At 59.0% G+C, this 54,575-nt stretch carries 56 protein-coding genes and 5 pseudogenes; 34 read left to right on the forward strand and 27 right to left on the reverse strand.

Going from position 1 to position 54,575, the window contains the following annotated elements; genetic code table 11:
* Window positions 1-415: 415 nt before the first annotated feature.
* Window positions 416-928 (reverse strand): ferritin-like domain-containing protein, encoded by a 513-nt coding sequence (locus MUU55_RS26815; protein ID WP_244763834.1) that lies wholly within the window; start codon window positions 926-928, stop codon window positions 416-418.
* Window positions 929-1,102: 174 nt separating this feature from the next.
* On the opposite strand from MUU55_RS26815, the gene MUU55_RS26820 reads away from it, so the two are divergent.
* The 5 genes from MUU55_RS26820 to MUU55_RS26840 all read left to right on the forward strand — a co-directional run bounded on the left by MUU55_RS26820 (window position 1,103) and on the right by MUU55_RS26840 (window position 5,270).
* Window positions 1,103-1,393: a hypothetical protein gene (locus tag MUU55_RS26820; protein ID WP_244763835.1), complete on the forward strand. Its 291-nt coding sequence runs from the start codon at window positions 1,103-1,105 to the stop codon at window positions 1,391-1,393.
* Window positions 1,390-2,169, forward strand: a complete 780-nt coding sequence (locus MUU55_RS26825; protein WP_244763836.1) for an SDR family oxidoreductase — start codon at window positions 1,390-1,392, stop codon at window positions 2,167-2,169. Before MUU55_RS26820 ends, MUU55_RS26825 begins: the two co-directional genes overlap by 4 nt.
* On the forward strand, window positions 2,166-3,950 hold the full coding sequence (treZ, locus tag MUU55_RS26830) for a malto-oligosyltrehalose trehalohydrolase (RefSeq protein ID WP_244763837.1): 1,785 nt from the start codon (window positions 2,166-2,168) through the stop codon (window positions 3,948-3,950). The genes MUU55_RS26825 and treZ overlap by 4 nt, the downstream gene beginning before the upstream one ends.
* A gap of 98 nt (window positions 3,951-4,048) precedes the next feature.
* Window positions 4,049-4,549 (forward strand): YciE/YciF ferroxidase family protein, encoded by a 501-nt coding sequence (locus tag MUU55_RS26835; protein WP_244763838.1) that lies wholly within the window; start codon window positions 4,049-4,051, stop codon window positions 4,547-4,549.
* A gap of 61 nt (window positions 4,550-4,610) precedes the next feature.
* Window positions 4,611-5,270 (forward strand): DUF6766 family protein, encoded by a 660-nt coding sequence (locus MUU55_RS26840; RefSeq protein WP_244763839.1) that lies wholly within the window; start codon window positions 4,611-4,613, stop codon window positions 5,268-5,270.
* A 61-nt stretch (window positions 5,271-5,331) separates the two neighbouring features.
* Here MUU55_RS26840 and MUU55_RS26845 read toward each other — a convergent pair whose 3' ends face one another.
* The gene (locus MUU55_RS26845) at window positions 5,332-5,862 is read right to left on the reverse strand and encodes a DUF4142 domain-containing protein (RefSeq protein WP_244763840.1); all 531 of its coding nucleotides are present in this window, start codon (window positions 5,860-5,862) and stop codon (window positions 5,332-5,334) included.
* Window positions 5,863-6,121: 259 nt separating this feature from the next.
* On the opposite strand from MUU55_RS26845, the gene MUU55_RS26850 reads away from it, so the two are divergent.
* The 5 genes from MUU55_RS26850 (at window position 6,122) to MUU55_RS26870 (ending at window position 8,532) form a co-directional block, all read left to right on the forward strand.
* Window positions 6,122-6,523, forward strand: a complete 402-nt coding sequence (locus MUU55_RS26850; protein WP_244763841.1) for a DUF2934 domain-containing protein — start codon at window positions 6,122-6,124, stop codon at window positions 6,521-6,523.
* Between the two features lie 66 nt (window positions 6,524-6,589).
* On the forward strand, window positions 6,590-6,979 hold the full coding sequence (locus tag MUU55_RS26855) for a response regulator (protein WP_244763842.1): 390 nt from the start codon (window positions 6,590-6,592) through the stop codon (window positions 6,977-6,979).
* Window positions 6,980-7,266: 287 nt separating this feature from the next.
* Entirely contained in the window at window positions 7,267-7,575 is a 309-nt protein-coding gene (locus MUU55_RS26860; protein WP_244763843.1) for a type II toxin-antitoxin system RelB/DinJ family antitoxin, read from the forward strand.
* Window positions 7,572-7,865, forward strand: coding sequence for a type II toxin-antitoxin system RelE/ParE family toxin (locus MUU55_RS26865; protein ID WP_244763844.1), 294 nt, complete (start codon window positions 7,572-7,574; stop codon window positions 7,863-7,865). The genes MUU55_RS26860 and MUU55_RS26865 overlap by 4 nt, the downstream gene beginning before the upstream one ends.
* Before the next feature lie 289 nt (window positions 7,866-8,154).
* Window positions 8,155-8,532, forward strand: coding sequence for a coiled-coil domain-containing protein (locus MUU55_RS26870; RefSeq protein WP_244763845.1), 378 nt, complete (start codon window positions 8,155-8,157; stop codon window positions 8,530-8,532).
* Between the two features lie 75 nt (window positions 8,533-8,607).
* Here MUU55_RS26870 and MUU55_RS26875 read toward each other — a convergent pair whose 3' ends face one another.
* The 7 genes from MUU55_RS26875 to MUU55_RS26905 all read right to left on the reverse strand — a co-directional run bounded on the left by MUU55_RS26875 (window position 8,608) and on the right by MUU55_RS26905 (window position 16,765).
* Window positions 8,608-10,887 carry a xanthine dehydrogenase family protein molybdopterin-binding subunit gene (locus tag MUU55_RS26875; RefSeq protein WP_244763893.1) on the reverse strand — a complete coding sequence of 760 codons (2,280 nt, stop codon included), beginning with the start codon at window positions 10,885-10,887 and terminating at the stop codon, window positions 8,608-8,610.
* Between the two features lie 50 nt (window positions 10,888-10,937).
* Window positions 10,938-11,924, reverse strand: coding sequence for an FAD binding domain-containing protein (locus MUU55_RS26880; protein ID WP_244763846.1), 987 nt, complete (start codon window positions 11,922-11,924; stop codon window positions 10,938-10,940).
* Window positions 11,921-12,427: a 2Fe-2S iron-sulfur cluster-binding protein gene (locus MUU55_RS26885; RefSeq protein WP_244763847.1), complete on the reverse strand. Its 507-nt coding sequence runs from the start codon at window positions 12,425-12,427 to the stop codon at window positions 11,921-11,923. Before MUU55_RS26885 ends, MUU55_RS26880 begins: the two co-directional genes overlap by 4 nt.
* 80 nt (window positions 12,428-12,507) lie before the next feature.
* The gene (locus tag MUU55_RS26890; protein WP_244763848.1) at window positions 12,508-14,784 is read right to left on the reverse strand and encodes an FdhF/YdeP family oxidoreductase; all 2,277 of its coding nucleotides are present in this window, start codon (window positions 14,782-14,784) and stop codon (window positions 12,508-12,510) included.
* Window positions 14,785-14,797: 13 nt separating this feature from the next.
* Window positions 14,798-15,871: a catalase family protein gene (locus tag MUU55_RS26895; protein WP_244763849.1), complete on the reverse strand. Its 1,074-nt coding sequence runs from the start codon at window positions 15,869-15,871 to the stop codon at window positions 14,798-14,800.
* Between the two features lie 175 nt (window positions 15,872-16,046).
* Entirely contained in the window at window positions 16,047-16,526 is a 480-nt protein-coding gene (locus tag MUU55_RS26900; RefSeq protein WP_244763894.1) for a cupin, read from the reverse strand.
* Between the two features lie 8 nt (window positions 16,527-16,534).
* A complete protein-coding gene (locus tag MUU55_RS26905; RefSeq protein ID WP_244763850.1) occupies window positions 16,535-16,765 on the reverse strand; it encodes a hypothetical protein in 231 nt (76 codons plus the stop codon).
* Between the two features lie 129 nt (window positions 16,766-16,894).
* On the opposite strand from MUU55_RS26905, the gene MUU55_RS26910 reads away from it, so the two are divergent.
* From MUU55_RS26910 to MUU55_RS26930, 7 genes and pseudogenes are all read left to right on the forward strand, one after another.
* Window positions 16,895-20,437 carry a PAS domain-containing protein gene (locus MUU55_RS26910; RefSeq protein WP_244763851.1) on the forward strand — a complete coding sequence of 1,181 codons (3,543 nt, stop codon included), beginning with the start codon at window positions 16,895-16,897 and terminating at the stop codon, window positions 20,435-20,437.
* A 115-nt stretch (window positions 20,438-20,552) separates the two neighbouring features.
* Window positions 20,553-20,687, forward strand: a pseudogene (locus tag MUU55_RS29470) (GFA family protein); the annotation flags it as partial.
* 86 nt (window positions 20,688-20,773) lie between these two features.
* Window positions 20,774-20,953 (forward strand): annotated as a pseudogene (locus tag MUU55_RS29430) (GFA family protein); the annotation flags it as partial.
* Window positions 20,954-21,051: 98 nt separating this feature from the next.
* Window positions 21,052-21,534 (forward strand): pyridoxamine 5'-phosphate oxidase family protein, encoded by a 483-nt coding sequence (locus MUU55_RS26915; RefSeq protein WP_244763852.1) that lies wholly within the window; start codon window positions 21,052-21,054, stop codon window positions 21,532-21,534.
* An 88-nt stretch (window positions 21,535-21,622) separates the two neighbouring features.
* Window positions 21,623-22,225, forward strand: a complete 603-nt coding sequence (locus MUU55_RS26920) for a DedA family protein (RefSeq protein ID WP_244763853.1) — start codon at window positions 21,623-21,625, stop codon at window positions 22,223-22,225.
* 17 nt (window positions 22,226-22,242) lie between these two features.
* Window positions 22,243-22,700, forward strand: a pseudogene (locus MUU55_RS26925) (MgtC/SapB family protein).
* Window positions 22,701-22,779: 79 nt separating this feature from the next.
* A complete protein-coding gene (locus MUU55_RS26930; protein WP_244763854.1) occupies window positions 22,780-23,997 on the forward strand; it encodes an FAD-dependent monooxygenase in 1,218 nt (405 codons plus the stop codon).
* Window positions 23,998-24,214: 217 nt separating this feature from the next.
* Here MUU55_RS26930 and MUU55_RS26935 read toward each other — a convergent pair whose 3' ends face one another.
* The 9 genes from MUU55_RS26935 to MUU55_RS26975 all read right to left on the reverse strand — a co-directional run bounded on the left by MUU55_RS26935 (window position 24,215) and on the right by MUU55_RS26975 (window position 34,359).
* Entirely contained in the window at window positions 24,215-25,732 is a 1,518-nt protein-coding gene (locus MUU55_RS26935; RefSeq protein ID WP_244763855.1) for a sensor histidine kinase, read from the reverse strand.
* 12 nt (window positions 25,733-25,744) lie between these two features.
* The gene (locus MUU55_RS26940; protein ID WP_244763856.1) at window positions 25,745-26,374 is read right to left on the reverse strand and encodes a chemotaxis protein CheC; all 630 of its coding nucleotides are present in this window, start codon (window positions 26,372-26,374) and stop codon (window positions 25,745-25,747) included.
* Entirely contained in the window at window positions 26,371-26,754 is a 384-nt protein-coding gene (locus MUU55_RS26945; RefSeq protein ID WP_244763857.1) for a response regulator, read from the reverse strand. The genes MUU55_RS26940 and MUU55_RS26945 overlap by 4 nt, the downstream gene beginning before the upstream one ends.
* 62 nt (window positions 26,755-26,816) lie before the next feature.
* Window positions 26,817-27,098, reverse strand: a complete 282-nt coding sequence (locus tag MUU55_RS26950) for a hypothetical protein (RefSeq protein ID WP_244763858.1) — start codon at window positions 27,096-27,098, stop codon at window positions 26,817-26,819.
* Window positions 27,095-29,056 carry a chemotaxis protein CheA gene (locus tag MUU55_RS26955; protein WP_244763859.1) on the reverse strand — a complete coding sequence of 654 codons (1,962 nt, stop codon included), beginning with the start codon at window positions 29,054-29,056 and terminating at the stop codon, window positions 27,095-27,097. The genes MUU55_RS26950 and MUU55_RS26955 overlap by 4 nt, the downstream gene beginning before the upstream one ends.
* Window positions 29,057-29,923, reverse strand: a complete 867-nt coding sequence (locus MUU55_RS26960; RefSeq protein ID WP_244763860.1) for a CheR family methyltransferase — start codon at window positions 29,921-29,923, stop codon at window positions 29,057-29,059.
* Window positions 29,923-31,008, reverse strand: coding sequence for a chemotaxis-specific protein-glutamate methyltransferase CheB (cheB, locus tag MUU55_RS26965; protein ID WP_244763861.1), 1,086 nt, complete (start codon window positions 31,006-31,008; stop codon window positions 29,923-29,925). Before cheB ends, MUU55_RS26960 begins: the two co-directional genes overlap by 1 nt.
* A complete protein-coding gene (locus MUU55_RS26970; RefSeq protein ID WP_244763862.1) occupies window positions 31,005-32,423 on the reverse strand; it encodes a chemotaxis protein CheW in 1,419 nt (472 codons plus the stop codon). Before MUU55_RS26970 ends, cheB begins: the two co-directional genes overlap by 4 nt.
* Before the next feature lie 4 nt (window positions 32,424-32,427).
* A complete protein-coding gene (locus tag MUU55_RS26975) occupies window positions 32,428-34,359 on the reverse strand; it encodes a methyl-accepting chemotaxis protein (RefSeq protein ID WP_244763863.1) in 1,932 nt (643 codons plus the stop codon).
* 212 nt (window positions 34,360-34,571) lie between these two features.
* On the opposite strand from MUU55_RS26975, the gene MUU55_RS26980 reads away from it, so the two are divergent.
* Window positions 34,572-34,988 carry a response regulator gene (locus MUU55_RS26980; RefSeq protein ID WP_280519141.1) on the forward strand — a complete coding sequence of 139 codons (417 nt, stop codon included), beginning with the start codon at window positions 34,572-34,574 and terminating at the stop codon, window positions 34,986-34,988.
* A gap of 60 nt (window positions 34,989-35,048) precedes the next feature.
* On the opposite strand, the gene MUU55_RS26985 is transcribed toward MUU55_RS26980, so the two are convergent.
* The 3 genes from MUU55_RS26985 to MUU55_RS26995 all read right to left on the reverse strand — a co-directional run bounded on the left by MUU55_RS26985 (window position 35,049) and on the right by MUU55_RS26995 (window position 38,269).
* Window positions 35,049-36,175, reverse strand: a protein-coding gene (locus MUU55_RS26985; RefSeq protein ID WP_244763865.1) for an IS3 family transposase whose coding sequence is annotated in 2 segments (ribosomal slippage) — window positions 35,049-35,950 and window positions 35,950-36,175 — 1,128 coding nt in all. Because the reading frame shifts where the segments join, the coding sequence is not laid out codon by codon here.
* Window positions 36,176-36,422: 247 nt separating this feature from the next.
* Entirely contained in the window at window positions 36,423-36,794 is a 372-nt protein-coding gene (locus MUU55_RS26990; protein WP_244763866.1) for a response regulator, read from the reverse strand.
* 35 nt (window positions 36,795-36,829) lie between these two features.
* Entirely contained in the window at window positions 36,830-38,269 is a 1,440-nt protein-coding gene (locus tag MUU55_RS26995; RefSeq protein WP_244763867.1) for a DUF7125 family protein, read from the reverse strand.
* A gap of 240 nt (window positions 38,270-38,509) precedes the next feature.
* On the opposite strand from MUU55_RS26995, the pseudogene MUU55_RS27000 reads away from it, so the two are divergent.
* Window positions 38,510-39,289: pseudogene (locus MUU55_RS27000) on the forward strand (Mu transposase domain-containing protein); the annotation flags it as partial.
* Window positions 39,286-40,044, forward strand: coding sequence for an IS21-like element helper ATPase IstB (gene istB / locus MUU55_RS27005; RefSeq protein WP_244763868.1), 759 nt, complete (start codon window positions 39,286-39,288; stop codon window positions 40,042-40,044). The pseudogene MUU55_RS27000 and the gene istB, both read left to right, overlap by 4 nt.
* A 66-nt stretch (window positions 40,045-40,110) precedes the next feature.
* On the opposite strand, the gene MUU55_RS29435 is transcribed toward istB, so the two are convergent.
* Window positions 40,111-40,317, reverse strand: a complete 207-nt coding sequence (locus tag MUU55_RS29435) for a helix-turn-helix domain-containing protein (protein WP_367892208.1) — start codon at window positions 40,315-40,317, stop codon at window positions 40,111-40,113.
* Window positions 40,318-40,379: 62 nt separating this feature from the next.
* Between MUU55_RS29435 and MUU55_RS27010 the strand changes: the two genes are divergently transcribed.
* On the forward strand, window positions 40,380-41,303 hold the full coding sequence (locus tag MUU55_RS27010) for an SDR family NAD(P)-dependent oxidoreductase (RefSeq protein ID WP_244763869.1): 924 nt from the start codon (window positions 40,380-40,382) through the stop codon (window positions 41,301-41,303).
* Window positions 41,304-41,371: 68 nt separating this feature from the next.
* Here the strand turns inward: MUU55_RS27010 and MUU55_RS27015 are convergent, their stop codons facing one another.
* The 4 genes from MUU55_RS27015 to MUU55_RS27030 form a co-directional block, all read right to left on the reverse strand.
* Window positions 41,372-41,818 carry a carboxymuconolactone decarboxylase family protein gene (locus tag MUU55_RS27015; RefSeq protein WP_244763870.1) on the reverse strand — a complete coding sequence of 149 codons (447 nt, stop codon included), beginning with the start codon at window positions 41,816-41,818 and terminating at the stop codon, window positions 41,372-41,374.
* 95 nt (window positions 41,819-41,913) lie between these two features.
* Complete coding sequence (locus tag MUU55_RS27020; RefSeq protein WP_244763871.1) at window positions 41,914-42,351, reverse strand: cupin domain-containing protein; 438 nt, start codon at window positions 42,349-42,351, stop codon at window positions 41,914-41,916.
* Between the two features lie 15 nt (window positions 42,352-42,366).
* On the reverse strand, window positions 42,367-43,119 hold the full coding sequence (locus MUU55_RS27025; protein WP_244763872.1) for an SDR family oxidoreductase: 753 nt from the start codon (window positions 43,117-43,119) through the stop codon (window positions 42,367-42,369).
* An 11-nt stretch (window positions 43,120-43,130) separates the two neighbouring features.
* The gene (locus MUU55_RS27030) at window positions 43,131-43,643 is read right to left on the reverse strand and encodes an RrF2 family transcriptional regulator (RefSeq protein WP_244763873.1); all 513 of its coding nucleotides are present in this window, start codon (window positions 43,641-43,643) and stop codon (window positions 43,131-43,133) included.
* A gap of 176 nt (window positions 43,644-43,819) precedes the next feature.
* On the opposite strand from MUU55_RS27030, the gene MUU55_RS27035 reads away from it, so the two are divergent.
* The 6 genes from MUU55_RS27035 (at window position 43,820) to MUU55_RS27055 (ending at window position 47,437) form a co-directional block, all read left to right on the forward strand.
* Window positions 43,820-44,224, forward strand: coding sequence for a YybH family protein (locus MUU55_RS27035; RefSeq protein WP_244763874.1), 405 nt, complete (start codon window positions 43,820-43,822; stop codon window positions 44,222-44,224).
* Window positions 44,224-45,261, forward strand: coding sequence for a bifunctional DNA-binding transcriptional regulator/O6-methylguanine-DNA methyltransferase Ada (ada, locus tag MUU55_RS27040; protein ID WP_244763875.1), 1,038 nt, complete (start codon window positions 44,224-44,226; stop codon window positions 45,259-45,261). The genes MUU55_RS27035 and ada overlap by 1 nt, the downstream gene beginning before the upstream one ends.
* 588 nt (window positions 45,262-45,849) lie before the next feature.
* Entirely contained in the window at window positions 45,850-46,095 is a 246-nt protein-coding gene (locus MUU55_RS27045) for a hypothetical protein (protein WP_244763876.1), read from the forward strand.
* Between the two features lie 398 nt (window positions 46,096-46,493).
* Window positions 46,494-46,748 carry a hypothetical protein gene (locus tag MUU55_RS27050; protein WP_244763877.1) on the forward strand — a complete coding sequence of 85 codons (255 nt, stop codon included), beginning with the start codon at window positions 46,494-46,496 and terminating at the stop codon, window positions 46,746-46,748.
* Window positions 46,749-46,814: 66 nt separating this feature from the next.
* Entirely contained in the window at window positions 46,815-46,937 is a 123-nt protein-coding gene (locus MUU55_RS29235; RefSeq protein WP_280519143.1) for a hypothetical protein, read from the forward strand.
* Between the two features lie 338 nt (window positions 46,938-47,275).
* Window positions 47,276-47,437 carry a hypothetical protein gene (locus MUU55_RS27055; protein ID WP_244763878.1) on the forward strand — a complete coding sequence of 54 codons (162 nt, stop codon included), beginning with the start codon at window positions 47,276-47,278 and terminating at the stop codon, window positions 47,435-47,437.
* Window positions 47,438-47,679: 242 nt separating this feature from the next.
* Here MUU55_RS27055 and MUU55_RS27060 read toward each other — a convergent pair whose 3' ends face one another.
* A complete protein-coding gene (locus tag MUU55_RS27060; RefSeq protein ID WP_244763895.1) occupies window positions 47,680-48,759 on the reverse strand; it encodes an extracellular catalytic domain type 1 short-chain-length polyhydroxyalkanoate depolymerase in 1,080 nt (359 codons plus the stop codon).
* 533 nt (window positions 48,760-49,292) lie between these two features.
* On the opposite strand from MUU55_RS27060, the gene MUU55_RS27065 reads away from it, so the two are divergent.
* From MUU55_RS27065 to MUU55_RS27090, 7 genes and pseudogenes are all read left to right on the forward strand, one after another.
* A complete protein-coding gene (locus MUU55_RS27065; RefSeq protein WP_244763879.1) occupies window positions 49,293-49,502 on the forward strand; it encodes a cold-shock protein in 210 nt (69 codons plus the stop codon).
* A 136-nt stretch (window positions 49,503-49,638) separates the two neighbouring features.
* Window positions 49,639-49,863 (forward strand): hypothetical protein, encoded by a 225-nt coding sequence (locus MUU55_RS27070; protein WP_244763880.1) that lies wholly within the window; start codon window positions 49,639-49,641, stop codon window positions 49,861-49,863.
* 30 nt (window positions 49,864-49,893) lie between these two features.
* Window positions 49,894-50,265 (forward strand): DUF6481 family protein, encoded by a 372-nt coding sequence (locus MUU55_RS27075; protein ID WP_244763881.1) that lies wholly within the window; start codon window positions 49,894-49,896, stop codon window positions 50,263-50,265.
* 230 nt (window positions 50,266-50,495) lie between these two features.
* A complete protein-coding gene (locus tag MUU55_RS29240; RefSeq protein WP_303278591.1) occupies window positions 50,496-50,678 on the forward strand; it encodes a pyrroline-5-carboxylate reductase dimerization domain-containing protein in 183 nt (60 codons plus the stop codon).
* Window positions 50,603-50,803, forward strand: a pseudogene (locus MUU55_RS29245) (pyrroline-5-carboxylate reductase dimerization domain-containing protein); the annotation flags it as partial. The gene MUU55_RS29240 and the pseudogene MUU55_RS29245, both read left to right, overlap by 76 nt.
* A gap of 177 nt (window positions 50,804-50,980) precedes the next feature.
* Window positions 50,981-52,480: an ATPase domain-containing protein gene (locus tag MUU55_RS27085; RefSeq protein ID WP_244763882.1), complete on the forward strand. Its 1,500-nt coding sequence runs from the start codon at window positions 50,981-50,983 to the stop codon at window positions 52,478-52,480.
* A complete protein-coding gene (locus MUU55_RS27090) occupies window positions 52,461-54,512 on the forward strand; it encodes a hybrid sensor histidine kinase/response regulator (protein ID WP_244763883.1) in 2,052 nt (683 codons plus the stop codon). Before MUU55_RS27085 ends, MUU55_RS27090 begins: the two co-directional genes overlap by 20 nt.
* Window positions 54,513-54,575: the final 63 nt, after the last annotated feature.

Below are 54,575 nucleotides of genomic sequence, written 5' to 3' on the forward strand. Positions count from 1 at the left end.
CGCCCCCGAGCAGCGCTACGGCCATGAGAAGACCGGACACGACCGGTGTCCTCACAACCCGCCTGTGCCTCGTGGTCGCAATTTTTTCCCGAAGGGCAACGACGTCGCGCTGTAGCGATTGAAGCTCCGCACGTTGAAACTCGGCAGGGCTGCCCGGTTGCCTCATTGGACGTAGGCCGAGGAATTCACCCTCGTCGGAGCCCGTCGGCGCCGACGCGGTCGCGGTGTGCGTTGCCGACACCGGATCAGAAGCGGGAAATGTATCTTCCAACCCCTTTTCCAGTCGGGTTTTGTCTGCCGCCGATTGGTCCGCTTGCTCGGCGAGCAGGGATTTGACGGCGGGAGAAATTGGTCCGTCTGACATATCGACCTCCATGGAAACCACATGTTTTGTGATTGCACAAATTTGCTGAGCTTAGACCTTTGCCGTCTCGCCGACCTCGCGCAGCGAAAGAAATCTCGTGGTAACGCCGACAAGATTGTCCTCAAGCCATCTCGCCATTGCCTTTTCCTCTGAAAGGTTGGCTTCGATGGCCGACACCGCCGCGCCATAGCCGCCGGCCTCGGCAATCGTCTGTAGGGAGCGATACGCGGCAATTTCGAAGTTCTCGAACGCATAATTCGCGAACGAGTTCTTGAGGATTTCGTCATCCGCCACGGTGTGGCCGAGCGCGGCCATAGCTCCAGTAAATGACAACGCGAAATCCTTGAGCGTGGAGTGGTCTTCATTGAGCCCGGTTAGGACGTCCTCAAGGCGCACGATCTGCCGTTCGGTCTCGGCAATGTGCTGCTCCAGCTTCGCTGCCACCTCTGGATAGGTTTCTATCCTCTTGACCTGCGGTTTCATGATGCTGAGCGCCTGTTTTTCCATCGCGTGTGCATTGCGCAGGCCGGCGATGAAAACGTCTCTGATCTGGTCGGTTGCCATGAGCACTCTCCTATTGTGAAGCGCTTCTAACCGCCGGCTTATCGAGTTGTTCCCAGGCGGTCGGTTTGCCAAGACGGCCAGCGCAGGGCTCGTAGAATTTCTCCTTTTCGTCCGCAACCGTACCGCAACCGCTGGCGTGTCGCTGAGTTTCAGTGTCGGAACAAGGAGAGCCCCATGGAACTCATTGACATTCGAGTTAGCGATTTGACCGACGGCATGATCACCGTTGAATTTGATGGAGAGGGCGGTGAGGCCGCGTCGGTAACGATGGCGGCGGACAGTAATCTGGAGCGAGAGGCGGCAATCCTGCGTGCCAAGCAAATCCTTGTTCAATTGACAGCGTTCGGTGAGCACGAAGCTAACAATCCAACTGCTAAAGCCGATGCGCGAGGAGACGATACGGGCTCGGCCCAAGACATTTTCAAGACGATGCCGCTCGCCCCGTTGTCGAGCCGCGAACTATGACGCCGCGCGTTGTCTTTATCACCGGAGCTGCCTCAGGCATCGGTCGTGCCACCGCGCGCCTGCTTGCGGCGGCGGAAAATGATCTCGTTCTGATGGATTTGCAGGGAGACGGTCTCTGCGAGCTCGCCGACGAGCTGTCTTTATCGGACGGCGTAACAGTCGTCAGTATCGGCGGTGATGTGTCTGACGAAGCCGATATGGACCAAGCCGTTCACGCTGTGACCTCAAACTGGGGTCGGTTGGATGCGGTAGTCGTCAATGCAGGCATCAATGGTGTATGGGCGCCGATCGACGATCTGACCCCGGAAGAATGGGATCGGACAATCCGCATAAATCTTCGCGGGACATATTTGACGATCAATCGAACAGTTCCGCTTCTGAAGAAGTCTGGAGGAGGCGCGATCGTCGTCGTCGCTTCAATCAACGGCGTAAGGACATTCACGAATCCCGGGGCAACCGCTTACAGCGCGAGTAAAGCCGCGCAGGTCGCCATGGTCCAGCAGTTGGCACTTGAACTCGCTCGGCACGGCATTCGGATCAACGTCGTCTGTCCCGGGGCGATCGATACCAATATCGCAGCCTCATCGCAGATCAGGCATCGGGAGCAGACGGAAATACCTGTGGTCTGGCCGGATGGCAGTGTGCCGATCACCGGTGGAGAGCCGGGTCGCGCGGAAGATGTCGCTAGGATCATAGGCTTTTTGCTGAGCGATGCGTCGGCGCATATGACCGGTTCCCCGATTTTCGTTGACGGCGGACAGGGACTTCTACGATGAGAGCAGCCAACAACCATACCTGGGGTCCGAAACTTCACGCAGATGGATCCGCAACCTTCGACATCTGGGCGCCGGCACTGCCCAGTCTCGCCGTCGAGATATCCGAAAAAATTTATCCCATGAGCCCTATCGGCGGAAGCTGGTACTCCGTGACCGTAAAGGGCGTTAAATCTGATTCCACTTATCTCTATGTGCTTCCAGATGGATCGCGTGTTCCAGATCCGGCACCGCGGTTCCAGCCTCATGGCGTCTTCGGGCCATCGCGCTTATGGGATCACAAAGCTTTTGGCTGGACACAGAACCACTGGACCGGCCGGCCATGGGAAGAGCACGTCTTCTACGAAATCCACATCGGGGCGTTTACTGCCGAAGGGACGTTCGTCGCGGCCCTAGAGCATCTCCCCCGTTTAGCCGAAATGGGCTTCACGGCAGTGGAGATCATGCCGCTCGCACAGTTTCCCGGCGAGCGAGGATGGGGATATGACGGCGTCTTCCCCTATGCACCCCATAACGCCTACGGCAGCCCGGACGATTTCAAGTGCTTCGTCGATGCCGCGCATCGGTGCGGTTTGGCGGTCTACCTCGATGTTGTCTACAACCATTTCGGGCCTGAGGGGAATGTGTTGCCGCAACTCGCGCCGGACTTCTTCCAGGCGGACAATCCGACCCCCTGGGGTGACCGGATCGATTTTGGGCAGGACGCCGTCCGGCGCTTCTTCCTCGACAACGTTATCTACTGGATCGAGGCGTTTTGCCTCGATGGCCTTCGACTCGACGCTGTCGACCAGATCGAGGATGCGCGTGATCTGCATATTCTTCAGGAGATTTCAGATGCGGTTCGCGAACGTTTTTCTGAGCGGCATGTCCACCTGATCGTCGAGAACCCGGCAAACGGGACCGATTTGCTTGCTACTCACCACGAGGGTCGCAGGCTATATGACGCGGACTGGAACGACGAGTTTCATCATGCCGTGCATGTCGCCGTTACCGGCGAAGCCAGCGGCCATTATGAACCGTTCGCTGACGCGCCGTTCGCAAATATCAAGAAGGCGCTTGCGGAGGGCTACCTCCATGAGGGAAAGCGCACACTTCCAATCGAACCGAGCCCTTCCGCTTCTTTGCCCCCAACGGCTTTCGTTCACTTCCTGCAGAACCACGATCAGGTCGGCAACCGCGCGTGCGGTGACCGTCTTCACACGGCGATCGACAAACACCGTTTCCGCGTCCTGACCGAGATCCTGGTGCTTTCGCCGCAGATCCCCTTGTTCTTCATGGGTGACGATCATCTGAGCAATCGACCGTTCCATTTCTTCTCGGACTATGAAGGTGAGATCGCCGAGGCGATCAAAGCCAATCGGCCGCGAGAGGCCGAAAACTTTGGAGGCTTCCCACCTGGAGTGCGGCCCGAAGACATCGCCGATCCCAACGATCGAGCGACGTTCACCCGATCGAAGATCGCGTGGGACCAGACGCACACACCAGAAGTGTCTGATTGGAAAATCCTTCTGGCCGTCCTTCTGGCAGTTCGCAAGAAACACGTCCTCCCGTGCCTTACCGGCGCTGAAGGCTATGCTGGCACCGTGATACCCTCGGAAGACAGCTTGATTTTCATCGACTGGCGCATGCCGGGCCGAATGCTTCGCCTACGGGCAAACCTCTCGCAGGAACCCCGCGATCTCGACGCTCGCCTAGGTCAACTCGTCTACGCGACTGGGTCTCATACTCACGGAAACTCCCTCGAAGCTTGGTCGACCCGCCTCTATATCCAACCGCCTGCCTAGGCGCATCGACTAACGGAACAACTTGAGCGGCTGCTGGTTCGGCTAGCCGCTGAGAGCCCGAGCCATTGCTCACCAAAAGTTCAATACAGGAGAAGCCTATGCCTACGAAAACACTGGAAGACCTGTTCACCGATGGTGTCAAGGACATCTACTACGCCGAACGCAAAATTATCGCTGCCCTGAAGAAGATGATCCGCGGCGCCCAGTCCGAGGACCTGAAGGCCGCATTCGACAAGCACCTGCAGGAAACCGAGGGTCAGGTTGAACGCCTGGTCCAAGTGTTCGAGCTCCTCGGCAAGCCGGCGCGTGGCAAAACCTGCCCAGCGATCGACGGCATTATCGAAGAGGGGCAGGAGGTCCTGGAGGAGTTCAAGGGCTCACCCGCGATCGACGCGGGCCTGCTCGCTGCGGCCCAGGCAGTCGAACACTACGAGATCGCGCGCTATGGGACGCTGAAGTCATGGGCGGTCCAACTTGGCAAGACGGATGTTGCCGAACTTCTTGAGCAGACGCTGCTGGAAGAAACCAACACCGACGCGACCCTCACGAAGCTTGCGGAAACGAAGGTCAATCTCAAAGGCCAGAGTAAGGCAGCCTGATCGCGAAGCGGGTCGGCGTTGCTACTGCCGACCCGTACATGGCAGAGCGTGGGTGTAGGACATGAAACTTCTGAGAGACAACGGCCTTACCATCGTCCTTGTTCTTGCGACCGTGGCAACAATCATTGGCATGGTGATTGCTGGCCACGCAGTCTACAGCGATGAGCTCTCGCAGCACGGACAGGTTCCAGTCGATTTTTCCGCCTATCTCACTTCCGGTCATTTCCTTTCCGCGCTTTTCGAGAATTGGGAAAGTGAATTCCTCCAGATGAGCGCCTACGTCGTGCTGACAGCCTTTCTATTTCAGCGCGGCTCGGCAGAGTCGAAAGATCCGGACGAAGTTTCATCACAGGATACCTTTCCACAAGACGATACCTTGAACCCCCATGCTCCTGCACCGGTACGCAGGGGCGGTACTTGGGCGAAAGTCTATGCATATTCGCTAGGGTTGGCTCTCTTTGTCCTTTTTCTCGTGAGCTTCCTGATGCATCTGAGAGATAGCGCCGCCGCGCAGGCGAAAGAGGCCGCGATGCATGGAGGGGTTCCCCCAACAGTATGGGAACATTTCGGCAGCTCGGAGTTCTGGTTTGAGTCCTTCCAGAATTGGCAGAGCGAGTTTCTCTCGACCGCCGTGCTTGTCGTTCTGTCGATTTTCCTGCGATTTCGTGGCTCGCCCGAGTCGAAACCGGTTGCAGCTCCTAATGTAAAAACGGGCGCGTAGATTAGCTCGCGCCCGTAGTCAGGTCTGAGCCAGACGTCGGCCCCTATACGCAGGTGTGAATCTACTTGCCTTCGAGGTCTTCGGCCATCTTGAGGTGATGCTCCAGGTCAGGGACTGTCTTGGCCGCCCATGCCTTGAGATCAGGATTGTCACCCTCTTCGGCATACCGCTTGAAAACATCGACCGCATCTTCGTGCGCGTCCTCCTGGTCGTCTTGGTAGGCACTATCAAATTCCGCGCCGGACAGCTTTTTAAGCTCGTCGAGCGATTCCTGCTGATCTTCCGACATCGCGCTTGCGGGCTGAGCCTTGACCTTGCCGCTATCCAGAAGCGCCTTGAGGTCTGCGGTCGTCTTCTGATGCGCGTCGATCATCTGTTGGGCAAAAGCCTTGATGGTCGCGCTACCTCTTTCCAGGGCGACTTTGCTGGATTCAATTTCAAACATATCGCTCATCGAAACTTCTTTAACAAAGTCTTCTGTCTTCGGCGGGATGCCAAGGGTGGAGTTAACGCCGGTCGTCTCCGCGGTGGACTGGGCGAAGGCGGCGGACGCGAGAAAAAACAGTGCGGGGGCTAGACGAAAAGGTTTCATGGCGGCCTCTCCTTGTGACGGGCTCCCAAACCGCCCGAAGACGATAAGGTTCCAGGAAAGTGGGCGGCGCTAACGCGACGCGCTCGGGGCAGCAACCTTGTGAACAAAGACCCATAGGCGGATGGAACAACCTTTGTTTCTCCAGGTTCGACGTTCAGAGAGGAGTACTGCCATGAACCGCATCGTTTACATCGTCGGACTGATCGTCGTCGTGCTCGTCATCCTTTCGTTTCTGGGCCTCCGGTAGGGGGGATGCACCATGCATGATCCCCGGGAACGGCGAATTACCGCGCGCGCTTTTGAGCTTTGGCAAAATGAGAGCTGCCTTGACGGACGAAGCCTCGGACATTGGCTCGAAGCGGAAAAGCAAATTGATGATGAACTAACTGTAGAAGCGGCCATCTTAGATCAAGCCGAGTCGTCGAAAGGAGGGTCGATGGATCGAGAAACATTTGAGGCCTTCGATGACGCTGGCATAGAGGCTCTTATATATGCAACAGCATCCCACAACCCTTCGGCTTCCGCGGGCGAGTGGCGGTACTTCCTAGACGGGATCAACGGCCCAGAGCTTTACATGCACGGCGATAAACGGCTTCGCGAATTCCGACCCGGCGAGGGCGAAGGTGAGGGCGCGCGGCGCGCTTGGACCCTCAGAAGGTGAGCCTGGTACGACACGGAGCGAGAATTTCCTGCCGTTTCAATGAGCGATAGAATTGTTCGAGGGAGCATGACGAAGTCGAGTAAACCACTATCTGGAAGGACATACCTCATCCTCGAAGATGAGTATCTGATTGCGTCTGATCTGTTAATCATATTAGAGGGCGCTGGTGCAAAGGTTTACGGACCGATTTCCGATGTGCGCAACGCGCTAGAGATTCTCAAAGGAACGAGCTTGACGCTCGACGCTGCAGTACTCGATATCAACTTGGCGGGTGATATGGTTTACCCAATAGCGTCGCTCCTCATGAAAAGGGGAACTCCCTTTATCTTTGCGACTGGGTATGAATGCTCACCGGTTCCTGAGGAGTTCAAGCAGGCGCCGTGTTTATCAAAGCCGACTTTGGAGGCAGATTTGATTTCTGCGCTTTTAAGCGTGTCGGCGGCATTGCCGAACTGATCTCATTTTGCGGGTAGAGCGATCGCGTCACGAATAGCGCGTCGCTTAGGGGATTTTTGTGACACGAAGGTCGACCTCTCTCGTGCGGATCAATCTCATTATTTATCAACCCGAACCACTACACGTGACCCAATTAATTAGAAGCTTACCTCAACCAATCGCGGATCGTCGGTTCGAATCCGCTCAAGAGCATTTAAGAGCGCCGTGAACGGGGAATGACGGCGTGAAATTTCAGCTAGAAAACGTCATTCAATTGCATTACATTCTCCTTGAATATGGAGACAGCCATGGCCGCAAACGCTCTCGTACAAACACGTATTGATTCCGAAGTCCGGGATCGTGCTTCTGCCGTTCTTGAAAGCATGGGCCTCACGGTATCTGATGCGGTTCGTATCATGCTCACCCGGACTGCTAACGAGGGCGCTCTGCCTCTTGAACTTTTTTCCGGCAGTGAGGCGCATGACGCCTGGTTTCGGACCAAGGTGCTCGAAGCGTTAAACGATACTCGGCCGGATTTATCAGACGACGAGGCCGAGGCGCACTTTGCCAAACGTCGAGCGGCGGCACGCCATAAAGGTGGTGTGCCAGAATCGTGAAACTTACTTGGTCTGCTTTTGCGTTATCGGATCGTGACGCCATCTTCACATACATCGAGGCAGATAATCCCGCCGCTGCCGTCTTGATCGATGAACGGATAGTCGCTAGCGCACGTCGCTTGCTCGATTTTCCTGCCAGTGGGCGCGTGGGTCGAATTGCCGGAACGCGCGAACTCGTCATCAATGGCACGCCTTATATCGCCGCCTACGCCGTTGCCGAGACGACAGTTCGAATTCTTCGCGTACTCCATGGCGCGCAAGAATGGCCAGAAAATCTGCCGCTAAGCTGATCGACCACGTTTATGTAGGGGCCGACGGTTCGATCCCCATCAAGGCGAGCGGCGCGAGAAATCACAGAGTCAGCAATCCCGCTTCCATAGAGCGCGGGCCGGATATCAAGAACCGGAATGCGGAAACAATTTCCTTTTCGTACATATGGAGCTGATCAAGGTCGGGCACCAAACATGAGCGCGGGATTGTCGTGCCGCCGGCCATTGAGGAACGGGAAGTCGACAGGAACAACGACTGGTCTGCTGCAGTTTCCACCTCATCACCACAATGCCCATGAAGAGGTCCGCCATGACGGATATTCGCGCCAAAGGTTTTGAAAGTCCATCGCATCTGCAGGAGCATCTTGACGAACTGGATGAGGAACGAGCCATCTCTAAAGATAGGCCAGCGCCGGCGGCCGAAGGCAAAAAATCGGCTGAGCAGGAAATCGCCGCGTTGCGTGCCGAGATCGCTGAGCTGAAGGCGAAGCTTAGCACCATTCGCGCGCAGACAGAGAGCGTGGCAGCACCGGTGACAGAGAGCGAGGTCAGGCCCTGGCTGCGGATCGCTGCAACCGTAGCGATGACATACCTTCTTGGCCGCATCGTCCAGCGATTGCGGCTCGGCGCGTCGGGCGCAGCCGCAGTGCCGATGATCGCCGCCCAGCTCGACCGCCGGTTCTGGTGAGCGTTTGACACCGCGATTTTCGCCCAAACAGTTGGTGAATGTGCCGGGGCTATCCCGGCACATTCCGTTTGGGCTCTATAGCAGTTTGTCGAGCGTGATCGGCAGGTCGCGCACGCGCTTGCCCGTCGCATTGTAGATGGCGTTGGCGACGGCAGCACCAGTCCCTGTGATCCCAATTTCCCCGATACCGTGGGCACCCATCGGCGCATGGGGATCCGGAATATCAGTCCAAATCACATCGATCTCCGGGACATCCATGTGGACCGGGACATGGTATTCGGCGAGGCTAGGGTTCATCACGCGCCCCTTGCGCTCGTCGAACTGGGTATCCTCCATCAAAGCAAGACCGAGACCCATGATGATGCCGCCGCGGAACTGGCTGGTCGCGGTCTTCGGGTTGAGAATGCGGCCGCAGTCGAACGAACCCAAGAAACGCGTGACGCGCGGCTCACCGGTGACCTTGTTGACCTTTACCTCGCAGAACATGGCGCTGTGGCTGTGCATCGACCAATGCATGGTTTCCAGCGGCTGCGGGGGCTGCGCTTCAACCGTCACCTTGTCGCGCTGCGCGCGGGCCAGAAGCGACTGATAGGTCTCGTGCCGCTCGGGTTCGTCGAGCTTGCATAGGCCACCGTTTCGGCTGCCGACGTCTTTGGCTTTCAGGCCGGCGAGCGGAGAGTCGTTGCCGGCAATCCGCAGCAGTTCTTCGATCAACGCGTTGTGGGCAGCAATCACGGAAGCACCGATCGCAGCCGTCTGCTGCGAGCCGCCCGCCATGATCACGCCGGGCAGGGTGGAATCGCCGTAGTTGAAGGTAATGGCATCCATCGGCAGGCCGAGACGGTCGGCCGTAACCTGGGTCTGCACAGTCGAGGTCCCCATGCCCATTTCATGCACGGCGATATCGACTATCGCCTTTCCTTCCCTGGTAAGGGTAATCCGAGCGGCCCCGCCGGGCATGCGGTAGTAGGGATAGGTCCCTGTGGCACAGCCCATGCCGATTAGCCATTCTCCGTCGCTGACACTGCGTGGTTTCGGATTGCGACGGCTCCAGCCGAACCGCTCGGCGCCCGCCCGATATGCCTCAACGATGTGGCGCGAGGAAAACGGCAGGCCGGAGATCGGATCCTTCTCCGGCTCATTGCGGACGCGCAATTCGATCGGATCCATGCCAAGCTTTTCCGCCAGTTCGTCCATGGCGCATTCGAGCGCAAACGTGCCGACGGCCTCGCCGGGCGCGCGCATGAACGTATTGCCGAGCATGTCGAGTTCGACCTTCTGGACGTCGAGCAAGACGTTCTCCGCAGCGTACGCGCTGCGGGTCGGGAGAATGAAGGGTTCCGGCATGGCGTTATGCGGGGTTTTCACGGTCACGCCGGTATGGATGAGCGCGGTCAGTTTTCCCTCTTGATCGGCGCCGAGGGCGACGCGTTGCTCCGTCGGCGAGCGGCCCCCAACGAGACGGAATACGCCTTCACGGGACAGGACAATCCGCACCGGCCGGCCGGCGAGCTTTGCGCCAGCCGCGGCAAGGATGTGATGCTGCCACATCGACTTGCTGCCGAATCCGCCGCCGACGAAAGGCGAGGTCACCACGACCTGCTTTTCATCGAGGCCGAAGACCTGCGCCATCGACCAGGCGGTGTGGGCCACGAGTTGCTGAGCATCGTGCATGCGCAGCGTATCGCCCTGCCAGGCGACGGTTAGACCGTGAAGCTCGATCGGATTGTGATTGTGCCGTGGTGTCGTATAGGTCGCATCGATCTTGAACGCTGCATCCTGCAGAGCTTTCTCCGCATCGCCGATCTCGTCATGCAACGGCTGCCCCATGAATTCGGCGGTGTCCGTGCCACGATCCCGGGCTTCAGCAAATGCAATGTCTGCATGCTCCACTTCATAGCCGACCCTGATGAGAGATTTGGCGTGATCAGCCTGTTCCTGCGTTTCGGCCAGAACCAGTGCGATGGGCTGCCCATTCCAGTGAATCCTGTCGTCCTGCATGACGGGCAGCTTGTCTCCGCCTGCGGCTTTGGCGCCTGACAGAAACAGGGGCGGTGGCTGCATGCGCGGGGCATTTCTGAAGGTCATCACCAGCACGACGCCTGGTGCCGCTTCCGCGTCCGCAGTGTCGAGGCTGGAAAGCCGGCCTTTGGCGATCGTGCTGTAGGCAAGAGCGGCATAGACCATGCCCTCCATCGGGAATTCGGCCGCGAAAGGCGCTTTGCCCGAGACTTTCAGCGGGCCATCGATCCGGGACACAGGTCGCCCGACATGGCCGTGCCGTTCGCGGATGAGCGGATCCGGTTCACCACCGGGGATCCAGCTATCCGGTGCCATCGCAATGGCTTTGGCCATGCCAGCCTGGAAAAGGCCCTGAGCGGTCTGTTTGGCGTTTTCAAGAATGCTCATACCGCACCTCCGGAAAGTTCTGTCAGCACCGAGACGATGGTGCGTCGGGCAAGTTCGACTTTGAACGCATTGCCTTCGAAAGTTCGTGCAGCAGCCAGTTCCGCCTCGGCCGCAGCAAGGAATGCGGCTTCGCCGGCAGGCTTTCCACGAAGAGCGGCTTCCGCTCGTTCCGCCCGCCACGGCTTGTGCGCCACGCCGCCGAGCGCGATCCGCACGTCCCGGACATTGCCGTTCTCGATTTCCAGCGCGGCCGCAACGGAGACCAGCGCAAAGGCATAGCTCGCGCGATCACGAACCTTGCGATAGGTGGAGTTGGCCGCGATGGAGGATGCCGGCAGTTCGATCGCGGTTATCAGGTCGCCTGGCTGCAGCATGGTTTCGATATCGGGCCGATCCCCCGGAAGCCGGTGGAAATCCTTGATCGGGAGGCTGCGCGATCCGTCGCTTCCCTCGATATGCACCATCGCATCGAGAGCGGTCAGAGCCACGCACATGTCGGACGGATGGACAGCGATACAGGCATCCGATGCTCCCAGGATCGCATGACTGCGGTTAAATCCGGAAAGTGCATCGCAGCCGTCTCCTGGTGCCCGCTTGTTACAGTGCGATCCTTCGCCATCGTAGAAATAGGTGCAACGGGTTCGCTGCATCAGATTGCCGCCGACCGTCGCCATGTTGCGGATCTGTGCCGAGGCACCGGCAACGATTGCCCGTGTCAACGCCGGATAGCGCGAGCGGATAAGGGGGTGTTCCGTGACAGCCGTGTTGCGGGCGGCCGCGCCGATCATCACGCCGCCGTCCCTCGTTTCGGTGATCTCGGACGACAGTCCGGTAACGTCGACGAGGCCTGTCGGGCGCTCGATCGTCTCGCGCATGAGATCGACCAGATTGGTGCCGCCGCCGAGGAATTTGGTGCCGCCGAGCGCGCCCTTTGCGATGGCATCCTGCACATCCGATGCCCGGGCATAGCTGAAGGGGATCATTCGGCAGCCTCCTTCAGCGTTTCGTTGATGGCGTCGATGATGCCGTTATAGGCACCGCATCGACAGAGATTGCCGCTCATGCGTTCGCGCATCTCGTCATGGCTGAAGTCGATCACGTTGGAGTTCAGATCCGAGGTGACATGGCTCGGCACGCCTCGACGGACTTCCTCGACCATCGCGACGGCGGAACAGATCTGACCGGGCGTACAGTATCCGCACTGGAACCCGTCATGCTCCACGAAGGCCTGCTGCAGCGGATGCAGAGCTCCCGGCTCTCCAAGCCCCTCGATTGTCGTTATCGAGCGGCCGTCGAACTGGACGGCGAGCGACAGGCAGGACAGCATGCGTTCTCCATCGACAAGAACGGTACAGGCGCCGCAGGCACCTTGATTGCAGCCCTTCTTCGTGCCGTGAAGGTGGAGGCCGTCTCGCAGCAGATCGAGCAGCGAGACGCGCGGATCATCGGGCACCTGGACAGCGTTACCATTGACGGAAATGCTCATTTGCTTCTCCCGGACTGGTTATGGGCCTACGCAAGAATATTGACGCGCCGTGGATCAGCACGAAACGCCGTTCGGTGAAGTCAGGCTTCGATCCTGACAGGGATGGCCTTGGAGGCCGGTGTCTTCGACAACGCGTCGTGATGATCGATCGCGTTCAACACGTTGCATTCCGGATAGTAGGCGGCGATCGTTCCGCGCGGCAGTTTGTGGGCGCGAACCTCCAGACCGGGCAGCGATCGCCGCTTGCCGTCGCCGAAATCGCTGACGAGAGCGACTTTCTGGCCTTCGCGCAGGCCGGCCGCGGCGATATCGCCCTCGCTCATCAATACGATGTCTCGCGTCCCCTCGATGCCGCGAAAGCGGTCGGAATACCCATAGATCGTCGTGTTGAACTGGTCGTTGGATCGCATCGTAACGAGACGATAGCGCCCATCGGCGTCCTCGAACGACAGCGCGTTCAGACGATGCGGCCGCGTGAATACCGCTTTCTTTTGCTCGGTATTCCAGATGCGCTCATGCGCATTGTTGCCCCGGTAGAAGCCGCCGGGCTCGAACATCCGGGCGTTATAATCCTTGAAGTCTTTCGGATAGGTCCGCTCTATGAGGTCACGGACGAGGCTATAGTCACCGGTCCACGCATCCCAAGTCAGCCGTGGATTGGGCTCGAGCACAGCCTTGGCGAGACCGGCGACGATGGCTAGCTCGCTTTTGAGATGTTTCGATGCCGGCGGGCGTTTGCCGATCGAGCCGGAGATGTGAGAGAAACTGTCCTCGGTCGTCACCGACTGATTGCCGGTCTCCTGGTCATCGCGCTCCAGCCGCGACAGGCACGGCAGGATGAACGCCTGTTTCGCCGGGAAAAGATGGCTGCGATTGAGCTTGGTCGATACCATCACGGTCAGATCCTGAGCGGCCCAGGCGGCCTCCATCTCCTTCTGGTCGGGGACGGCGCGCACGAGATTGCCCCCAAGCGAAATGAAGGCCTTGACCTTTCCTGCCATCAGGCCCTTGACCGCATCGACGATGGTCATGCCGTCCTCGGTGGGTGGATCGAAGTCGAACAGCGCCTTCAGCTTGTCCATCGGGATGAGCTTGGTCTTTTCCGCAATGCCGACGGTGCGCTGGCCCTGCACGTTGGAATGACCGCGCACGGGACAGCAGCCGGCGCCTTCCCTGCCTATGTTGCCGCGCAGAAGAAGCAGGTTGACCAGCATCTGGATATTGAGCGACCCTTGCGAATGCTGGGTTAAACCCATGCCGTAGACGCCGATCACCCGCTCGGCTTGCACATAGATGTCGCCGGCCCTGCGGATCTGCGCTTCCGTCAGCCCGCTCTCTCGCTCGATGTCGGCCCAGGCGGTCTCCCGCACTGCGGAGACGAACGTGTCGAAGCCTGTCGTATGTTCTTCAATGAACGCGATGTCGAGAACCCGCGCGGACCCCTCCGCCACGGCCCCATCGTCCGCTTCGACAACGACCTTGCAGAGGCCGAGTATCGCTGCAATGTCGCCACCGGCCTGCACTTGGCAATATTCGTCGGAAATTGCCGTCTCGCGTCCAGTCAGCATGTCGACCGGGCTTTGCGGATTGACGAAGGACACCAGTCCCTGCTCGATGACAGGATTGAAGGTCACGATTTTGGCGCCGCGCTTTTTGGCTTCCTGCAGCGGGTGCAGGAAGCGCGGGCTGTTGGTCCCCGGGTTCTGGCCAAAGAAGAAGAAGGCATCCGCTTTCTCCAAGTCTTCCCAGACAATCGTGCCGACCGGCGAGCCGATGACTTGGTTCAGCGCTACCGAGGTCGTCTCATGGCACATGTTGGAGCTTTGCGGCAGGTTGTTGTTGCCGTAGGCACGGGCCAGCAGCGCATACAGGTAGGAAGCCTCCAGCCCGGCATGGCCGGACGAATAGAAGACCACGCTCTCGCGCAGCAATGGCTTCAGCACCTTGCCGATCGCCGTAAAGGCTTCGTCCCAGGTGGTTTCGACATAGCGATCCGCTCCGGCGTCGTAGCGCAGCGGATGGGTCAGGCGTCCCGTGTGCTCGAGATCGTGGTCCTTCCAGTCCCGCAGTTCCGCGACCGTGTGGTCGTTCCAGAAATCCGGCGTGCAGCGGGCGCTGGTCAGATCGGAGAGCGTTGCCTTGGCGCCGTTCTCGCAGAACTCGAATGGGTGATAGTTTTTTGGCTTCGGCCAGGCGCAGGAAACGCACATGAACCCCTTGGGCTTGTTCTGCCTTGCGAGCTCCTCCAGCATGGCCGGCGTGGGCGACGTGTCGCCGTAGATGCGGGCGATGGATTTGAGCGAACCCCAGCCGCCAGCCGGGCGTTCCGCTTTCGGATTCGGGATCTGATCTGCCATTGCAATCCTCCACTCAGCGCGGCTCGTGGATCGGACAGCGGTTGAATGTCTGCCGGAACTCGGCGGAATGCTCGTAAGGCAGTTTGCGGGCACGGTTGATGTTGCCGAGGGGCTGATGGGCGGCCAGGCCCGTCCAGACGCTGAAACGCATCTGCTCGTCGACCCTGGCGACCTTTTCGTCGCTCCAGCTGTCCTGCGGCCCGGCGCTGACGATTGCGACGGTGGCAAAAGGCGCCTCGTTCTCCTCCCACTCGACGGTCGGGTCCTCGATCGGCTGGTCTTCGAGGTTGCGACAGAACTGAACCTGGAATTCCCACTCACCCCGGATGTCCCGCATCTCGGCCTGCACCGTCTCGCGGATGGCATCGTCGCTGACGCTGGTGTCGATCTCGCGGCCCGTCAGTTCCGTCAGACCGACCGATACGGGCTTGAGCCGAAACTTGGCGACATAGTTTCCATATCGGAACGGCGTGACGCTGAAATAGGTCTCACCAAGCGGATCGATGTTCGGCGCGCCTCCCAGTGACTGTACAGCCGGGCTCGATAAGCCGACCGCCTCCAGGCCCTTGTTGACGGTTTGAAGAACGCTCGACAGAACTTCTTTTGTGCCTTCCATCCGGTCGGTCGTCTTTGCGAGCATTTTCAGGCTGCCGAGAAATTTTTCCGCGTTCGGCGCTTGGAAGACAGGCCCGTTGACCATCACGAAGTCTTGCGTCGAGCCGTCCGCACCGGCCAGCCTCGGCCCCTCGACACCCACGACTTTCATTGCGAGCCCGCGCGGCAGAGCGATCGTGTCGGGGAGAATGTCGCCGGCATTGGTCGACATCCGCATATAGACCTCGTAGCTACCGGCACGCGAGAACAATCCTTGAGCGAGCTCTTCCGGCAGGCCATCCTTTACGGTCATCGTGCCGTTCAGGATGCCGTGCGCCTTTGCATGAACGGATCGCACAGCATGGCCATAGTCATTTGCGGTCCGCTTCAAAATGACGTCGAACGCATCGTTGAGACCGGACACGATATCCTGCTCGTTCGGCTTTATATCTTCGAGCTCGGGAGAATAGCGAACCGGATTGGCTGCCGACATATGGGTGCTCCGTAGCGGGGAAAGGACATAAGCAGACAAACGCCCGCGCTATCGCTTCGTTCCGTGACAGAGCGCTGCCAGGTCCCTCGGTGCAAGAGCGGGTGATAGAGAAAGACATGCAGCGAGATGCGACAGGGAAACACGGTCGCCGCATCACAGAAGGGACGTGACCTCGTCAGTGCCATATCTGAAGCAGGGGACCATCATGCCCGTGAACCGGATCGGCTTTCGGGAGAGATACCGAGGCAATCCGGGCAAGCATCCCGTCTGTGGCTGCCGATGTCTGTATGTCCGCGTGCTGACCCGGCGGGTAGGCACCCACAACTTTGAAGTCGGACGAACAGGCAAGATTTCGGTGGCCGGTTCCGGCCGGAAGGATCAGGCAATCGCTGCGGCCAACATCAAATTTACGGCCCCCGGGGCCCCCGATCAGCAACGTGGCGGTTCCGCTCGCAACGCCCAGAACCTCATGTGCTCCGGTATGATAATGCTGGTAGTCGAAGACGCCGTCGGTCCAGATACCCGTCCAGCCGTTCCCGGCGAAAACGGTCGCAAAATCACCGGGGAGATCAAGTCTCTGGTAAAAGACCACGGGGAGGCGTGGATTATTCGGCACCCAACCGCTTGCCTCGAAGGTAATCTCCTCAACATGCATCGACATCTTCACTCGGCATTCGACACGTCTGCGTCATCATTGAGTGATGGCAGAAAGGTCTCGACATCTCGTCGCTCGCGATCAGACAGGGTGGCGATTTTTTCTTTCCAAAACTTTTCGGCTTCCACTGGATCGCCTTCCCAGTCCCGGGAAGACCCAATGTTGTCGTCGATCACGGCAACGCGGCGTCCCCCAAGCCGGCGGTATTCGTCTGCAAGTGTCTTGGATGCGTTTTCCATGGACTTCTCAAGCCTCGCATTATCGTCAACCAAAAACGAACCCCGTGGCCGTTCGTTCCGCATGTCGCTTGCCGATGATAATTCATCGCTTTACGAAAGACGGCAGAACAAGAACGAGACGAGACGCGCGTGACCAATTCTAACGATCCGAGCCGAAAGATCACCGACAGCCTTAGCGCAGCCCAGGCGGCCGGCGGTATCGGTACGTTTGTTATCGACGTTCAGACCGACATGATCTCGGCGACACCGGAATTCTCCAGTCTCTATGGTCTCGACCATCTGGAAAACCGTCCCGCGACAGATTTCGAGGCGGTCGTCTTGTCCGACGATGAGCATTTCATGTCTCACCCCGATAACCGTAAAGCGGGAGATGCGGCAACCGAGGTTGAGTATCGCATTCGCAAGGCGGGTAGCGGCGAAGTCCGATGGATTGCTCGCAAGGGGGAATTTGAACGTGATGCTGACGGCAACCCGGTTCGGTTTATCGGTGTCGCCCGCGACGTAACTGCCAGAAGGACTTCGGAGAACAGTCTTCGAAAGGCGCAGCAGAAGCTCGCACTGGCGCTTGATGCGACAGGGGTTGGGACGTTTGACTATGATCTCGTAAACGATGTCCTTGAGTGGGACGAGAGATGCCGCGAGCTGTTCGGTTTACCGCCGGACGCCGCAGTATCGTACGAGGCGTTTCTGATGGGCTTGCACTCCGAGGACCGTGAAAAGATCGATCTCGCCGTGAAGGCGGCTGTCAGCGCCGATGGGGACGGGGAGTACGACGTCACTTACCGGACGGTTGGCGTTGTCGATGGGACGGTGCGCTGGGTCGCGGCAAAAGGCCGTACGTTCTTCGAACACGGAAAGGCAGTACGCTTCATTGGGACCGTGCGCGACGTCACGAAGGCGCGAGAAGAGGAACTCGCGCATCGCCATACGGAAGAGCGGTATCGACTTGCCAGCCGCGCGACCAACGATGCAATCTGGGATTGGGATTTCTCTTCCAACTACGTCCTATGGAATGAAGCCCTCACCGCCGCATATGGGCACCCGCTGGAAGAGGTCGAACCAACGGGGCAATGGTGGATCGAGCATATCCACCCAGAAGATCGTGCCCGGATCGACACATCCATTCATGCGGCCATTGACGGCGCCAGCACCGACTGGGCCGATGAATACCGGTTTCGTCGGCGTGACGGATCCTACGCGCCTGTTTTGGACAGGGGACACATCATCCGTGATGAGGGCGGCAAGCCGCTGCGCATGATCGGCGCCATGCTTGACCTGACGAAGGCGCACGATGCTGAAGTGGCGCTGCGCGAAAGCGAGTTGCGCTATCGCAGCCTCTTCTCCTCGCTCGATGAAGGCCTTTGCATTATCGAGTTTCGGGACGGACCTCATGGCCCCCTAAGTGACTATGTCCATCTGGAATACAACGAGGCCTATCAGCGGCAGGCCGGTGTCTCCGGAATAATCGGCAAGACAGTAAGGGAAACATTTCCGCAGGAGGCCGGCAAGTGGATCGACTTTTATCGGCCAGTCCTAGAGACGGGGCAGCCGCGTCGGCTCGAGCTTGCATTCGATGAGACGGGCAAGATTCTTGATGTCGGTGCGTTTCGCGTAGAGCCGGCGACACGCCGGCAGATCGCCGTCGTGTGCCAGGACGTGACCGCACGCCGAAAAGCCGAGATTGCTCTACAGGAGATGAACGAGACCCTCGAGCGCCGCGTGGCCGAGAGGACTGCTGATCGTGATCGCATGTGGCGGCTGTCAACGGACATCATGCTTGTCGCGGAACTGAATGCGAAGATCACCGCGGTCAATCCTGCTTGGTCCATAGTTTTTGGATGGGAGGAAAGCGATCTGGTCGGTCGATCCTTCCTCGACCTCATTCACCCGGACGACAAGGACGCTACGCTCGCCGAGGTCGCAAAGCTTGGCCAGGGCGTCACGACGTTCTCGTTCGAGAACCGGTATCAGGGGCGGGACGGAAGCTACCGGACGATTTCCTGGACAGCCGTTCCCGACGAAAGCTTCATTCATGCTGTCGGGCGTGACGTAACCGAGGAACGGCACGCTGCTGTCGTCTTGAGGCAGACTGAGGCTGCGCTGCAGCAGGCCCAAAAGATGGAAGCGATCGGTAACCTGACGGGCGGTGTGGCTCATGATTTCAACAACCTCCTTCAGGTGGTTGCCGGCAACCTCCAGCTTCTCGCCCGGGATCTGAATGGGAATGACCAGGCGCAACGTCGTGTCTCGAATGCGCTGGCGGGTGTGGATCGCGGGGCGAAACTCGCGTCGCAGCTCTTGGCCTTCGGCCGCCGTCAGGCTCTCGATCCGCGCGTCCTGAATATTGGTCGATTAGTGCGCGGAATGGACGAGATGTTGCGCAGGACAATCGGCGAGGGGGTCGAGGTCGAAACGATCGTCTCCGGCGGCCTGTGGAACACACTGGTCGATCCGATGCAGATCGAGAACGCGATCCTCAATCTGGCAATCAATGCGCGCGACGCGATGGATGGGTTCGGTAAGCTCACCATTGAGGTCGGCAATGCCTATATCGACGATGCGTATGCACGGCTTCATCAGGAGGTCGAGCCCGGCCAGTATGTCGCTCTCTCGGTAACGGACACGGGGACTGGCATGCCGCCTGAGCTGATCGAAAAGGTTTTCGAGCCATTCTTCTCCACCAAGGCGGAAGGGAAGGGGACGGGTCTCGGTCTTTCCATGGTTTACGGTTTCGTCAAGCAGACCGGCGGACATGTTAAAATTTACAGCGAAGTCGGCCAGGGCACCACGATCAGGATGTATCTGCCTCGATCAACCGGCCAGGAGGATCTTCAAGTCACGATCTCGGACGGGCCCGTCGAAGGTGGCCCGGAGACCATTCTCGTTGCCGAAGACGACGAGGGCGTTCGTGCGACTGTCGTCGAAATTCTTCAGGAACTGGGCTACCGCGTCCTGAAGGCCCCGGATGCCAGCGCTGCCCTGACCATACTGGAAAGCGGCATGCCGATCGACATGTTGTTCACCGATGTGGTGATGCCCGGACCGTTGAAGAGCGCAGAACTCGCTCGCAAGGCAAAGGAGCGGCTTCCCAACATCGCCGTCCTGTTCACCTCAGGTTACACCGAAAATTCTATCGTCCATGGTGGACGACTTGATCCCGGTGTTCAGCTCCTTTCAAAACCTTATACCCGGGAAGCTCTGGCAAGAAAGATCCGCCACCTTCTGAACAATGAAATGCAGACGGTAATCTCGGGTGAGTGGGCAGGAAGCAAAGACGATCGCAGCCGTGACGATGCCGGCGATGCCGCGGGGGACTCGGTTGGAAACCAGCGTGTGCTGCTGGTGGAAGACAATGCTCTCATCCGCATGTCCGATGCGGATATGGTCGCTGATCTGGGATACACCGTGTTGGAGGCTGAGTCGGCCGAAGAGGCACTGCTGATCCTGGAAAAGGACGGCGTCGATATTCTCGTGACCGACCTCGGACTTCCCGGCCTGTCCGGCGAGGAGCTTGCTTGGGAGGTGCGACGCCGCTGGCCGCATATCGGAATCGTGTTTTCAACCGGCATGAATGAGGCGCCGTCATTGGACAGCGGGCCTAAAGCCGTGCTGCTGCGAAAGCCGCATGGCCCCGACGAGCTGAAAGCCGCCCTTGAGGCCGTTTCGCTGTAGACGTAATTGGTGAGCGCGATGCTCGGCATTGTGCTTTCTCGTCGCCGCCGCTTTCTTTGCTGACGCCGATCACTCAGCCGAGGTGCGTGACGCGGCCGCGAAAAGCAGGAGCGACATGAGAAAAGTGAGCTGTCGATGCGGCGCTTTGAGTGTCTTCTGCGAAGAGGAGCCGCTTCGGGTTTTGGTTTGCCATTGTCTTGAATGTCAACGGCGGACAGGGAGTGCCTTCGGCGTTCAGGCAAGGTTCCGTGAACCTTTGTGTCCCTGGAAGGCGAGCATAGGGATTTCGAGCATGTCGGCGACAGCGGCTAATGGGCGCGCTACCTCTTCTGCCCGACCTGCGGGTCGACCATCGCTTACAGGAACGAGGATGCGCCAGGCGTCGTTACCGTGCTTGCTGGCGCTTTCGCAGATCCTGACTTCCCCGTGCCCGAGCGATCCATCTTCGAACGTAGCCAGCACCATTGGGTGCAGATCGACGGAGCTGGTGTCCAGCACCTGCCGGACGGCCAATAGGAAGAACGATTGAGACTAGTGGCGTATAGATCGCGTTCCTCTTGGAACCAGAGCTTCTCGTCGGCCGTTTTTTCACTCTTAACAAAGGAGCGAAATCGATGTCGACAAACGAAGATGACAACGGCAAGGTGTGGGATTTGGCCGAGAAGATCGGCTTTTGCATGCTGACGACGCAGGCCGGTATGGATTTGAAGGCGCGTCCGATGTCAGCGTATGCTGAGAGGATCGACAACGCATTCTATTTCCTGACCGACGTGGCGAGCCACAAGGACGACGAGATATCCCGCCATCCGAATGTCTGCCTGGCCTTTGCCGATTCCAAAGGCCAGAAATACGTTTCGATCTCCGGGACGGCTGAGGTCCAGAACGATCGGGAGAAAATACGCGATCTCTGGGCAACGCCCGCCAAGGCGTGGTGGGATGATGCCGACGATCCGTCGATCCGGATATTGAAAGTCACGCCGTCGTCGGCGGAGTACTGGGATAGCCCTGGCACGATGCTGAGCTACATCAAGATGGCGGCCGCCGCGGTGACCAGCGCAAAGCCCGACATGGGCGATAATGCCAAGGTCCAGATGTAGTTCAAATTCCAGATTGCGGGCTCGGTAAGCCCGCAACTGGGCCGCCGGCATCCAAGCGCTGGCGCCCCAGGAAATTCCGAAAGCCACCATGGAAGCCTTTGTTCAATCGATCATGCAAAAGCTCGGTCCATTCGGTATCGCGCTTCTGATGTTTTTGGAAAACATCTTTCCGCCGATACCCTCGGAACTGATCATGCCACTTGCCGGGTATCTTTCTACGCAAGGCGACATGAACATCCTCATTGTCATCGGCGCAGGGACGATCGGTTCTCTGATCGGAACCTTGCCCTGGTATTACCTTGGCCGGCGGCTTGGGCATGACGGCGTCCGGAGGCTCGCCGAACGCCACGGTCGCTGGCTGACGATGCATCCATCCGATGTCGATGCCGCGACCGACAGATTCAAACGGCATGGCACCTCATCGGTTCTCGTCGGCCGGCTGATCCCGACAGTGCGGACGCTGATCTCGGTTCCCGCCGGCGTCGCCCGCATGCCGCTTGGGACATTCCTGATATTTTCGACCATCGGCACACTCGCCTGGACTGCGGCGTTGGCACTTGCCGGCTATCTTCTCGGTCAGGCTTATTCCGTTGTTTCCGACTATGTCGATCCGATCTCGACCGCAGTGCTGGTCATTCTCGTTGCTGCCTATATCTACCGCGTCTGGACATTCGAGGAGGTGCGCGATTGAACGACTGGCTGGTCTCCATGGGGGTGGAGCTCAACATCATCCCACATCTGGTCGCCTTGCTCGCCGCTTATGTCCTCGCTCTACCCATTGGCTGGGATCGTGAACAGAACGAGCGCAGCGCGGGGCTGCGCACGTTCCCGCTTGTCGCCATCGCCTCCTGCGGATTTATCCAGGCGACTGAGACGATTACCGTGGCAATGCGGAAGCGACAGCCCGGATCGTCGAGGGATTGATCAACGGCGTTGGCTTTATCGGTGGCGGAGCAATTCTTGTCGGTAAGCTCGGCACACGGGGCACGGCGACAGCCGCCAGCATTTGGGCGACAGGCGCGATTGGCGTCGCTGTCGGCCTCGGCGCCTACGACACCGCGATCGTGCTTTCAATAGTTACCTTTGCCACACTTCGGATAATGACCAATTTCAAGTCCTCGAAGAACGAGCAGCACACTTCGCAGAGTGACAATAAGAACGACTGACTACGTGCAACCGAAATGGGCGGAACAAGCCTGACTCAATTCCGGTTCAACTGCCGCATCGAACGAGGACACCTGATATATGGTCGCTGAACCCGCAAGAAAACGTGTCCTGGTCGCCGGGGCGAGTATTGCCGGCACTTCGGCTGCGTGGTGGCTCCAACGCCGCGGCTTTGATGTGACCGTGGTCGAACGGCATCCGGGGTTCCGCGATGGCGGCCAGAACATCGATGTTAGGGGCGCCGGCCGTAAAGTTCTTGCCAAAATGGGCCTTGAGCAGGCGGTGAAAGACAATGGCACCGGCGAGGCCGGTATTCGTTTTGTCGACGAGCACGACAACGAAATCGCTGAGTTCGACGTTGAGGAACTCGGCCCGGAAGGGCCGACCGCTGAGCTTGAAATCCTTCGCGGCGATTTGGCCCGCATTCTATATGAGGCCTGCGGAGATGATGTGAGCTTCCGGTTCGGCGACGTCATCAAGGCTATCGAAGATGGGGCAGACGCCGCGAGCGTGATATTCGAAAGCGGGGCTCGAGAAGACTTCGATCTTGTTATTGTCGCTGAAGGTGTTGGCTCTTCTACGCGGGAACTGGTGTTTCAAGGGGAAAACGAGCCGCGCTGGCTAGACGTGACGATGGGTTACTTCACAATCCCGAAAGGCCAGAGCGATGATGACCATTGCCGCATTTACACGGCTGGCGAGGGGCGGAGTATCTGGCTGAGGCCGGACAACAAGGGCACCACCCGCGCGATACTGGTTGTCCAGAAGGAAGCGGACGGTGAAGATGAGCTTTCACCGGAACGGCAGAAAGCGTTCCTGGTCGATCTTTTCCGCGATGCGTGCTGGGAGGCCCCGCGCGTGTTGGCCGGCTTGGAGACAACGAACGATCTCTATTTCGACGTCTTGCGACAGGTCAAAATGGATCGCTGGTCGAGCGGCCGCGTCGTTTTGACCGGCGATGCAGCTTGGTGTGCCACCCCCATCGCAGGGATCGGCACGACACTCGCCATCGTCGGTGCTTACGTGCTGGCTGGCGAACTGTCGCAGGGGCCATCACTCCAGCATGCATTAAAACGGTATGATGAGATCATGCGTCCGTTCGTGGAGAAGGGGCAGGGTGTGCCAAAGGTCGCGCCGAAAATGCTTCAGCCGCAAACCCGTTTCGGAGTTGCGCTTCAGCACGCGGTTCTACGGGTAGCCGCAGCACCAGGGATAAAGCAGATCGCAACGAAGCTGTTCATATCGGGTGCTGACGAGATTGAACTTCCGGATTACGCAAGTGTTTATCCAAGAAACTAAAAAATGCACACCCATCAGAAGTTTACGTTTTCCTCTATGGACGCCGAAGGTTCGATTCCGTTTTAAGACCATGGTGTTTCGTAAGAAGTCTCCCGGGTGGTTCACATTCATGGAAGCTCTTGCGCCGAGCTTGCAGATAGCGATCCCGGCATTCCTCAAGAGCATGAAATCAAAAAGGTTGTACAATTGCGGCCGGATCGTCCGAGATCGTCGGATTTCATTGGCAGTCTAAAGGCATTCGGAAGATAAAGGATGTCGACGCGTCGTCGGACGTTGCGTTGAGGGTTCCACCATGCGCCTTTGCAATTTCGCTCGCGATATAAAGCCCGAGCCCGAGCCCTTGCTTGCGCGAGTTTTCTTCTCCGCGAGAAAATGGCTGAAACAGCCGCTTCATGATGGCCTCCGGGATCCTCGTGCCGCCGTTGCGTATTTCGAGCTCGAACAGATCGCCTTCCGTCTTGGCGGAAAGCGTGATGGGCTTATCGCTTGCGCCATGCGTGATGGCATTCCCGAGGAGATTGGAAACCATTTGCTCCAACCTAGCGTGGTCCACATTAACAGGCCGATGCACATCAAAGTCAGTTGCGATAAGCCGCTCAGGATGCGCGACCAGTATTTCGTTGACGATTCTTGCGAGGAGCGGTTCGACGCGACCACCCTTCGTTATATTGAGGGAAATACCGTCTCCAAGACGCCCGCGAGCGAGATCCAGCAGATCGTCTATCAGGCTGCTCATGCGCTGTACGCTTCCGCCCATAAGGCGCAAGACCCGTGTCGTACGCTGGTCGGTCGCGTCTTTTGAAATCACCCGCAAACCGGCCGACATGGACGCGAGCGGGTTCCGCAGGTCGTGGCCGAGCACAGCAATGAACTGCTCCCGTTCGTGCGCTATTCCGGCTAGCTCGTCGTTGGCTTGTTGCAATTTGTCGCGCACCTGCCTGGCGTCGGTGACGTCGTACACGACCCCGACGTAGCGCTGGCCTGCAGAATCAACGTCATCGACGTATTCGCCGCGACGCGTTAACCATCGCTCCTGATTGTTATCGGCGCGTCTTATTCGAAATTCACGGCTGCTGACGTCCTGGTGGTCATCGGGAAAGCTAAGATCGATTATCCTTCTATCGTCGGGATGAATGAGTTCATTCAAGGTGGCAACCGGAATCACCCGAGCGGGGTGAAGCCCGAACAAACGGCAGAATTGTTCTGAGACGGTGATCGTCGCCCATCCCACCCTGTGCTCGAACGTGCCGATACCTCCAGCAGTCTGAGCAACACGAAGCTCCTCGGTGATCCGCTTTTGTTCCGTAACGTCGACCAGATTACCGACGAACATCGTCGGGTTGCCATCCTCATCGAATATCGCGCGGCCATTGGCGTGGACCCACCTGTACCCGCCATCGTCTTTCAACAGCCTGTAGTCTTTGGAGAAAATCTCAGAGCCCGCCATGATCCCTGCAACGGCAAGCTTTACCCGCTTCAGGTCATCAGGATGGATCGAGTTGAAGAAGCAGTTTGTCGATGTACCGTCTGTAAGTGCGACAGCATCCTGCCTCGTGATTGCCGCGAACCGAGCATCAGCCACCAGCCGGTCGCGTCGAATATCCCATTCCCAGGCACACGGCGCTCCGGCGACATCGAGAGCGAGTTCCAGTTGCCGGCGCGCGACGACGATATCATCTCGCATGCGCTCAAGCTCGGACTGGCCGCTACCGCCAGGTTTTTTGATGATCGACAACGATTTCCCCGTTCACGCCATTACCCGATCGATGAAATCCGCGATAAGTTTCTTAAGCTTCTCCAGAGACGGAAGGTCCATCAGCATCGCGATGTACCCGCGAATTTGTCGGTCCTGGACGGAAAAGTTGATGTAGAGAAACAACACGAAGCTTTGGTCGCTGGTGTTGTCAAGGACATCGAACAAAATGGTACTGTTTCCCCGGCGAACGCCGGGTAACGACATCTTCAGCGTATGCTGCAGCATGTTCGCCATCGAGCCAAGACAACCATTCAGGATGACGTTGCCGGTCTCCGCAAGTGCTTCTTCTTCCATATCGGCAAGGTCGGCTTCGCCCATCTCGTCGCCGACAATGGCACGAACGAGGGAGAGCCCGTTGCTTTCAGGAAAGATGAGAAGCGCGCGGCCGGAAAAAGGGCCTTCGAATTGTTGGTGGACGGCGATGAGACCTTCGTTTTCCCGTTGACCAATCAGAGAGGCTGCAGATTTCCGAGTGACAATCTCGACAGACGGAACAGACAGGATGACCTGCTTGTTGACCATTTTACGCAAACTTGCCGCCGCACGGCTGACGCCGATGTTAACGAGCTCGGTCAGTGCATCACGTTCAAGATCGTCGAGCGTTAGTGTAGCATCGCTCATAGACCGGCGGTCCTAAGCCGGAGCGCTGCACCGAAAATGAAGCCGCTTAGAGCCTCTTCGGTAACTGGCTTGGCTACGAAGGTGCCGTTCAACGCCCGGACAGCGGCAATGATTTCGTCCTGAACGTTTGCTGTGATGACGGCAATCGGCATGTTCGGATGCAAAGCGCGAAGTTCTTTTGCCAACTCAAGACCATCCTTGTCCGGCATATTGAAGTCCAGTACTGCGACATCAATATGCCGAGAGCCTACAATTTCCAGGGCATCGGCGGCGTTTCCTGCCTCAACGCGTGTCCAGTCAGGCTGCAATGCCGCAATCGCCTTGCCAGCCACGATCCGGGCTAATTTGCTGTCGTCCACCATGAGGACAGTGACTGCCATTCGATGCTCCATCATTTCGCAGGCTTTGTAAGCCAGAGATACCTATCTGTACGAGGCCGCGCCTAGCTCCGCAAGTTTGCCGCCGTGGCTTTCGAGCCTTGCTTCAAAAAATCAAGCAGGCAAGGCAATAGGTCGGCGGCCGCTGAAGGTGATACGGGAAAACCCGAGACCGTTGGCATAAATACCATGAGCGTTTGCCATAGCGCTGTGTGAATTTCAGTCGCTGCCGCCACATCAACAACGGCCTCCGGATGACTGCTGAGATAGCTGACGAGTGCCTCCGCTTCGTCGATACCGCATTTTCCAGAGAGGACGACGACGCCATCACTAAAGCTCATCGTCATTGCACCAGCTCCTCCATGTTCAGCACAAGCAAGACCTTTCCATCCCCGAGCAGCGTCGTCCCTGCAATCCCGGGCACGCCCTGCAGCAGCCCGGCCAGCGGCCGGGTCAATGTCTCGGCGCGCTCGGCAATTGAATCGACGGCGACGCCGATCTGGTCTCCCCCGGCCTGCACGATCAGCACCTTGAAATCGCTGGAATGCGCGCTCGACGATTGCATCTGCAGGAGTTCGCCGAGATGCAGCAGGGGTATTGTCCGGTTGCGCAGCACGAAGGCCTTCCCCGCCCGGACGGATTGAACGGCGCTCGCCGGCAGCTTTTGTGTCTCGATGACATCCGAAATGGGGATGCCATAACGCTCGTCGCCGACCTGAACGACCATCAATTGCGTCATCGAAAAGCTGACCGGCAGCTTCAGGACGAAGGACGTGCCCATTCCGACGGTGCTTTGCAGCTCGAGCGTCCCACCAAGCCCTTTGAGGGAGCTCTGGACGGCATCAAGCCCTACCCCACGGCCGGACAGGTCGGAGACAGAGGATGTGGTGGAAAAGCCGGGCGCGAAGACGAATTGCAGAATGTCCCGGTCGGAGAGAGCTGATGCCTGGCCCTTGGATATCAGGCCGCGATCGATCGCTGTCGCCCGGACCCGCTGCGGATCCATGCCGCGGCCATCGTCGGCCACTTCGATCTCGATCTGGTCGCCACGCTGCCGGGCGCGCAACAGGAGGCGACCCCGCGCGGGCTTGGACTGCTGCAGCCGGTCGGCTTCCGGCTCGATGCCGTGGTCGAGACCGTTTCGAATGAGATGCAGCAAGGGTTCGAACAGGTTCTCGATGATTTCCCTGTCGGCTTCGACAGACTCGCCCTCGATGATCAGGTCGAGCGCTTTGCCGAGCCTTGCCGATGTTTCCCGCACCAGCCGCGGAAAACGGCGGAATGTGTGTTCGAGCGGGATCATCCGCGCCTGGGTGACGGCGCTATAGAGCGAGGCGACCAGACGCTCGATCTCGTGGTGGTTGGCGAGGATGCGTCTCGCGAGCTGGCCATTGCCATGGCTGCGCGCTTCATCCGCCAGCGGCACGAGGCCGTTCTTGGCGGTGATCAGCTCGCCGGCGATCTCCACCAGCTTGTCGATGCGCGCGGAATCGACCCGCATGGTTGTCGACTGACGATCCGTGGGGCGGTCTGCCGATACATCCGGCTGAGCGGACGTCTGCTCAAGAGGTCCTCCGGGCAAGGTGAAAAGCTTGACCTGATCGGGGATCAACCGGAACACGCCTTCCGCTTCGGCCAGCGAACCGCCCGAAACGGCCTCGATCAGCAGATTGCAACGGAACGGATCGTAATCCTGCGGCGCCGGCAGCGGCTCCCTGAGCGAAAGGGCCAGATGCCTGAGGTCCGAAAGCCGCGATATCGTCGCCAGCGGATCGTCACCGTTGAAGAAACATTCGGGATGCGGCTCGTAACGGATGGCGATCACGGTTGCTGCCGCATCCGCTAGGGGAACCTGTTGTTGTAGGGACAGCGCCCAATCCGGAATTGCCGTGGGCGCAAGGGCAGTCTCCCCGGCGTCGCGCTCGGTCATTTCGCCGTTCACCAGCCTCAGAAGCCTCGGAGCCTGCTTTTCCTGCGCTTCAGACAGACGACCGGTCTCGGAAATGCCTTCGATACTGCTATCGACCCATTCAATCACCGCAAGAAGCGGATCGATCAGCGTTGCGTCCACGACAATCTTGCCGGCGCGCGCCTGCGACAGCAGATCCTCGGCCTGATGCAATATTTTGAGCATCGGGCCGAAATCGAAAAGGCCGACCGAGCCCTTCAGCGTATGGATCGCCCGAAAGGCGCTTTCCAGCCTTTTGCGTTTCTGTGGATCGGCCTCCAGCGACAGCAGATCTTCCGAAGCTTGCTGGACCAGTTCTCGCGCCTCGATGGCGAATTGGGCGATCAATTCATCCATTCATTTGTCTCCCGCCTCTCGATAGACGATGGCGTCGGGAAAGCGGACCGGCTCAAAGGTCTCCGAAATGCGCGACATGGATTCCGTATGGCCGAGGCAGATATAGCCGCGGGGATAAAGTAGTTCATGAATATTGCGCGCGGCGATTTCGCGCGCCGCCTCATCGAAATAGATCAGCAGGTTTCGGCAGAATATCACATCGAAACGCCCGAGTGCCGCAAGGCTTGGCCGATCGACGATATTGCCCTTGGCAAAGGTGACGGATTCCCGCAAATCGCCGATCAGCCGACGTTGCTGATCCTTTTCGGGTTCGAAATACCGGTCAAGGATATCTTTCGGGATCTTCGAAAGCGACCGCTGCCCGTAATAGCCGTCCACCGCCTGCCGCAGGATGGCGGTGTCGATATCCGAACCGGTGATCTCGATATTATAGGCATCCACCAGCGGCCAGTTCTCGAGCAGCCAGATGGCGATCGAATAGGGCTCCTCGCCGCTTGAACAGGGCATGGACCAGATGCGTATACGATCGCCCGGCCCTTTCGCTTTGATCACATCTGGCAGGATGGAATTGCTGAGGCAGGCAAGCTGGTGCTGCTCGCGATAGAAGTAGGTTTCGTTGACGGTGAAGCTATTGATCAGCAACTCGGTCTCGCGCAGGTCGCCGCGCAGGATGGAAATGTAGTTCCTGGCCGACTGGGCCTTACGCTGGCTGATCAGGTCGGTGACGCGGCGCTCGATATAATAACGCTTGGTCTCTCCGAACACCATGCCGCTGCGCTGGTAGATGATGGCGCAGATTTCCTCGAGATCGGCGCCCGAAAGCGGGTCGGCACCAAAATTTCCCGAATTGGCCGGAGGGATCACCATCAGCAGACCCGATCCAGCAGTGCGGACCCTATGTCTTCGACGCGTCTGATCTCGCTCGCGCCATTGAGGCGCACCAGCTCTCCCGGCATGCCCCAGACGACCGACGTCTCCTCGGATTCGGCAATCGTGTAGCCACCGGCGGCGTGTAGATCGGCCATGGCGGCGGCCCCGTCATTTCCCATGCCGGTCATCAGGATTCCGACGAGATCGGTTGCCGGCACATGTTTCATCGCCGAGCGTACCATCCGGTCGACGCTCGGATGCCACCGATAGGCCTGGTCGCTCGGAGCCGCCATTGCCACCAGCGACCCGGCACGCGAGGAGATGACGATATCCGCATCCCCCTTGGCGATATAGATATTGCCCGGCTCCAGCTTCGTCTGCTGACTGACCTCGCTGACGGTCAAGGCGCAGATCTTGTCCAGCCGCCGGGCCAAGGGGCCGGTAAACGAGGCCGGCATGTGCTGCGCCACGACCACCGGCCAGCCGAAGCCGGCGGGTAATTGGGCAAGCACAGCATCGAGTGCCGGCGGGCCGCCGGTCGATGTGCCGATCAGCACGAGGCCGGATCGGCTTGAATCCCGACCCCGTTGTTGAGAGGTGAGACCACGGCCGCGAGACGGAATTGTCGATTGCGATGGAATAACCTGCGTCAGCCGAACGCGCTCGGCAAGCCGCCGGCTGCGCCGGATCCGTACCGTCGCGGCCATCCGAACCTTTTCGACGAGACGCGGGGCAAGTTCATCGATCGATAGCGAAATCGCGCCGCCGGGCTTGGCGATGAAATCGACCGCGCCGATCTCCAGCGCCGCCAAGGTCTCCTCCGCGCCCTCCTCCGTCAGCGACGATACCATCACCACCGGGCACGGATGTTCCAGCATGATGCGATCGAGACAGGCGAGCCCATCCATCAGCGGCATATGGATATCGAGGGTCACCACGTCGGGCTGGAAGCTCGAAATGACCTTCAGGGCTTCAGCGCCGTCGCGGGCGAATGCGATCCCGAAATCCCCTTCGGCAGTGAAGATCTGGCCAAGCAGTTTCCGCATCAGCGCGGAATCCTCGACAATGAGAAGACGGATCACGGACCGGCCACCGCCGTCTTGTCGTCAGCGATCGCCGCCACGATATCTCGTTCCGCCCGGCTCAGAAGCTCCTGCGGATCGATGAGCAGGATCATCCTGCCGTCGGTTTCGATATGGGCGATGCGATCGAAGACGTCCGTCCGATCGGAGGAGAATTCAGGCGCCGCCGACAATGCGGCCGAGGAAACGGCCTTTACTTCCGATACGCCATCCACCACGAAACCGGCCTGCAACGTGCCGAGCGTCACGATGATGGCGCGCGCCTTGGCCGTCTGCGCCTGGGCCGGCGTGTCGAAACGGGTGCGCTGGTCGATCAGCGGAATGGCCTTGCCGCGCAGATTGATGACGCCCATCACGAAGGCCGGCGCGCCGGGCATGCGGGTGATCTCGTTCGGAACCCTGACGACCTCGCCGACCGATCCGATCGGCAGGCCGTAATTTTCGTCGCCGAGCTGGAAGATCAGGAACTGTTCGAACGTGTCCTGCCTCTCACGCGTCGTTCCCATCGGTTTGGCTCCTGTATTCTGGCCGATCGCCTGGGTGACGGCATGGTGGCCGAACAGTTTTTCCGGCGACAGGATGGAGATCAGCAGTCCGCCATCGGCAATCCGGCCGATCGCCTCGATCTGCGCATCGCCGCGCCCGCGCTGCAAAACGACTGGGACCGTATCGATGGCATCCTCGGGAAGACGGCGAATGACATCCATGCCATCCACGACCACACCCACAAGATCACCCCCGTGCTCAACGACAATGATGCGGGAGCCCTCGCCCGCCGAATGCGCGCCTTCGAGGCCGAGAAGCGATGCCAGCGACACCACGGGCAGAACACTGTTGCGCATCGGAATGAGCCCGACCACTGCCGACGCGGCATTCGGAATGACCGCGATATCGCCGGTTAGCGTCGCGACCTCGCGGATATCGTCGAGCGGCAGGCCATAGAGCTGCCCGGCGACGCGAAACGATAGCAAGGCGATGAGTTGAGCGCTCACCTCCACCTCTTTACCACGGTCGCCATGGGCGGTCCGTTCAGACGGCGCGCGCCTCGTCACCTTGAACGCGGCATCCAGCAGGCCATTCAGATCCTGAGGCGGTGCGGCCGTTGCATCGGCCGAAAGCCGCAGCACGTCATCGACGAGAAGACCCACGGCGCCACCGTGGTCGTAAACGATGATCTTGCCGTCCCGGCGCGCACTATGGCTGCCGTTCAAAACCTTGCCCATCGACAGGACCGGAACCGGCTTGCCGCGAAGATTGGCAATGCCGGCTAGCGCCTCGGGCCCATGCGGCACCCGGGTGATATGCGGCACCTTCACGACCTCCAACACAAGGCGCGCATCGATCTCGTGGCTCTGCTCTCCGACCCGAAATACCAGCCGCCGATCGACATCCGCCGGGGAGGATGACCCTACCATGGCGTCAGTTTCCGGACATCTGGAGTTCGTCCGCCAGCGATGCGATTTCCTCGACCGCCGCCGCCAGATCTTCCGCCCCGCGGGATTGCTGCCTCGCCGCGGTTGCGGCCTGCCCGGAGGCGGCGCTCGCCTCCTGCGCCACAGAGGCAATCTGTTGCGTTCCGGCCTGAACCTGCTTGGCGGCGACCAGGATCGCCTGCGTCGCATCGAGGATCGATGCGTTGCCGCGCACCGTCAGGTCCACATTGGCTTCCGCCGCGACCAGTCGGTCGACGATCTGCTTGTTCTTGGCGATCTCGGCCTCGGAGGCGACGCCGATCATTTCGAGTTCCCGCTCCACGGCAGCAATCTGCACCTGGATCTGCCGCACGATATCCTTGATGCCATCGATGTTCTCGGCGGCATCCTGGGCGAGTTTGCGGATATCCGTCGAGACGATCGCAAATCCGCGCCCTGCCTCGCCAGCCCTTGACGCCTCCACCGAACCGCTAACCGCCAGCATGCTGGTCTGCACTGCGACGAGTACGATCCGGTCCACGGTGCGCTCGATCTGAAAACCGATCTCGCCGAGCGAATTCAGTTCCTTCAAGGCATTGCGCGTTTCGCTCAGCGCGTCGGAAGCGCCGACTGCAATACCGCTCAAACCTGCCTTGTTTCTGGCAAGGAACGTCTTGATCTCCTCGGCCCGCTGGCTCGCCTGCTCGGCGCTCTCCTGCGTCTGGGAAGCGCTCTTTTCGATCTGAGTCATGGCCGCATTGGCCTGCTGCGTGGCAGCCGCCTGTGCTTCGGCCCCACGGCTGATCTGCTCGATCGCGATCAGAATTTCGCCTGCCGCCCCGGAAAGCTCCTGAACCGTTGCGGACAGCTCCTCTGCAGCCGAACTCAGTTCCTCGGTTCGTGACGCCCGACTGCCTTCGGTCATCAGGTCGTCGGCAAGCGTTGCCAGCGACCGTGCTGTCTGCTGGCTCTCTTCAAGGGCTGCGCTTTGTTGCTGGACCGCACGCTGTGCTTCTGCCGCAGCGGCCGACTGCTCTTCGGCCGCGGCCGCCACAGCTTCGGCACCCTTCTGCGCCTCCCGCGTGGCTCCTTCCGCCTCGACGGCAGCAATAAGGATCATCTGGCTATTTTGCGAAAGGGCTGAAAGGCCAGAGCGGATGTCTTGCAGTTCGGCGGCGACCCTGCGGCCCGTCAGCGTCTGTTCCTGCGCCTTGGAAGCCGCGGACTTGATACCGTCGGCAATGCGGCGAATGCCATCGACTATTGTCTCAGCATGTCGATTGACATCGCGAGAGCTTCGCTCCGCAATCTCCGCCAGCGATCGCACCTCGTCCGCAACCACCGCGAACCCTCGCCCTTCATCTCCGGCCCGCGCTGCCTCAATCGCGGCATTGAGCGCCAGAAGATTAGTCCGGTCCGCGATATCAGCCACCGCGGTGGTCGTCGTCCCGATACTTTCCGCCTGGGCCTGCAGCCTGTCGATGACCGCAACAGACGCGATCTGCCGTGAAGCATTAGCGTCGATCGCGGAAATGGAAGCATCGATCTGAGCGGCAGATTCAAATATCGAGGTCTGAGCTTCTTCCGTGCGCTGCCGCGCGGCTTCGGCCTGCGTCCGAGCGTCGGAAAACCGTGCCGCAAGATGGGTAGTGGCGGACAGAGACTGATGCGCCGCACCTGCCGCTTCTTCGGCGCCACTGGCGATCTGCTCCAGCGCCCGGCGCAACTCTTCCGCTGCCGCTGCCGCTTCCGCCACGCCGGTCGCGAGCTGTTCTGTCGCAGCACCAATACGCTCGGCCGCCTGTTGCTGTCGAACGCGGGAACGATCCTGCGATCGTCGGCTGATCAGTTTGGTATTTGGCTCTGCCACAGCTCCCTTCGGGTCGGCCTTCGGTGAATTTGCCTTTGCTCCCAACTGAGAAGTTTTCACCAGTGCCATGCGTTTCCAACCTCGTGAACTTGTGAGCTGAGCCTGCAACGCAAGGAGTTGCTCTTGATCATACAGTCTATGGCGCAACCAACGGAATAACGCAAACTGTTCGCCGTCAACCATGGAAATGAGCGATTGCGAATGTCGGGAACGAGGTGAGGTGAAATCGAGGTGAATTTTCGATCAGCGGGAACCAACGGCCTCCGAGTTGCTTCCCAACCATGGAAAACTCCGGATTCGTGAAGTTGCGTCCGCCTATCGCCCTTGTTGTTGACGATGAGCCCCTGATTTTGATGGATACGTCCGACATGATCAGCGATGAAGGTTATGCGGTACTTGAAGCATCGTCGGCCGATGAGGCTTTAGCATTCCTCGAGCGCCATTCGAGTCTACAGCTTCTGTTCACAGATGTTCAGATGCCTGGGCGACTCAATGGCCTTGACCTTGCTCGTCAAGTTGAAGAGCGATGGCCCCATATTCAGGTTATCGTCGCTTCTGGAGCGTGCCGTCCCGGACCGGATGATTTACCGAGCAACGTCAGTTTTATTGCAAAACCGATTTCCGCGGGGCTGGTGCGGGAAGTCTTACGCTTTCATCAGCGACAAAAATATCCCGAAAATCCTGATGACTCTGAGTGAGGCGGCCCGGGTCCGAGCGGTTAGGGTTGAATAGCCCCGAGTTTCGTAGACACCCTCGGGTTAGATTTTCTGCCGCGTCTCGAACTCGACGGGCGACAGCATTCCGTTTCTGACGTGCTTGCGTTTCGGGTTGTAGAACATCTCGATGTAGTCGAACACATCCTGGCGAGGTTCATCGCGTGAACGATAGACCCTGCGACGTATCCTCTCCCGCTTCAGAAGATTGAAGAAGCTCTCGGCCACCGCATTTTCATGGCAGTTGCCGCGTCCGCTCATCGAGTGAACCAGATTGTGGTGCTTGAGGAACGAGGCCCAGTCCATGCTGGTGAACTGCGAGCCTTGATCCGAATGAACCAGCACCTTGTCCTTCGGCTTTCGCCTCCACACCGCCATGAGCAAAGCCTGCAATACGACGTCCGTTGTCTGTCGGCTCTGCATCGCCCAGCCGATAACCCGACGGGAATAGAGGTCGATGACAACCGCAAGGTAAGCGAAGCCCTCGCAGGTTCGGATGTAGGTGATGTCCGTGACCCAGGCCTTGTCCGGAGCCGAGACGTCGAATTGCCGGTCGAGCGTGTTCTCGATAGCGACGGCAGGCCTGCCGCCATAGACGCCGGGACGGCGTTTGTAGCCGATCTGCGCCTTGATCCCGGCGAGACGCGTCAGACGCGCGAACCGGTTCGGGCAGCACATCTCGCCCTGATCGAGAAGGTCGTCGTGCAGCTTGCGATACCCGTAGACCTTGCCGCTCTCTTCCCATGCCTTCAGGAGCAGATCGGTCTGTCGCTTGTCCTCGTTGGCTCGCCTGCTCAGCGGGTTCTTCAGCCAAGCGTAAAATCCACTCGGCTGAACCCGCAGGAGACGGCACATCGTCCGCACCGAAAACTGCAAGCGATGCAGGGCAATGAACGCGTACTTCACTTTGCATCCCTGGCGAAATACGCGGCCGCTTTTTTTAAGATGTCTCGCTCCTCGGTGACGCGAGCCAGTTCCTTCTTCAGTCGCCTGATCTCCTCGGCCTCGTCGTTGCCTTTGGCGTTCGAGGCAGCAAACTTCTTCTTCCACTCATAAAGGGAATGCTGGCTAACGCCGAGGCGCTGAGAAACCTCCGCAACCGGATAGCCTCGTTCCGTGATCTGACGCACAGCGTCGCGCTTAAAATCTTCGCTGAAATTCGATTTGCTCATGATGTTCTTCCTGCCTCAAAATTAGGAAAGAAGGCATCTACAAATCTAGGGGCTATTCAATCCTTAGAAGCGCGGATAATTGAGTTATTCGGTAGTTTGGGGCCTAGAAGCGAAAGCCGTGACGTGTAGCCTGGTGAGCAGGATTGTGTGGATTGGCCTTTTGGAAGCTCAAAGCATCGGTAGCGCGGCGCTAAGTTGAGCTACGCTCTGGTGCGCCTTACTATCGGAAGTGTTAAGTCCGCTGACTTTAACCCGGTCGGCCCTCGCGCATCAGGTCCTCTGCAATACTCAGCAGCTTTTCCAGGGAATATGGCTTGTCGAGAACGACGTCGAATAGCGCCGGGTGAGCACGACCGATGGACGTCTGCGCACCGCTGACCAGTATGATCGGAAGATCGCTCTTCGCCGGTATGGCTCGGACGGCTGTTGCCAGCTCCAGCCCCGTCATTTTTGGCATCATGAAATCGGTTATCAAGAGGTCCACGGGATTACCCTGAATGTATTGGAGCGCTGCGTCGCCATTGCGATGTACGATCGCTTCGTGCCCGGCATCTTCCAGATACATGGCAAGCATATCAGCGATCAGAAACTCATCCTCGGCGATTACAATCATCGCCATCTTTGGACATCTCGATGCAATCTCACCATGGCCGATCACTGCTCCAGGGGCTGAGCGATGCCTGTCGCAGCTCCCGCAACCGGCCTGAGCGGTAACGCAACTTCGAGCCCACGGTTCCCGAATTTCATCTCATGGATCCGCGGGTCGAAATCCGCGTCTCGCACTTTGAGCACGGAGATAGCGCGCTTCAGGGTTGATTCCAGCTCGATGTGCCGCAGCATGATGAGATTATCAACGATTCCCGATATTTCTGGGCCCGGTACTGCAACATTTGGCCCGAATATGCTCTGCATCTCCCACGTCGCTACAGTGGTCGTGCCAGCGGCACGCAGCTCGTTAGCCAACGCTGTGAAATATTCCACCAGCCGAGGCCGATGGATCGCTGCGCGCTCGAACCCGCCCAGGCCATCGATAAACAGTCTCTTGATGTTGCCTTCCTTGACCTTCCGCAGCAGGGAATGACCGAGTTTGTCCAGGAGGTTTTCAGTCAGGGGGTGGCATGCAAAGTCAACATGACCGGCTGCATATGCTGCGTCAAGAGTGTTGCCGAGTACCCTCGATTTCGCCAGCAACCGGGCTTGCGTCTCGTAAAATCCGAAGTGTAGCGAGCGCTCTTGCGCACTCGCTTGCGCAAGGAAATTCAAACCGAATGACGTCTTGCCGCTTCCCGTCGGCCCGAACAGCAAGGTGAACGACGCAACGGGAATTCCACCGCCGATCATTTCATCGAGGTTTTGCACGCCGGAGTGGATCGAGGCGACTTCCGCAGTTTTGTCTTCGACCGAGCCACAAACAGCCTCTATCCTTGGATAGACGGTGACGCCATTTGCCGTAATCTCAAACTGGTGAAGCCCACCAATGGCTGCCGTGCCGCGCGACTTTCGAACCTGCACCCTTCGCACCGATCTCACGCCTGCAAGCTCTTCATGGAGCTCGATAACCCCATCGACCATGGTGTGCTCGGGGCTATCGTCTGACACTCTCGAGCTCGTCAGAAACAAAACCGTACACCCGACGAACGCCGCCTGGCTTTGAACCTCTGCTACGAATGTCTTGACGTCGAGATCCGAATGCACTCTGTCGCGCGCGCTAAGAAGGCCATCGAATACAAGCAACGTGGATTGATTGCGGCGAGTCTCCTCTCGGATCAGCTTCACGACTGCGGACAAGCCTTCATCGCGAAGGGTCTGGAACACGCTCAAATAGGTGATGTCACGGCCCAACCGCGAGCGATCGAAGAAATCGAAAGTGCCGAGCGACGAAAACAGTCTGTCGTGGGTTTCAGCCAACAGTGTGATGTAAAGTACCTTGCGGCCCGCCTCCATGCCGGAGAAAGCGATCTGGTTGGCGAGCACCGTCTTGCCTGCGCCTGGCTGGCCTTGGACGATGTAGGACGCTCCATCGACCAAGCCTCCGTCCAGAATCCTGTCCAGTCCGGCAATACCTGTCTTGACCCGAGTAAGAAGCGCGCTCACAAAAAACCCCGTCCGTTGCGTCGGGCACCATATTGAAGCGGTGCGTCTTTGCATAGCTTAACGATGAGCGGGGTCAACCCCAACTCTGTCCCGTCCAACAACCACAAAGCATCCCGCCTGGAAAGCACCATGAGGCGTGCCCTTGATAGTCGCTCAACTGAGGCTCGAGCCATAGTGGCTCGAAGCGCATAGCGGCAGAAACAATCTGCGAGGCCAGACAGGAACTGGACAGGTTCAAAGCCCTATGCTCGGCGCAACTTCATGGTGCCGATCCCGCAGTTTCCGACATGGGATGCCTTCAACGCTTTTCTGGAGGAGCAGTGCCGCAAACGCCAGCGCGACAAGCTGCGCGGTGAGAGCGAGATGATCGGCGAACGATTGCAGCGGGATTTGGCAGCCATGCGACCTTTGCCGGCGTCGCCGTTTGATGCCTGCGACCAGACCAGCGCTGTTGTGACGGCCCAGTCGCTCGTCCGTTATAAGACGAACGACTATTCCGTGCCGGTCGCCTACGGCCACCAGGATGTCTGGGTTCGGGGCTATGTCGACAAGGTGGTGATCGGCTGCCGCGGCGAGATCATTGCCGACCATCTGCGGAGCTGGGAGCGGGAGGACGTCGTCTTCGATCCTGTCCATTACCTGCCGCTAATCGAGCAGAAGATCAATGCATTGGATCAGGCCACTCCTCTGCAGGGCTGGGACCTGCCGGACGAGTTCGCGACGCTGCGCCGCCTGATGGAAGGCCGCATGGCAAAGCATGGGCGGCGGGAATATGTGCAGGTCCTGCGCCTACTGGAGAGCTTCGACCTTGCCGACCTGCATGCGGCCGTGAAGCAGGCAATCCAGCTCGGCGCGATCGGCTTCGATGCGGTCAAGCATCTAATCCTGTGCCGGGTCGAGCGCCGGCCGCCGCGATTGGACCTGTCGATCTATCCCTACCTGCCGCGGGCGACGGTCGAGAAGACCTCGGCGAAAGCCTATATGCGCCTCTTGTCATCTGATGCGGGAGAAGCGGCATGAGCACCGAAGCACCCGACATCCTGCTCGCCCATTATCTCAAGGCCCTGAAGTTGCCGACCTTCCAGCGCGAGCACCAGAAGTTGGCCCGGCTCTGCGCCACCGAAGGTGTCGATCATGTCGGATACCTCTTCCGGCTTGCCGAGCGGGAGATGATCGAGCGCGATCGCCGCAAAGTCGAACGCCGGATCAAGGCGGCCAAATTCCCCGTCGTCAAAAGCCTCGACAGCTTCGACTTTGCCGCCATTCCCAAGCTCAACAAGATGCAGGTGCTGGAACTGGCACGCTGCGAATGGATCGAGCGGCGCGAGAACGTCATTGCTCTCGGCCCAAGCGGCACAGGCAAGACGCATGTGGCTCTCGGCCTCGGCTTGGCCGCATGCCAGAAAGGCCTGTCCGTCGGCTTCACGACGGCCGCCGCCGTGGTCAGCGAGATGATGGAGGCGCGTGACGAGCGACGTCTGCTCCGGCTCCAGAAGCAGATGGCCGCATACAAGCTGCTGATCATCGACGAATTGGGCTTCGTGCCGCTGTCAAAGACCGGCGCGGAACTGCTGTTCGAGCTGATCTCTCAGCGTTACGAGCGCGGGGCTACCCTCATTACCAGCAATCTGCCCTTCGACGAATGGACGGAAACACTGGGATCCGAACGTCTCACCGGCGCGCTGCTCGATCGCATCACCCACCACGTCAGCATCCTCGAGATGAACGGCGACAGCTATCGTCTCGCCCAAAGTCGCGCCCGAAAGGCCGGCTGAAACGCTCCCGCAAAAAATCGCCGCGGCGCCTGAGACCCCCGCTCGGGCTACGCCCTTCCGGAGGTCTCAGGCCGCCGCCACAGTGGCCGACTTTTGCTCCGGCGAATGGCCGGTTTTTACTCCGCCGTTGACAGCCGACGGCGTCTGGCCGAGCGTTCTTGAGGCGGCACGAAACCCTCCGTACTCGGCAACGGCAAGGAAAGCCGCAAGCTCGCCCGGCGGAAGCGAACTCACTGTTCGAATTATCTCATCATTGTGTGTAGCGTCTGCCATCTAGTTCACGAATGCCACGCGTTTATCTTCCGGGCAAGTCGAATGTCTGAAGGAGTACGACCATGACTTCATCCATCCCATTTGGGTTTTCATCGACCGCCTCCGACGTTCTGGAAGGTGTCGACCTTACCGGGCAGAATATCATCGTGACCGGAGGTGCTGCGGGTATCGGGCTGGAGACAAGCCGCGCTCTAGCCGCCGCAGGCGCGGCCGTGACGATTGCGGCCCGCCGTCCGAACGAGGCTGAGAGAGCTGTCACCGAGATGAGGCAGGCCATGCCCGCCGCTCGGCTGTTCGTTCGTCGCCTTGATCTCTCCGATCTTTTTTCCGTTAGGGAATTTACGGAAAGCTGGGACGAACCCCTGCACGTCCTCGTCAACAACGCCGGTGTCATGGCCATTCCGGAACTGCAGAGGACCTCTGAAGGTCGGGAGATGCAGTTCGCCACCAACTATCTAGGTCACTTCGCGCTTGCGCTCGGCCTACGGAAGCATCTGGCCAGTGCGAACGGCGCCCGCGTCGTTTCCATCGCGTCGACGGGCAACCTGTTTGCGCCCGTGTTCTGGGACGATCCCGACTTCCGCTTCATTCCATACGATCCGCTGCTCGCCTATGGGCAATCGAAGACGGCCTGCATTCTGATGGCCGTGGGGATTACGAACAATTGGGCCGGCGACGGCATCACGTCGAACGCTTGCAACCCCGGAGCGATCGCAACCGGCCTTCAGAAGCACACCGGCGGTCTTCGGACGCCCGAGCATCTGCGCAAGACGACAGAGCAGGGGGCGTCAACGTCGGTGCTGCTCGCGGGCTCGCCGCTTGTGGAGGGAATTTCCGGCAGATATTTCGACGACTGCCAGGAGGCTCCTCTCGTCGACGAGCGTGGAGCCGGGCCGTTCAGGGGAGTGGCACGATACGCAGTCGACCCGGAGAACGCTTTTCGTCTCTGGGGGATGGCGACGCGGATAGTCTCATCGCCGCTGTAGTTGGCGCAACCTGCAGAACCTTTGCGCGGTTCGGCAGGCTACTTCCTTCCCGAGTGTTGTGGGCCTGATCAAGCCTTTGCGGCCACCGGAAGACGGAACGGTGCACCAAGCCGATTGAAGGCGTTCATCGCAGCGATGGTGATCGTCAGATCGACCAGATCCTTCGGTTCGAAAGCTGCAGCGGCAGCGGCATAAGCCTCGTCCGACGCATGGGTCTGGCTGACGTTGGTCACTTCCTCTGCCCAGGCGAGAGCGGCGCGTTCCTGGTCGTTGAACAGGTGAGGCACCTCGTGCCACACCGGAACCAGCGTGATCTTGTCGACGGACATCGTCTTGCGCAGATCGCGGCTATGCATGTCGATGCAGTGGGCGCAGCCGTTGATCTGCGACACGCGCAGGAAAACGAGGTGGACTAGCTCGGCCGGCAGGTTTGTCTTGGCGGTGACATAGTGGTGAACACCGAAGAGCGCCTTGGCACCCTCGGGGGCGACTTCGGACCAATTCATTCGGGACATCTTGTTTTCCTTTCTTGAGGACGCGGCTTTCCATTCGCCGGAGAAGCCGTCGTCGGGTGATCTGTGGTTTAGCGAATGGTTTTCGGAGGGACGCTCTACGGCTTGCGCGGCGTCGTCAGGACGATGTCGTCGGTATCGACGACGAAGACGGCGAGCAGCTTCGCCGGTTCGATCTTGCTGGCATTGGCGCTGACGTCGTGGCGGTCTCCCGGCAGCTCGGTGAAGTTCTGGCCGGCGGTAAAGGTCTTCGTCTCGCCACCGTTCACGGCGCTCTGGATCGCTCCCTCAAGGACCGTGGCGTAGATCAGCGCGGACTTCGCATGCGTGTGGGCGGAGCTGTAGCCGCCGGGGCCATACTCGACGAGGACGCCCTTGACGCTCTTGCCGGGAACGTCGGGCAGGGGATGCTCGTAGACGAGGGTCACCTTGGCATCCTTCGTGTCGTATGCGAGGCCGGACTTTTTCACGTCATGAGCGGACGCGGTGGCAAGGAACGCCGCGAGTGCCGCAGCCGCATAGAGAATGGTCTTCATGATCGTGCGCTCCTCTCAAGCCTTCAGCCATTCAGCGATGGTGATCCGGCCCTTAATGCACTCTTCGCCAGGAACCAGTGAGCCTTTGGCGACAGGGGCGCCGAAGTAGTCGACTGCGGCGTCTGCGGTCACCTTCCTGCCGTCACCCTTCGCAGCGAGATACGCCCGGACAAAGGATTCGAACGATGCGCGCTCGGGTCCCGCAAGATCGATGGTTCCATTCTTCGGTTCGCCGAGCGCGGCTTCCACCAGAGCGGCGGCGACGTCGCTGGCCGCGATCGGCTGGAAGTCGATTTCCGGCACCTTCACCGCGCCGTCGGCTGCATAGGCGCCGGTCAGGGTTTCGATAAACTCGTGGAACTGCGTTGCTCGGACGATGGAATAGGCCTGGCCCGAGGTCGCGACGGCCTCTTCCTGCGCCACCTTGCCGGCCATGTAAGGATTGGCCCCAAGCTGGTCGGCATTGACGATCGAGAGGGCGACGTGATGGCGCACGCCCGCGGCCTGTTCGGCGCTCGTCAAGTTCCGGCTGGACGTCTCGAAGAAGTCGGTGATGACGTCCTTGTCGAACGACATCATGTTCGAAACGTCGATGACGGCGTCGGCGCCCGCGAGGGCGGCTTCCAGTCCTTCTCTCGTGTAGGCATTGATGCCGTTGCGGGAGCTTGCGGCGACCGCTTCATGGCCGGCATCCTGCAGCAGCTCGACTGCCTTCGAGCCGATCAGGCCCGTCCCGCCGATGACGACGACCTTCTTTAACTTGGTCATGGTGCTTTCTCCTATGACGAGGCGCGATTACCCGTCTTGCGTTCGTGGAGTTCGAGAAAGGCGCATCCGCGAGCGGCGATGCCGTCGTCGTCGTCTGCGCCGAGGTCCGCCAGAAGGCCCGCGACGGACACCTTGGCGAGTTCCGCGCGATAGGCCTTCTCGGCCTTCAGCATCGCGGCGTTGATCTGGCAGGGCTTGGTGAAGTAGCGCTGCGGAAGAGGGTTCGGTCCACGCTGGCGGATCTCTGCGCATCGGAACGCGGGCGCTGGACCCTCGACCGCGAGGACGATGTCGAGAAGGCTGATGTCCTTCGGCGCCCTGGCCAGACGGTAGCCGCCCTTCGGGCCCGGCGTCGTCGCGACGATCCCGGCGCCCGAAAGCGACTGCAGGTGCTTCAAGAGGTAGCTCGTCGAAACGCCGTGCAATTCCGCCAGGGCGGCCGCCGAAAGCACGCCGTCCTCAGACAAGCCGGCCAGGAACGCCACGCAATGGATGGCCTGTTCTACGCCTTCGCTCAGTTTCATGTTGCATCTCCTAATCGTGGATATAAAATGTCTATGATTTAGATCGGTGTCAATACGGGATCGAAATGACTGCTGGAAAATCGAAATATGAGATCAGAAAACGGAGTTTCGGGCGGACGGTGCCTGACCATAGTCGGCAAGCTCACAACGAGCTGAAACACATTGCAGGAGCAACAATGACGACCAAACTACAACTCTCGTCGACGCCAGAGGGCATCGTCCCCGCACTTCTCGCCCACCTCAATTCGCTGGACGTCGAGACCATGCTCGGCTTCTACGACGCCGAAGGGATGATCGTCGATGCTTCCGGAATGCCGCATGTCGGCAGAGAAGCCATCGGCAAGGAGCTCGCGAAGTACTTCAGCCTCGGCCTGCAGATGTCGATCACCCAGCGCCACCTGTTCGTCGCCGGCGACGTTGCGTCTCTTATCCTCGACTGGTCGTATGTCGGAACGGCAAGGGATGGTACCGAGATCAACATGGTCGCGACAGCCACCGATATCGCGCGGAGGGGATCGGACGGCCTCTGGCGCTACCTGATCGATAATCCGTTCGGCTCGATGCAGAGGAACCCAGCCTGATGGCGGACGCCGCGGAAACATCGGTTACGGCGACAGCGCTCGCGTTCCGCGGCGTCGTCACCACCGGCGTCTACTGCCGGACAAGCTGCGTTTCTCGTCCTCCTCGACCGGAGAACATGCGCCGGTTCGCTTGCGTTTTGGAGGCGGAGGCTGCGGGCTTTCGTCCGTGCCGTAGATGCCGCCCAGACAACGACGAGTTCGCACGAAGAAACAGCGATCTCGTCGCGGAGGCCTGTAAACTGATTGATGCCGGAGACAGTTCGCCTTCGGTGTCCGCCCTCGCACACGCTCTCGGGATCAGCGAGGGACACTTCCACCGGATTTTCCGAAAACACATGGGGATGACTCCGCGCGCATATATTCAGGAAAGGCGCGCAGAGCTTTTGCGGGATGGACTGAAGCCGGGCAAATCGATCACGTCGACATTCTACGAAGCGGGATACGGCTCAAGCGCACGCTTTTATGCCGTCTCGAACAAGGCGCTCGGCATGGTCCCGGCCGACTACAGGGCAGGTGGGCGCCGGGAAAGAATCAGGTTTGCCATCGGCCAGACCTCCCTGGGCTCGATCCTCGTCGCGTCGAGCGACAATGGCGTCGTCGCGATACTGCTCGGCGACGATCCGGCCGCTCTTCTTATCGATCTGCAGGAGCGGTTTTCGAGAGCCATTCTAGTCGGAGGCGACAACGACTACGAGCAGATCGTTGCTCGGGTCGTCGGAATTGTGGAGGCGCCGCAGGTGGGACTCGACCTTCCGCTTGATCTGCGAGGGACCGCTTTTCAACGGAGGGTCTGGCTTGCACTTCGAGAAGTCCCGCCCGGCCAGACGGTGAGCTACGAGGAGCTTGCCCGAAGGATCGGGAGCGGGAAGCGAGGCAAGGCCGTCGCCAGCGCCTGCGCCAGCAATCCTCTTGCCGTCGCAATCCCTTGCCATCGCGTAACAAAGACCGACGGCTCCTTCTTCCGTTACACTTGGGGTCTGGAACGCAAGGGTGAACTTTTGAACAGGGAAGAAGCTGCGGCTAGGTTGGAGAGGTGAGCGAGGGGGCACCTGACATATTTAAAACCGCGTCAAAGCCGCTGAACTTGTGCGTTTCCTTGAAATGCCAGCACGTGAAATTGGCAAACCTGTCGCGCTTTTCTGCCGACTTGAAGCTTCGCATCGGTCCAACAGAGCAGCAGACGCCGAGAATGTCGCATGCAATCACTGTTCGCCTTACTCAAGTTCGGCCACATCGCGTTAGATATCAGCGTGATGAAGGATTTGGAAATGTGCAGGTCGCTGGTTCGTATCCGCTCAAGAGCTTAACTATAGCATTCCATCGCTTCGATGATATTGTCGGAGTGCGCGGCGTTGCGCCCTTCGGTGTACTCCGCGCTGTCGAGCGTAGGACCTATGCTCTGCTCTTCATCTGTACTGCGCTGAAACTCTGTTCAGCCTAAACCGGCCGGCCGGATTGGCCTATCGACTTATCAGGCGTAGCAATGCATTCTGCCGTCGTCGAACTATAGGGAATGCTACGTTTAGCTCGGCTAATCGCCCTGATGTCGTCATCGGCGTTGTAGCGCATGGCTTTTCGGGACGGAGTGGACCTGGTTCTTACTGCAACCCTATAGAGGAATAGCTATGACTATCAAACCTATGAAATTCACTGTGAAGCAAACTTTGATGGTCGAAGGGCACGAGGTGGGCGACGGTATCTATGTGGGGCAAAAGCTGTCCGACACTGAGATTGAGCGCTCGAAGAGCCGGAACGCGTCTTACTTCTTGCACTTCGCACCGCCGAACGTGGCCGACGATCTCGCTGTCGTGCAGCGCTTTGATCTCGACGTTACCGAGTACGTGCAAAAAGGTCAGATCGTCGTCACCTAAGCGACGCGCAGGCGCCTTACGGAACCGGCGGCGAGCGCGCGGGACCAACTGCCTTATTTGATTGCTTGCTAATGCCGCCACAAGCGCGCAAGGTCATTACTCCAGCAGCCATCATTACGGGCGCTGCTGTTTGAGGGCTTGCTACCCTGGCCCCAAAGAGAGGAGGACGACATGTCTTCCAACTTCGCAACTCGTCAAGATCGATATCTCGTTGCTGCAACAGCGTCACAGTTCGCTGTCGGCGCAAGCATTCTTATGATCGTCTACGTCCTCATTGATGGCTGGCTGTGGTAGGCGCCCGGCTAACACGCCGGAAAACCAGGGCCAGATTTCGAAGCGCCTTCTATCGGGCATTTTCGACCGCCGCCAATATCGGCACATCACAGGGTGACCGCATCATGAGAACGACTGAGAAAGAAATTACATTCCACAGGCCCTTCCGGCTTGAATCACTCGTTGAGCCGCAAGAGGCCGGCACCTACCGCCTCATAGTCGACGAAGAACTCATCGCCGGATTGAGTTTCCCCGCCTACAAGCGCGTAGCTACTCACCTTGAGATACCGCGCCTCTCTTCATCGTCGATCGTTCGCCAACGCCTTCAGGTTTCGTACGATGATGTTCATCGGGCCTTAGCTCTCGATGCCAAGGCCTGAATGGCTAACGTGCCACCGGCTTCGAACTGAATTTGCCTTCGACCGCTCTATTGAAAGGATGACACTATGTCTTCCACCACCTACCGTTTCCAAAACCGTCAAGTCGTCACCGAGATGGCCTCCCACTTCGCGGTTGGCGCCAGCTTAATCATGGTCATCTATGTTCTGACAGAGGGCTGGCTGTGGTGATCCTGACCTTCAAGGTACCGCGGACGAGTGTGAGCCTTGGTAGCGATGCCCGACCGGAAAGCAAAGAAGCTCGCGATGTTGCCCGCCTGTTCGAAGGTGTGGCCAGACGTTTCCCGGAGGCGAAAACACCCCGCCGCTGCGAGGCTCTCAATATCTGGGATGATGAGCACGACTTGTAGGAGGCGAATCATCCAGTTCGCCAGCATCTGCACCCGACGGGCATCGACCTTCGTCGGGTATCAGCCGGTTGCTATATGGTCGTTGACCACCTACACAAGCTCATCGGTTTAGGCGCGCCTCTTGCGCTCATGTCTTGCGACAATCCCTAGGAGAACATCATGGCGCAATCCAAAGACGCTTCGGCGTCTGCCCAGAACTACGATGCCAAGACGCTCGCAAAGAAGCATCGGATCTCCGTCGAGGATGCAGGGAGGATCCTTGCCGAGCACGGCAACGACCGGAAAGCTGCTGACAAGGCTGCGCGACGTATCGCAGTGTGACATTGTTTAGTGCCAGCCCTGGTTCTAGGATCGGAGGGCATTTCCTGGATTTCGAACGCTGAGACGCCGAGGCGTCACACAAATACGTCCCTTCGTGACCTTCGAAGCAAAGGCCAACGACCGCTGGTCGCTAAATTTCGTCCACGATCAACTCGCCTGCGGCAGGCGCTTCCGCATACTCAATGTGGTCGGCGACGTCGCGTGCAAACCCGAGGAGATGCCTTGGGCGAGCCAAGATCACATCATTTCATAAGCCCGGCCGAGCGCAGCGCGTTTTCGATAACGGATTGAATTTTGTTCCCGCCACCGCCGCTCGGGTGTCTGGCTGGCCGCTCGTCGAAAGTTTCGGCCTTCGGGCGCTGGCGTCGCTCAAAGGAGGCTGCGAGGCCCCATGTCCTTGCGATCTCAACGGTTGAGGAAACGCCGACATCCAGCATGAAGGGCGCGGCGTGGCCATAGCCGGTGGAGGCATCGACGGGTGTGCCGTGGGCCATCCCGGAGATCCAGTAGAGTTCGATTGCATCAGTGCCGCGCCCGTCGCGCCAGACCGACCGCGAATAGTTAGCGAACATCTGTGAGGATGTCGGCTGTTCCGGCAATGCATGCACACCGCGCCACTGCGCGACGATCGCCGCCGCGTTTTCCTGCACGACCGTGTTGTCACCGGTTCCGTGCCAGACGGAAACCGTCGGCCACGCCCCCTCATGCCGTGAGGCGGCGCGCAGGCTTGCCTGCAGGGCTTTCGTCTTGGGAAGTCCTAGCCCGCGCATGCGATCGAATGCTTCCGGCACGGTGGACGCGGCTGCGTATGGAAGGCCAGCGATGATGGCGCCGCCGGCAAAAACGTCCGGGTAACAGGCCAGCATTGCATTCGCCATGGCGCCGCCGGCCGAAAGGCCGGTGATGTAGACCCTGCGATCATCAATGCGATGTTCGGCGACCAGCGTGGCGATCATCTGCCGAATGGACATGGTCTCGCCCTCATCGCGCTGTGTGTCGGCGGTATTGAACCAGTTGAAGCACAGGTTCGCGTTGTTTTGCCGGACCTGTTCCGGAAAGAGAACGACGAAACCGTAATCCTCCGCCAAGGCGGACCACCCTGAGCCGGCGTCGTAACCGGCGGCAGTCTGCGTGCAGCCGTGCAGCACAACAACCAGGGCCGGCGCAGCAGGCAGATGTTTCGGGACGTGGTGCCATGCGGTCAAAGCACCGGGATTGCTCCCGAATTGATCGAGCTTCCTGAGAATGGAACCGGTCGGAGCGGCGGGTTTCACCGCGCGCAATCGGGCAAGGCGTTCGAGCGTGTCGGACAGAGATCTCATGGGGTGCTCCAGGGGCGCGCGGGATTGGCGCATAGACCCTAACACCTCAGCAGCGATATGGTTGCTGCGCTGCACAATGAATCTGATTTAAGAAAGGAGCCGCCCCGAGATGCGGCGTCGATCAGGCTTAGCGCTTGATGATCAATGCGGCTTGTTCGTCGTCACACTGGCGCCCTCCGGGGGCGCCGGCAGCGGACGCGATCAACGCACCAACGAGCAGCGACCGCGCGCCGAGCATCGCCACCGTGCGGCGGACTTCCATTGCCGCGTATTGTGAGGAAAATAGGAGCGAAGGAGGGTGCTGACGGCATCTCTTAAATACAACCAGACGCCGAGAATATTGGAAGTCAAAAACTAAAAATTGACAACGGGATAGGGCGCGCCTATATACCGCTTGTCGATATTTGCTTGTTTAGCTTTGATTATCGCGCGCTTGGCACCGTGCCCTGAACGAACCTTTTCTTTTAAAATCGCTATCACATCTGCAACGTCGCGGGCGTTGTGGTTTTCCTATTGCTATGAAAGGGTTCATCATGACCACTGGCAGAGTTAAATGGTTCAATTCCACCAAGGGTTTCGGCTTCATTCAGCCTGACAATGGCGGCTCCGATGCATTCGTCCACATTTCTGCCGTCGAGCGCGCCGGTATGCGTGAACTTGTCGAAGGCCAGAAGATCGGCTTCGAATTGGAGCGCGATAACAAGTCGGGCAAGATGTCGGCCTGTAATCTGCAGGCTGCCTGAGTCATCCGGTATCTGCTTTCCATTGACCACGGATGTACTGGCACTGTCGAGAGCATGATACCAACCGAAGGTCAGGCAGCCTGCCTGGCCTTTTTTGTTGCCGCGCTATGTTGCGGCGCCCCATCCGGAAAAGACCATGACACAGACACATCGCAAATCCCGCGAAAAGGCGGAGATCGCCTTCGCCAATGCCCAATCGCAATTCTTCGCGCGCAATAGTGCGGTTGAAGAGCTAGATTTCATCGTTCTAGCCCGTGAGGAGAAGACCCGGCGGCTTCGCGAAGCGCGCCTTGCAAAAGAACTGACTGATCGGGAGGCGGCGACCGTCTCTCTCCTTGCCAAACGCGCCAGAACAGCCTGACTTGTAAAATACGACTCACAGGACAAAGATTTGAAACACGCCAGAAACAATGACCTCTCCGATCGCCGTAGCGCGGCTGCGGAGGCAAAGTCCGCTCTCCTGAATGCCTTTCGTACGGCAAGGACTACCGACGAACCTACCAGACTGGCGAGGCAGGCGGAGCGGGCGACGATCACCGCCGCCCGGGAAGAGCGGCGTCTCAAGCGCGAGCGGATGAAACGCGACGAGGCCGAACGCCAGGCAGCCGAGCGACAGGCGGCTGCGGCTGCGGCATTGCGCGCCGAAACCGAAGCGCTTGAGGTCGCAGAAAGAAATCGTATCGCACGGGTTATCGACGACGAGGCCGCCCGCAAGGCCGAACGCGATCGGCGCTACGCCAATCGCAAGGCTAGGCGGGCCTAGCGTCCAAGTCCCGGACGTCTAGCCGAGTTCGGGGCTCATGATCTCGCGGTATTAGGTCGGCTTCCCTCTACATGGTTGCAATCTGTAACCGACAGCGCGATGTACACACCGTCGGGCAATGCCCAACACGCCGGCCTCTATCGGAGAGCGGATCATCGTTTGTTGCCTCAACTCGCATGCGAAGTTGCTTGCCTCGTCCCGTTTGTCGAGGATGAGCGCTTGACGGATGCGTGACGGCGGTTTTGGGATCGGGGCCGGCATTTGTATTTCATTTCATCGAGGCGCTCACGGCAGCTGGAGTAAGGAGAGCTCTGCCGGCCGGCTCTCCCTACTTCTTGCCAAGCAGATCATATTCGGTACTGAAAAATTCGCGAGCGACAGCAAGGAGCCTTCCACCCCTCGCGAGCAGGTGACCAGTCCGAATGGTACAACAGCCGCGGCGTTCCGCATATTGATGTCGGACGACAGCAGGCTGCTTTCGCTCTTGGGCATTGCGACGGATGCAGCGCGGCAAAGGTCAATTGAGTTAGGCGCTTAACCGAACGGCCGCGGTTTCGGGTCTGTTGAAGAGCTTCAAAATGACGAGCCAATGTCCAGCTTTTCAAAAGCGGGGCAAAATGCCCACCATCAGCAAAACGGAGACCGGTGTAGACGTTTCCGTTGCCATGTTCATTTCGTGCTCTATTTCAGCGGTAGAGCAGGTACGGATGGATTTATGGAAACAAAAGCACTAACCGGCGTTGATGGCCTTGACGACATTCTTTCCGGCGGATTCACGAGGCGTCATGTGTTCTTGCTGGAGGGCTCGCCCGGTACGGGCAAGACCACTATCGCACTCCAGTTCCTCAAGCAGGGTGCGGACAAGGGCGAGCAATGTCTTTATATCACCCTGTCCGAGACGGAAGAGGAACTTCGGGATACTGCCGCATCGCACGGAATGGTCCTCCCAGAGCGGATTCAGATATTCGAACTTGTGCCGCCCGAGAGCCTTCTCGATGCGGATCAGCAGCAGAGCCTGCTCTATTCGTCAGACCTGGAGCTCGGCGAAACAACGAAGATGATCTTTGACGCCTTCGAGAGGCTGCAACCATCTCGCGTGGTGCTCGACAGCCTGTCGGAGATCAGGCTGCTCGCCCAAAGTTCGCTACGCTATCGCCGCCAGATTCTTGCCCTAAAGCATTATTTTTCGAAGACCGGTGCTACTGTCCTCCTACTCGACGATATGACGTCGGAGAATATGGACAAGACCGTGCACAGCGTCGTCCATGGCGTCGTGCATCTTGAGCAATTGGCACCGGACTATGGTTCCGAGCGGAGACGGCTTCGGATCGTGAAGTACCGCGGGCAGGCCTTTCGAGGTGGCTACCACGACTTCACGATCAAGACGGGCGGTGTCGCCGTTTTTCCAAGACTGCGGGCGATCGAACATCGGACGGATTTCGAGCGAACGCCGCTGGCAACCGGCATCCCTCAACTGGATTCGTTGCTGGGTGGCGGAATCGAGCGGGGTTCGAGCACTCTTCTGATCGGGCCTGCCGGTACGGGAAAGAGCCTTTTCGCACTCCAGTTCGTCAACGCTGCGGTAGGCAGAGGAGAAAAGGCGGCGATCTTTGTATTCGACGAGGAACTTGGCCTTCTATTTTCTCGCACCAAGGCTCTTGGATTGGATCTAGAGCGCCTGCGAGACGAAGGGTCAATCCACATAGAGCAATTGGATGCCGCCGAGCTCTCACCGGGAGAATTCGCCCAACGCGTGCGCGACCGTGTTGCCAGTTTCGATGCAAAAACCGTGGTTATCGACAGCATCAACGGCTACCAGGCCTCGATGCCCGAGGAGAACGCACTCATTCTACATATGCATGAGCTGCTCCAGTATCTGAACCGTCAAGGCGCAAATACATTCCTTACGGTTGCGCAGCACGGCCTGGTTGGAGATATGAAATCGCCGGTTGATGTTACCTATCTTGCCGATACCGTGATTTTGCTGCGGTATTTCGAGGCGCTTGGAAAGGTGAGGCGCGCTGTCTCGGTAATAAAGAAACGCACCGGTATGCACGAAGAAACCATTCGAGAATTCCGTATCACGCGGGAAGGATTGACGTTGGGCGCGCCGCTCTCGGGTTTCCAAGGCGTCTTGCGGGGCGTGCCGACGTTTGTTGGCGAGGCTCAGCGTGTCATCTCCTTAGAAAATGATGGTGGCGACAATTCCCAATAGAAACGTTGCCGCCTTGATCCACGCCCCGATTGGACGGGACGCACAGATCGCCTCTGCCCTGCTCGCAGAGGCGGGTATTCCGTCCACTATAGCCGCCGACCTTCACCGGTTCGTTGCCGGATTGGGCGAGGATATCGCGTTCGCAGTGATAACCGAAGAGGCGTTGCGTTCGTCCGACCTTCGACAGCTATCAGCCTGGATCGCCGATCAACCGAGTTGGTCCGATTTGCCCTTCATAATTCTCACTCATCGTGGGGGTGGCCCTGAGCGCAACCCGGCCGCTGCCCGGCTCTCCGACGCTTTGGGTAATGTCAGTTTCGTGGAACGGCCTTTCCATGTAACGACGTTCGTGAGTGTCGCCCGTTCAGCGTTGAGAGGGCGGCGTAGGCAATACGAGGCCCGTTTGCGAATTGAGGCGCTTGATGAAGGTGAACGCCGTCTTCAAACGGCATTGGAGGCGGGACGGCTTGGCGCATGGGAATTGGATCTTGCAACATACGACTTGACCACCTCATCAACGTGCCGGGCCATTTTTGGCCAAGGCCTGGAGGAGGAATTCACGTACGATGACTTGCTGGCCAGTATTCATCCCGACGATCTGGAAAGAATGCAAGATGCAGTGCGGGCAACGCTGGAAACCGGTGTTGACTATGCGATCGAATACCGCACCGTCTGGCTGGACGGAACGGTTCATTGGGCGGAAATCCGGGCGCAGCTTTATCGCGACAGGACTGGCAAGGCTCTAAAGCTCATAGGCGTGTCTTCCGACATAACCGATAGAATCCGCTCCGAGGAGCATCAACGTCACCTCAATGAAGTCCTGGAAGAGCGGGTGGTTGCTCGCACCGAGGAATTGCACAAGGCTCATGCCGAAGTAATGGCGGAAGTCGCGCAGCGCGAGCGGGCGGAGGCACAGCTCCGTCAAGCGCAAAAGATGGAGGCCATCGGGCAGCTTACGGGCGGCGTCGCGCACGACTTCAATAATCTGCTCATGGCGGTTCTTGGGAACCTTGAGCTTCTAAGCAAGCATGCCACCAATGATCCAAAGGCCGTGCGGCTGGTGGAGGGGGCACTTCAGGGAGCAAGGCGTGGCGCATCCCTGACGCAAAGGCTGCTGGCGTTCGCGCGAAGACAGGACCTGCATGTTGGTCCTGTCGATGTCGGTAATCTCGTGCGGGATATGACCGACTTAATGAAACGGTCGGTAGGGTCCAGTATTGTGATTGAAACCAGCCTTCCACCTGTTCCAGTTGTCCTCTTGGCCGACTCCAACCAATTGGAATTGGCGTTGCTCAACCTTGTCGTCAATGCACGCGATGCCATGCCAGACGGAGGGACGATCCACGTCAATGTTCGTTCATTCGACCAGGCCAGTCAGAAAGGGCCGCTGGCCGCCGGTGGTTACGGGGTCTTGTCTGTGGTCGATGAGGGCTACGGAATGGATGAAGAGACATTGGAAAAAGCCGTCGAGCCCTTCTTCTCGACAAAGGAACTTGGCAAGGGCACCGGGCTTGGTCTTTCGATGATCCATGGCTTGGCGCTTCAGCTCGGAGGTAGTCTCAAATTGGCAAGCGCGCCGACACAGGGGACGATTGCGGAACTCTGGATACCGAGGAGTGACGATTTGGAGCTCGGTTCCACCTTATCCGAAGAACAGCCCATCAATGGTGCATCCGGCCCAAAGCGCATCCTTCTTGTGGATGACGATTTTCTCATCGCAATGAGTTCCGTCGATATGCTGATGGATCTGGGCCACGAGGTTGTGGAAGCGCATTCAGGTATCGAGGCATTGGAGATATTAAAGGAGGACAGTCGTTTCGATCTCATCATAACCGACTATTCTATGCCGGGAATGACTGGCGGTGAGCTCGTTGTCGCTGCACGCGCATTGATGCCTGATATTCCAATCTTGATTGCGTCCGGGTACGCGGAGCTTCCGTCAGGGGTAGAGCTTGACGTTGGTAGGCTCGGAAAGCCGTACACCCAACAGCAGCTCGTCCTTGAGATGGCGAAGATACTGACCTGCCACTGAGAATTTCCTCCAGAATGGATTAGAGTCTGGCCTATTGAGGACGGACTTATGAAGAAGCAGCGA

It is taken from the genome of Shinella curvata, assembly GCF_022899935.1.
In the GTDB taxonomy this organism is placed as follows: Bacteria; Pseudomonadota; Alphaproteobacteria; order Rhizobiales; family Rhizobiaceae; genus Shinella; species Shinella curvata.

Bases quoted from the DNA above. Each gene is read 5' to 3' on its own strand.
- ada (WP_244763875.1), top strand. From the start codon at position 44,224: ATGGCGGACGCCGCGGAAACATCGGTTACGGCGACAGCGCTCGCGTTC.
- MUU55_RS26955 (WP_244763859.1), bottom strand. From the start codon at position 29,056: ATGGATGAATTGATCGCCCAATTCGCCATCGAGGCGCGAGAACTGGTC.
- MUU55_RS27070 (WP_244763880.1), top strand. From the start codon at position 49,639: ATGACACAGACACATCGCAAATCCCGCGAAAAGGCGGAGATCGCCTTC.
- MUU55_RS27045 (WP_244763876.1), top strand. From the start codon at position 45,850: ATGACTATCAAACCTATGAAATTCACTGTGAAGCAAACTTTGATGGTC.
- MUU55_RS27025 (WP_244763872.1), bottom strand. From the start codon at position 43,119: ATGACCAAGTTAAAGAAGGTCGTCGTCATCGGCGGGACGGGCCTGATC.
- istB (WP_244763868.1), top strand. From the start codon at position 39,286: ATGAGCACCGAAGCACCCGACATCCTGCTCGCCCATTATCTCAAGGCC.
- MUU55_RS26975 (WP_244763863.1), bottom strand. From the start codon at position 34,359: ATGGCACTGGTGAAAACTTCTCAGTTGGGAGCAAAGGCAAATTCACCG.
- MUU55_RS27050 (WP_244763877.1), top strand. From the start codon at position 46,494: ATGAGAACGACTGAGAAAGAAATTACATTCCACAGGCCCTTCCGGCTT.
- MUU55_RS26880 (WP_244763846.1), bottom strand. From the start codon at position 11,924: ATGATCCCCTTCAGCTATGCCCGGGCATCGGATGTGCAGGATGCCATC.
- MUU55_RS26940 (WP_244763856.1), bottom strand. From the start codon at position 26,374: ATGAGCGATGCTACACTAACGCTCGACGATCTTGAACGTGATGCACTG.
- MUU55_RS27055 (WP_244763878.1), top strand. From the start codon at position 47,276: ATGGCGCAATCCAAAGACGCTTCGGCGTCTGCCCAGAACTACGATGCC.
- MUU55_RS26950 (WP_244763858.1), bottom strand. From the start codon at position 27,098: ATGACGATGAGCTTTAGTGATGGCGTCGTCGTCCTCTCTGGAAAATGC.
- MUU55_RS29435 (WP_367892208.1), bottom strand. From the start codon at position 40,317: ATGGCAGACGCTACACACAATGATGAGATAATTCGAACAGTGAGTTCG.
- MUU55_RS26870 (WP_244763845.1), top strand. From the start codon at position 8,155: ATGACGGATATTCGCGCCAAAGGTTTTGAAAGTCCATCGCATCTGCAG.
- MUU55_RS27020 (WP_244763871.1), bottom strand. From the start codon at position 42,351: ATGAAGACCATTCTCTATGCGGCTGCGGCACTCGCGGCGTTCCTTGCC.
- MUU55_RS26825 (WP_244763836.1), top strand. From the start codon at position 1,390: ATGACGCCGCGCGTTGTCTTTATCACCGGAGCTGCCTCAGGCATCGGT.
- MUU55_RS26885 (WP_244763847.1), bottom strand. From the start codon at position 12,427: ATGAGCATTTCCGTCAATGGTAACGCTGTCCAGGTGCCCGATGATCCG.
- MUU55_RS29235 (WP_280519143.1), top strand. From the start codon at position 46,815: ATGTCTTCCACCACCTACCGTTTCCAAAACCGTCAAGTCGTCACCGAG.
- MUU55_RS27060 (WP_244763895.1), bottom strand. From the start codon at position 48,759: ATGAGATCTCTGTCCGACACGCTCGAACGCCTTGCCCGATTGCGCGCG.
- treZ (WP_244763837.1), top strand. From the start codon at position 2,166: ATGAGAGCAGCCAACAACCATACCTGGGGTCCGAAACTTCACGCAGAT.
- MUU55_RS26835 (WP_244763838.1), top strand. From the start codon at position 4,049: ATGCCTACGAAAACACTGGAAGACCTGTTCACCGATGGTGTCAAGGAC.
- MUU55_RS26850 (WP_244763841.1), top strand. From the start codon at position 6,122: ATGCATGATCCCCGGGAACGGCGAATTACCGCGCGCGCTTTTGAGCTT.
- MUU55_RS26845 (WP_244763840.1), bottom strand. From the start codon at position 5,862: ATGAAACCTTTTCGTCTAGCCCCCGCACTGTTTTTTCTCGCGTCCGCC.
- MUU55_RS26895 (WP_244763849.1), bottom strand. From the start codon at position 15,871: ATGTCGGCAGCCAATCCGGTTCGCTATTCTCCCGAGCTCGAAGATATA.
- MUU55_RS26855 (WP_244763842.1), top strand. From the start codon at position 6,590: ATGACGAAGTCGAGTAAACCACTATCTGGAAGGACATACCTCATCCTC.
- MUU55_RS26915 (WP_244763852.1), top strand. From the start codon at position 21,052: ATGTCGACAAACGAAGATGACAACGGCAAGGTGTGGGATTTGGCCGAG.
- MUU55_RS26890 (WP_244763848.1), bottom strand. From the start codon at position 14,784: ATGGCAGATCAGATCCCGAATCCGAAAGCGGAACGCCCGGCTGGCGGC.
- MUU55_RS27065 (WP_244763879.1), top strand. From the start codon at position 49,293: ATGACCACTGGCAGAGTTAAATGGTTCAATTCCACCAAGGGTTTCGGC.
- MUU55_RS27085 (WP_244763882.1), top strand. From the start codon at position 50,981: ATGGAAACAAAAGCACTAACCGGCGTTGATGGCCTTGACGACATTCTT.
- MUU55_RS27010 (WP_244763869.1), top strand. From the start codon at position 40,380: ATGACTTCATCCATCCCATTTGGGTTTTCATCGACCGCCTCCGACGTT.
- MUU55_RS26980 (WP_280519141.1), top strand. From the start codon at position 34,572: ATGGAAAACTCCGGATTCGTGAAGTTGCGTCCGCCTATCGCCCTTGTT.
- MUU55_RS26875 (WP_244763893.1), bottom strand. From the start codon at position 10,887: ATGGCCAAAGCCATTGCGATGGCACCGGATAGCTGGATCCCCGGTGGT.
- MUU55_RS27030 (WP_244763873.1), bottom strand. From the start codon at position 43,643: ATGAAACTGAGCGAAGGCGTAGAACAGGCCATCCATTGCGTGGCGTTC.
- MUU55_RS26920 (WP_244763853.1), top strand. From the start codon at position 21,623: ATGGAAGCCTTTGTTCAATCGATCATGCAAAAGCTCGGTCCATTCGGT.
- MUU55_RS26930 (WP_244763854.1), top strand. From the start codon at position 22,780: ATGGTCGCTGAACCCGCAAGAAAACGTGTCCTGGTCGCCGGGGCGAGT.
- MUU55_RS26820 (WP_244763835.1), top strand. From the start codon at position 1,103: ATGGAACTCATTGACATTCGAGTTAGCGATTTGACCGACGGCATGATC.
- MUU55_RS26990 (WP_244763866.1), bottom strand. From the start codon at position 36,794: ATGGCGATGATTGTAATCGCCGAGGATGAGTTTCTGATCGCTGATATG.
- MUU55_RS26970 (WP_244763862.1), bottom strand. From the start codon at position 32,423: ATGGTAGGGTCATCCTCCCCGGCGGATGTCGATCGGCGGCTGGTATTT.
- MUU55_RS26900 (WP_244763894.1), bottom strand. From the start codon at position 16,526: ATGCATGTTGAGGAGATTACCTTCGAGGCAAGCGGTTGGGTGCCGAAT.
- MUU55_RS27015 (WP_244763870.1), bottom strand. From the start codon at position 41,818: ATGTCCCGAATGAATTGGTCCGAAGTCGCCCCCGAGGGTGCCAAGGCG.
- MUU55_RS26815 (WP_244763834.1), bottom strand. From the start codon at position 928: ATGGCAACCGACCAGATCAGAGACGTTTTCATCGCCGGCCTGCGCAAT.
- MUU55_RS26860 (WP_244763843.1), top strand. From the start codon at position 7,267: ATGGCCGCAAACGCTCTCGTACAAACACGTATTGATTCCGAAGTCCGG.
- MUU55_RS26945 (WP_244763857.1), bottom strand. From the start codon at position 26,754: ATGGCAGTCACTGTCCTCATGGTGGACGACAGCAAATTAGCCCGGATC.
- MUU55_RS26840 (WP_244763839.1), top strand. From the start codon at position 4,611: ATGAAACTTCTGAGAGACAACGGCCTTACCATCGTCCTTGTTCTTGCG.
- MUU55_RS26960 (WP_244763860.1), bottom strand. From the start codon at position 29,923: ATGGTGATCCCTCCGGCCAATTCGGGAAATTTTGGTGCCGACCCGCTT.
- MUU55_RS26905 (WP_244763850.1), bottom strand. From the start codon at position 16,765: ATGGAAAACGCATCCAAGACACTTGCAGACGAATACCGCCGGCTTGGG.
- MUU55_RS27035 (WP_244763874.1), top strand. From the start codon at position 43,820: ATGACGACCAAACTACAACTCTCGTCGACGCCAGAGGGCATCGTCCCC.